The following is a 57,671-nucleotide window of genomic DNA, read 5'->3' as shown; positions in this document are numbered from 1 at the left end:
GATTGCGGCTTTGAAAACAGCATTATTAAGGCGGCACCCCGATTTGGTTTCAATCCCTAATAGGGTTTTAGTTTGATTGCGGCGCAGTCATAGTTTTATTAAGAAGTTTTATACCAATCCAGTTTCAATCCCTAATAGGGTTTTAGTTGGATTGCGGCTAGCATATCTAAAAGCCGTACTCTATTTAGTTTTCAAGGTACATTTGCGACAACGATATAAAAAGTACCATTTCAGCGATCGACCTGTCAAGAACCAAAATTTTCAACAGCCCTCAAAACCCATCACAGCAAGCATTACAGCGTTTCCGCGAACCTATTTTTTCCGCAAGTGGCTCAAATCCTTACATAGCCAGCGATACAACCGAAAAAACCCCCCCCAAAAAAAACACCTACCCCTTCCCGGAAATCTCAACCGTCAACCAGATTCAAATTCCAGTCGTAAGGCAAAAAAACGATCGCCCATCCATCGCCCACAGCCGCCTCCAGCCCCAAATAACCGCCCACATACTCAACCACCGAACCCGCCGCCTTCACAAAATCCTCGCCGTACCACTTAAAAATCTTGCTCAAATAAAGCGTCTTTTTCTCGGCATCATATCGCACCTTATCAGGATTGTGAATAAAACGGCTCGCATCCGCTTCTAGTTGAGTCCGTACCGACTCAGGGAAATAAGCCCCCCGGCGCAGCAGCGGGCAGCCGACTGAAGCACAAACTAATGCAAAATGGATGCGCGGTTCCGCAAATTCCGGCCGCAAAATTGCGTGTTCGATTTGATTGAGACTGTACTTTTTGCCGCCAATAATCGTGTTGGAACGAGTGAAAAAATCCAAAAAACTCAGCCAGTTGGGAATTCCCAAAACTTTGGGACGGATCGACGCGATCGGATATACTTCGAGAACTTGAGAAATTGCGATCGCATTGTACGCATTCAGCCACAACGCCAGCCGCGCATCCGCATCACTACAATCCGCCAAATTTAAATCGGCCAAACTTTCCAGCCACGCCCTCAAAACATCCGCCCCTTCAGCTTTCCAGCCCCGATAATTGACGCGGCCGAAATCGTCAACGTAGCGTTGCAGCAACTCGTCCCAAATCCTAAAGTCGATCGTAGCGATCATTTATTACTATCCCTATGATAAGGCGGGCATTGCTTTAACTTCTGCTTCTATTTAATACTACTGTCAACCGAAATAACACCTGCAACGGTAGTATTTTTTAGATTAGCCCCTTTAAACGGGCTCTGGATTAAATTAACTTAAGTCAAATTAGCGCCTTGTAAATTAGCTTGCCACAAAGAAGCCCCCCTCAAATTTGCCCCCGATAAATTAGCTTCCCTAAAATTTGCTTCTCTCAAATCTGCCCCTTGCAAATGGGCATTTGCTAAACTCGCGTGCGGCAGGGAATGCCGATAAAATCGCTGCCCGGACACTGGTTAGTTTACCGCAACTAATTGACTTGCTGGGGGTTAGGTGGAATCACCGGTGTAGCCAACCCGAAAATCATTCCCCATGAAACTGCTCGTAAAGTTACAGATTTCCTGCTCTTTACATTCTACAATCTTAGAAGATTCTTAATTTCAATTTCAACGGGGATCGGTTTCTTGCGGCACAACACCAATCCCACTTTGATCTGCAATTTTTTAATTTCCTCTTACCTTCCTAACACACTATGAGCGATCGCACCGACTTTTTCGATAAACTGTTAGCGGCTGTTGAAAAAAATCAAAGTTTGCTGTATTTAGCCCTCGATCCAGACCCGGAAACCTTGGCCCCGGTGGTTTCTATGACTGGGGAGGAAACTCAAAGTTTTGTAACTGATTTGTTGGCCAAGCTAAAAAGTGCGATCGACCAAACAGCCGATTTAATTTGTGCTTGCAAAATCACCCTCGGTTTTTACCAATCTCTCGGTATTCCCGGTTGGGCATTGCTGCAAGAAATTTTAACAATTATTCCCTCTCACCTGCCAGTAATTTTAGATGCCAAACACTGCGATTTAAATACCAGCACAGTGTTTGCCAAAATTGTATTTCAAGACTGGCGAGTTGACGCTATTACCTTAAGTCCCTATGCCGGATTCGACCAAGTAGCGCCTTTTTTGTTATACGCCGGAAAAACTGTTTTTGTACTCTGTGCCACCGCCAACCCCTCAGCCGAGGCTGTGCAAGAATACCCGACGCCAGAAAACCCTTTGTACTTGCAATTAGTCCGACTTTCTCAAACTTGGGGAACTCCCGAAAAAGTCGGTTTAGAAGTAGGAGTAATGCCGGATATGTTGGCGCGCATCCGCCAAGCTGCTCCTGAACGCCTAATTTTACTCGAAGGAGACATCGCCGAAGAAATTGACCTCACAGAGGAAAACGACCTCGCACAACTGCTGGCGACTGGTTTAAGCAAGAATGGTGAAGGTTTGCTGCTGCCCGTCCCCCCGAGTTTATTAGCGGGGAAAGAGCCGCGCCTAGAAATTGAGAAATTGCGGGATAATATTAATCAACAGAGGCTAAAGGCGATCGAAGGTAGTCCCACTTGCGAATTGTGGCTGCCGGATGTTTGCTTTTTGCAACAGGAACCTCACCGCGATTTAATCTTGCAACTTTATGACATCGGCTGCGTAGTTTTTGGCGACCACGTACAAGCATCGGGCGCCGTATTTCCATATTACATCGACTTGCGAAAAATTATCTCAATTCCCCAGATTTTCCACCAAATTGTCAGCGCTTATGCAGACATTCTTAAAAACTTAAAATTCGATCGCATTGCGGGAATTCCCTACGGTTCTTTACCCACAGCAACCGGTTTAGCATTGCGGATGGAACGCCCGATGATTTTCCCGCGCAAGGAGGTGAAAACTTACGGTGCGGGCAAATTAATTGAGGGGCATTTTCAGGCAGGAGAAACCATTGTCGTAGTCGATGACATTTTGATTAGTGGCAAAAGCGTAATGGAAGGGGCGGCTAAGTTAAAATCGGCTGGCTTGAATGTGGAAGATATCGTGGTATTAATCGACCACGAACAGGGAGTTAAAGATAAGATGAAAGCCAACGGTTATCGCGCACATTCTGTGTTAGCGCTTTCGGAAATAGCTCAAACTTTGTATCAAGCAAATCGCATCGATACCGAGCAATTCCATCTTTTGACAGCGGAACATTAAACTAAAAAAAATCTAGTTACCAGGCTCTGGCTGGTAATTAATATCCGGAGGCTCTGCCTCCAACTTGATGTCTCGTTTGCTTTGTTTTAATGGAGGCAGAGCCTCTTGAAATGCGTTCCCAGGCTCTGCCGGGGAACGAGTAACAAGCGAGATTAAGCTTGCAAAACTTCAATTAAAGCATTGCCCATTGCCCGACAGCCGACGAGTTTCATGCCTTCCGACATGATATCACCAGTGCGATAACCCCGATCCAAAACTTCGACAACTGCTTGCTCGATTTTATTAGCAGCTTCCGGCTGATTTAAGGCGTAGCGCAGCATCATTGCCGCGCTTAAAACTTGGGCGATGGGATTTGCTTTATCTTGTCCGGCGATGTCTGGTGCGGAACCGTGCACGGGTTCAAAAACTCCCGGCCCGCTTGCTCCCAAACTAGCAGAAGGCAGCATCCCAATACTACCAGTTAGCATCGCCGCCGCATCGGAAAGAATGTCGCCGAATAAATTGCCGGTGACAATTGTATCGAACTGTTTCGGCCAGCGAATTAACTGCATGGCTGCGTTGTCAACGTAGAGGTGAGAAAGTTCGACATCAGGGTATTCTGAAGAAAGGGCAATAATACGATCGCGCCACAGTTGCGAAACATCCAAAACATTCGCTTTATCAACGGAACACAGCCTTTTCCCCCGCTTCCTGGCCGTCTCAAAAGCCACTCGCCCGATTCTGTCAATTTCCGACTCGGTGTAAGCCATCGTATTGACACCACGTTTTTCGCCTGTTTCCGTCTCAAAAATACCTTTCGGTTTGCCAAAATAAATGCCGCCTGTGAGTTCGCGGATGACCATAATATCCACGCCTTCGACAACTTCCCGTTTCAAACTAGAAGCATCAACCAATTGCGGTAAAATAGTCGCCGGACGCAAATTTGCAAACAAGCCCAATCCGGCGCGCAGTCCTAATAATCCCGTTTCCGGCCGCTGTTCCCGGGGCAAATTATCCCACTTGTAACCGCCAATTGCTGCTAACAATACTGCATCGCAGTTGCGGCATTTTTCCAGTGTTTCTTCTGGCAGCGGATTGCCTGTTGCGTCAATAGCAGCGCCGCCCATTAAAGCTTCTTGAAATTCAAAGCCGATGTCCAATTGTTGGCCGACAAGTTTCAGGACATCTACCGCCACAGCGATAATTTCAGGGCCGATGCCGTCTCCTGGTAAAAGAGTGATGCGGTAGTTTTGAGTCATATCGATTTAGGAGTTTTGATTTGAGATTTGAGATTGAGAGTTAATGGGAATTCTTTGGAAATGCCAGACATTCTCACAAGGCTATAATCATATCAGGATAAGCAACCTCAGAATTCATTATGACATTCCCGACTTACCCGCCTGCTCAAGCTGAACCGCCTTTAGACCCCCGGCAGAGTTTGCCAACAATGTATGATTTACCTAGCGAAGACCCAAAGGAGCTCGGTTTGCCAGATACATTTCATTTAGATCAGCCGCAACTCTTGGAATTCACGTTTTTGCCGCCGGGATGGGATGCGGAACAAGTCTTTACAGCGAGTGACCTAAATTTGTATTACGATGCAACACAACCGCGCTGGCATAAACGCCCGGATTGGTTTGCTGCGGTTGGTGTGCCAAGGCTTTATCAAGGGCGCGATATGCGTTTGAGTTATGTAGTTTGGCAAGAACGGGTAAATCCGTTTGTGGTGGTGGAATTGCTATCGCCGGGAACTGAAGAAGATGAAGATTTAGGGCGGACTGTTCAGCAAGCTGGGGAACCGCCGACTAAGTGGCAAGTTTATGAACAAATTTTGCGGATTCCTTACTATTTTGTGTTCAGTCGCTACACGGATGAATTGCGAGCTTTTCATCTTGTAGGAGGCCACTATGAACCTGCAAAATTAATTGATGGGCGGTTATTTATTCCTGAATTGCAGTTGAGTTTAGGTTGGTGGCAAGGCAGTTATAAGAGTATGAATCGGTTGTGGTTGCGGTGGTTTACGGCCCAAGGAGGGTTGATTTTGAGTCCGGGTGAAAGAGCAACGGCGGCGGAACGGCAACTGATAGAATCTCAACAGCAACTCATAGCATCTCAACAGCAACTGACAGAATCTCAACAGCGAGAGGAAAGACTAGCGGCGCGGTTGCGGGAACTAGGCACTGATCCTGAACAGTTGGTTTAATAGTTCTCGCACCCAGGCCTGATGAAACCCGGTTTCTTCCTTCTATTTCTCGTGGCTGGTCCCGAAACTCGTAGAAACCGGGTTTCTAGCCCCCATGCGTAATTCTTGCTTGAGTATTCCAAAAGCCCGATAGCCCATAACCCCTTTTCAACTCCTCGAATCCGCGCAACACGAGTGAAATAAGATAAAAATAGTTCGATCGCACGCACGTACAAAAAAATCGGCAAGGAGTCGCGGAGTGGCAGAGGGCGAAGGCATACCAACATCAGCACAGATTGATTCTCGGGACTATTCTTGGGCCTTTTGGCCGGTCGTCCCCCTCTATCCCTACAGCAAGCGGCGCACCATCCGCAAGGAAATAGTCAAGGACACAATCTGGACTTTTGACCAACTACAAGGCATTTTTTACGTTGTCGTGCCGATTCGGATGACTGTAATTAAACTAGAACCCGAAGGCCTTCTCGTCTACGCCCCCGTTGCACCGACTCCTGAGTGCATCCGCTTGGTAAAAGAGTTAGTAGCAGAGCACGGCGAGGTGAAGTACATCCTGCTGACAACGGTTTCGGGCATCGAGCACAAAGTTTTTGTCGGCCCCTTCGCGAGGTGTTTTCCCGAAGCGCAGGTGTTGGTGGCGCCCCAGCAGTGGAGTTTCCCCGTGAATTTGCCGCTGAGTTGGCTGGGTTTGCCGGCGAAACGCACGTCTGTACTGCCCTTTGACAGCAGCAACACGCCGTTAGCCGATCAATTTGACTGGGCAATTCTCGGTCCCCTCGACCTCGGTTTGGGCAGATTTGCTGAAGTTGCGTTATTTCACAGGCGATCGCGCACGCTGATGTTAACAGATTCCGTGGTTTCCATTCCCGAAAATCCGCCGGCGATCGTGCAACTCGACTCGTACCCGCTGCTGTTTCACGCCAAAGACAGCGCCTCGGACACCGTGGCAGACACCCACGAAAATCGGCGCAAAGGGTGGCAGAGAATCGCCTTATTTGCCATGTATTTTAGCCCCAGCGTGCTGGAAGTGCCGCCGTGGTCGGAGGTATTTGCCAGCGCCCGCAAAGCGCCAGAACGCTCTAGGAAAGCTTATTTCGGATTGTATCCGTTCAAGTGGAAAACACATTGGGTGCGATCGTTTGAGGCTTTGCGGGGAGGAGGGCGGTTGTTTGTCGCGCCGATTTTGCAGACATTGATTCTCAACCGCGCGCCGAGGGAAACTCTCGATTGGGTGGATAAAGTGGCGACTTGGGACTTTCAAAGGATTGTACCTTGTCACTTCGATAGTGCGATCGACTCCCGGCCGCGTGAATTTCGCCAAGCATTCTCGTTTCTGGAAAAACACTCGCCTGTTAATTCTTTACCCGAAGACGATTTTAAATTGCTCAGGCAGATTGATGCGGGTTTGAATAAAACTGGTTTGGTTCCGCCTGCGAAAGAGAAAGTTTAATCTGAAATTTTGCACCATTGTTAAGAACAGGACAGTCTCCCCTAACTTGGGCCAGAAGTAAAACCCAATCCAATTCAACAATAGCTATGGCTTCACTAACCAAGAAAGTTCGCACATCACCCCTCCCTTGGGCAAAGATTCTCGTCGAAACTGTCCCCCCAATCGTTGAGCCAAAATTTGAGAGTGTTTTGTTCCCTGTTGTCCTTGTTCGGGTTTAAGTCCAGGGCCATTGTCTTGCACCTTGAGAACATATTGCCCCTGCTGATGTTCTCCCGTCAAGACAATTCGAGTTGTTCCAAGAGCGTGTTTCCCCACGTTATATAAAGCTTCCTCTAACCACAAACAGAAATCCCGCTTTCTCTCCAAGGTGAGGTTAGTTTGCTCGATGGGGGCGAAATTCCGCACTTTGACTTGAATGGTCTGGAAATAAGGCAAATTGCGCTTCAAAGTAATGGCATAAACTTCATACAACAAATTATGCAGGGGGCGGTTGAGATCGATACAAGTCCCTTCCCCCAGACGGAGAGTTTGTTCGGAATTAGGGGGTTCTAGGCTGGTTAAAACGGTTGCTGAGTGTTGCTCTGAATCCGCTTCATCGGTGAGACTGCGCCCCACTGCCCGGATCTCTGCATTCAGGCTATGCAAGCGTTGGAACAATTGTTGAGATGGCATCTGTTCTTGCTGCATATCCCGCAGGAGGAGAGCTAAGGTTTGCAAAGGGCCATTGTGGATTTGCGTGAAGGCTTGTTCCATTGCCTGCTGACGAATCGCCTGTCGCTCGACAATTTGAGCATAGTATTGGAGACGCTCGGTATATAAGCCCTGGACGATATCTTGGACGCGATTATAAAACAGAATCAGGAGAATTTGTATCCCCATTGTTGGGCCGAGGGAGATGAATAAATCTAAGCCTCGCGAAGTGTGAAGTTCTGACGGGTGCAGCAGCAAATAGGTGAGAATTGGGGCAGCGATCGCAATCCAAGCGATGAGAGTTGCAATAACCAATTGCTGGCGGCGACGCAGGGCGATCAGCATCACCAGTGTCAACACGAATAACGCTGGTGTTACGGGGGGCAGACTACCTACGAGGGTGGTGTCCGATGAGACGATCGCTTGTAGGGTATATAACCAACTGGGAACCACTACGAACAGTACCCCTGCAAGTAAAGCCAGATTTATCACTTGTTGCAAGCTCTCTGGTTTTTTGTAGAGACGAATCAGTAAAAGCAGGCAGGCGATCGCCAACAACGGAGGTGTAATTAGATAAATGGTACGAGGGTGTGGTTGCAGTCGGTGCAGAAATGTAGCAATAGTTGCGCCAACCGTCGCCAAACTCAACATTGCTAGCACGACTCGGCGCTTTAAAATTAAAATATTGTATGGCTCATTAACCGTAGACATTGCTTGTTTAATCAATTAATCCAATTTTACGGGCACGAATTTGGGTTTGTGCCCGCATATTTTTACCTTCTTCCGGGTAGATTGACAGTGCATCCTGAATCTTAGACCAATAGTGGCGAATCATCCGTTCGGACTTGTGCATAGTTTGGGCGATCGCTTTATCCTGAAGTCCCTCCTCAAAAGCGAGTCGCATTACCTCCAACCATTCGGGTTTCACTTCCAAGTCGGTTTGCAGGTCTTTGGTATGGGTTAACCCTTGCATAGCCCACTCCATCCGGGTCAGGAAGGTATCTATTGGCACGCTTTTGTCTGCGATCGTAAATCCGCCCTGATGATTGTCAATTTCAGGCATGATGCGAATCAATGCCTTGACGTTACTGCTTTGCACCATCAGGTTTAGCTGGGGATAATCCTGCATCAAGACCTTGAGCAACCCCAATCCCTGCTCAACATTGGCAGCCGTTCCTGATATCTCTGGAAGGGACAAATCCACAATCGCCAGGTCAGGCAAATGCTTTCTCACTTCGGTTAGAGCGTCCTGGACGGTTTGGCAAGAGCGGATTTGTGCCCTAGGAAAGCGATCGCCAACCAGACTAATCGTTCCATTGAGAAGCAGGCGATGGTCATCAACAATCAGAATCTCTACTTGCTGTTCTTGGGTGAAGTTATGGGACATTACCTATACCTGACGCAACAATTCGATCTTACGCCCGCGAGAGACGCTTACAGCGGCTAGCAATTAATCCTAGAAAGGTGAGGCCCTATCAGCTCATTACCGAAAACTGCAATGCTGATGACCGAAAATACCAACTCAACTTGTCTGAAACTACCAATGCTTTTGCCTGCCTAGTTTTTCGATACTGGAATCATCAAAGAAAACACACATCAATTTCAGGAAATAAAACGATGAAAGCTTACAACACCTTAAGCAAAGGTAGCAACAATAGTGACGTTAAATACCTGCAAGAACAACTCAATCTTTTCTACCACAGCTCTATTATTGTTGATGGCTACTTCGGCGATATTACTGAAGAATACGTCAAGAAATTTCAAGCCGATTGCTGTCTAAAAGTTGATGGCATCGTTGGGTCACCAACTTGGAGTTACCTCGACGCCATTGTCCCTTATTCCCAGAAGCAGCACTCCACCTTGAGCCAAAGCTCTAGCAACAATCCTTCGGAAGTGAAATATCTACAGGCGCGGCTCAATCAAGCCAAAAGACAAGGGAAATCAGGGACAACGACGATTGCTGTAGATGGCAACTTTGGCAATACAACCGCGACGCGAGTGAAACAATTTCAATCCGATTTCCATTTAAGTGCTGATGGCATTGTTGGCAATAATACCTGGACAATTCTAGAAGACGCGCTCTTAAAAAGCTAACACGGCTGACAAAGCAATTACTAATGCCTAGCCAGGGTAAAGTCTGATTAGACTTCACCGGACAAAATTCTTATGTTTTGTAAAATTAAATCAAGAAGATGAAAAGACGAACATTTCTATCAGCAACAGGTTTGACAGGAGCTGCGCTACTTGGATCTCAGCTTCTGAATAAATCCGACACTCCGGCAATTGCACAAACATCGGGATATAAAAAGCCCAATATCCTTGTGATTGTCGTAGACCAACTACGCACTCCCCAATGGTTTCCAGCACAAGCCACTCTCGACAAATATCTACCCGCGATCGCGAAATTGCGAAAGAGTTCAGTCAACTTCACGCGGTACTATACAGCAGCAACAGCCTGCACGGCGGCTCGCGGCACATTGGTGACAGGTTTATACTCCCAGCAAACATTTGTGATGGATACGCATTTGAATGAGGGTGGTGAGAGTAGTAGCATACTCTTTCCAGCGCCAGCGCCAAGTCTTAATCCTGGCTTTCCTACCTGGGGAAAACTGTTGCGAGACAACTTTGGTTACAGTACGTGGTGGTTCGGTAAATGGCATTTATCCACCGGAAATTCCCTGGAACCCTACGGATTTAGTGGAGGAACTTATCCTTCCCCCAATGGTAATCCCGGAGAAGGTTTAGAAGTAGACCCTTATATTGTCAAAGGCGGTACGCCTCCTCAAGGGATTCAAGCCACCGCACAGTTCGCCGAGTGGCTCAATTCCAACAAGGCCAAAAATACTCCTTGGTGTACGACCATCAGCTTAATCAACCCCCATGACATTTCTTGGTACCCCCAAGGGACGAAGGACATACCCGCAGAAAGCAACCCGCCAAGTGTCTTCAAAGATAGAATTCCCAACTTTGAAAACCCCATCGGCTTAGCGAAAAAGCCCCGCTTGCAAGAAGCATTCCGCCGAGCAGGAAACTTAGGGGCTGGCTACTTACCGCCAAAATTCGGAGAACCCTGGCTGAAACTGTTGGATTCATACCTACTATTCCAACAATTTGTGGACGCTGAAATCGGGAAAGCACTTGATATGTTAGAAAAATCCCCATTTGCCCAAAATACGATCGTCGTGTTTACCTCAGACCACGGCGAGTATGGCGGTTCTCACGGGTTGCGCGGTAAAAGTGCTGGTGTTTATGAAGAATCAATTAACGTTCCTCTTTACATCAAAGACCCAACTAAACAGTGGGTTTCCACCCCAGGAACAGAACGGACACAACTTTGCTCTAGCGTAGATGTTGTTCCCTTGTTACTTACCCTCGCTAGTGGAGATAATAGATGGCGTACCCAAGGGGCATTTTCACATTTAAAGACGCGCTTGGATATTGCCCAAATCCTGCGCCAACCAAATGCGTCAGGTCGCCCTTACATTCTTCATACGACAGATGAACTGATCTTAGATTTGTTGGGCGCTTTGCTACTCGCCGGCGATGCTCCAAATCATGTGATTGGATATCGCACAGACAAAGCGAAACTAGGAGCTTATAACTTCTGGCGTTCTGGCACCATCGATATTCAAACCAAAGGTATGGAAGCAGAACTTTACAACTACAGTACAGCTAGAGGAAAGCAGGAATTAGATAACGTCAGGAACTCTGAAGTTAGATTGTACTCTCAACTGGTGAGCCATCTCTTTAACGACGCTATTCCCAATGAATTGCGTAAACCTCTACCTACACCCGAACTGCAAGCCGTGCAACAACAAGCCTTAAAAGACTATTTGTCCTTCGCAGACCAGACAACTCGGACAAAAAGCAGGCTGGATAAAACAGATGAACAACTCCTGGCGTTAAATGCTGCAATTGCTAATTTGTAGCTTCGCGCCACCTAGAGCGAAAATTTTTGGGAAACCTGAAATCGGCGGTGCGGTATAAAAACCCCATGCCTGATTCCGAAGCCACTGTTAAAACCCATCAATTTTCGCTTTAAGCGCTGATGGAATTGTTAGGAATAATACCTAGTCAGTTCTAGAATAAGCACTCCGGAAAAGTTAATAAGGCTGACTTAGCAATTCCTAATTTAAGCCATGTGAAGTCTGGTTAGACTTCACCTTTTTTTTGATGAAGCAGGGAAGGAGGAAGACTAATGGATAAGATAACTCTTGTATCCAGCCTAATTATGTTTGGTACAGCGGGATTAATTGCGTGCGTTGTCTATTATGGACTTTGTTGGTGGCGACGAATGCGTTGTTTGGAACAACAACTGCTAACACAGCAACAGTTAATAGAGCTGCTTGAGGCAGAAATTCACAATGGTGCCTTACAAAGGCTGGCGTTCTTGATCAGAGAGCTTCAGATTCATGAGTTGTCCCAACAAGAGTTACTCCAGCATTTACGCTCTGTTTATCAAGATGTTCAGGCTGCTCTTTCTGCTGACAAATCCCACTAATTTAAGATGCCTTTAACAGCCATTCTCTGTTGAATTGCGTAGATTGGCTCATAGACATTCGGTGTAAGGATTCAGGTCAGAGGGTATTGACAAGTGTGACATTCTCGGCGGAATATTACAATTATGCAAAAAAACCTCCCTCTTGAACTAGACCGTGAAATCCTGATACAGTTGGCTCCGGAACAACTGGTGGAAATCATTGTCTTTCAGGCGAGCGTCACAATTAAACTAAACTCCATAATTTTAGAGCTAGAACAAGAAATAGGAAAACTCAAGGCGAGTAGAGGGAAAATGTTGAAATATCAACCTCAAATCCTGTAGGGTTTATTCGTTTAAACAAATCGCGCTTGACGAGTTAAGCTATTATCCAGGACATAAGCTAACCCACACTCGACAAAAAGGCTGCTATTCAAAACTGGATAATCATTTTTTGCTAGCCCTTTGAGGATATATTTGACAATCTTGGAAAAGTGATTGACAATCATTATTAATAGATAGTTTTTCATCTTTAGCCCAATTTTAACAGATTTTGGGCAATTTTTATTACTTATTTATTCACTTTCAACACTTCTGGGTGGCTCGATGATTTGTGGTAAAATCAACCAAGGGCTTATAGCCCCAATATCCCGTACAACTGCCTAATAAAGTTATTGTTAGTATCAGCCATAAAGGATGTCTGATTCCTCTCGGTTGTCGATGGTCGGGAACAGATTTAATTGCTTCAATTAAATTCATTGTTGATGCACTCCATGACTTGATAGTCTTACAAGTTCCAAATACCCGATCGCCTCTTCTATAATACATTGCTCCTGCGACAATTAATCCACCCTGCTTCTTAAGGGGGATTCAGGGGGAGCGAGACTTGGATATAAACGAGAGAAATAGAGGGTTTTAGTCTTAAGCTGAGACCTTTGAACACTGCCCTGTCCCTACTAAATTAATTTACGAATTTTTCAACTTAAACTCATCAAACTTCACCACTTCCGAATCGGGTTCCCGCGTATCAAAATAGTAGCTGCTAACCGTACCCTCCCCCGTATCAAAAATAGTAAAAGCCGTAATATCGTTGCTATCAATATACGGCAGCGGCCGCCCGTCTTCTCCCAACAAAGGCGCAACAGTCGGCACCACAGGTTCTAATCCGTTCGGGTCTCCAATAGCGCTGTAATCTTCCCGATATGCCGGCGGCACAAATCGGCGCTTTTCCCCCGCAAAAGCACCGTAACTGTTGCCAACATTAGAAGTCTCCAAAAAGTGCATTCCGCTGGAATTTACAAACCGATTCCACAAGTGCGAATGTCCGTAAAATACCAACTGCACCCCGGCTGTTTCTAGTAGCGGCACTACATCCCGAATCAGATAATCTTGCTGTTTCGGATACTCGTAACGCACCATTTTAATCTCGCCATTCTCAGCGCGATCGACTATTTGCACTGGCTCGGTATAAGCAGGTACAATATTGTCACCCAGAGAATGTGGCGGGTAGTGAAACATCACAATTTTATATTTTGCCTGCTGGAATTCCGCACTCTTTAACTCTTGTTGCAGCCAATTATATTGAGCGCTGCCCTTGACAATCGGCTCAAAAATATGCTGTCCGTAGCCCCATTTTTCGGGATTATTAAAATCTTCGTCCCGTTCGCGATACCTGCCTCTCGCACCCGGCTCTAAATTCGGAGTCCGCCAGATATTCGCAACGTATAAAGTCACTAATCGCACGTCCCCAAAAGTCACAGCATAGTAATTTTTGCCTCCCGGTAAATTGAAAATCTCGTCATAGGTATCGCTATTAAAACTATTGTTTTTCAGCCCTATTTCCCGCACAGAAGGGTCATTATTGGGATTCAAAGATGCAGCACGTTGAGCGTATATTTTCTCAGCAGCGGCGCGGGGAAAAGGATCGTGAAACTGCTCGTAGAGTGTGCTGCTATTTGAATACCTACCCATGATTTCGTGATTGCCAATGGCGGGAAATAAAGGCGCGTGTTGGATCAGTTCGCCGCCGCTGTAAACGGTTTTGATGCCGTTTTTGTCGAGTTCGGAAAATGCCCGACCTTGCAGCGCGGGAAAGAAGGCGCGGCCTTGGTAGTCGTCAAACCATTCAGAAGCGCGATCGGGTATATTAATTAAATCCCCTGCCATAAAAACCGCGTCAACTCTCCCAATTGTTTCGGTTACTTTCTGGAGATTTGCTGCTGTCATAGGCATCAATTGATGGTCGGAAGTGAGGAGAATTTTGAGCGCAATTCCTGCTGCTGGTGTCGGAGAAAGAGTGAATATTTTGCTGCTGACAGATGCGCCATCTTTCCTTTCGCTGGTGACTCGATAAGGAATGCGAACACCGGGCCTTAAGTTGGGGACTTCTGCTTCGTGGCGCCAGATGTCGCGGACAATTGGATTGCTGGCAATTATGCTTTGTTTGATTTCATCGGAAATGTGAGAGTCTTTGTCTTCGCGAGTGCGGCTTAGCTTGGTAGTATTTGCAGCCGCAATTAAACTCAAATTTTCGCCGTAAGCAACCGTGTTGCGAGTACCGGCAAACTCGGTAAACCAGACAACTCGCACCGAGTTTGCTGTTGGGAGTTGCAGAAACGGATCGGTTAAAAGCTGAGGTTGGTTGAGGTAAGATTGCATAATGAAACCTAGCAATAGGACAATCAGAAAGAGGACGGCAAAAAACCAGGGATTGCGGGGTAAATCTCTAGAATTTTCTAATTTATCTGGCAATGGCGTCAACATAATTAATTAGCCATAAGTCATTAGTAAGCAGAAAAAACAGCAATCGATTTTCGATTCTCGACTCGAAATTTTAAACTACCAAGGTTATCAAAAAGTTAAGAAATTAGTAGAATATCTCAGATATAATAAACCTCAACCCTTTTTTGATATCTTCTTATCTCTCCACTTTCTTTCTCTGCGCTCTCTGCGCCCTCTGCGGTTCATTAAAAAAAATCTTTATCAAAAATGCTTGAGACTTGCTATATAACATTCTTAACACCCTTCCTTCAATCTAAAATCTAAAATCTAAAATCCCATGACTCGCCACCTTCTCAAGGCTAACTGCAACACCGTACACTTGGGCGGTTTCTCTCCAAATATCGAACCTGCTTTAATCGTCGATTCGGGCGATCGCATCGACATCGAAACCTATTCAGGATATTATGTTGCTGACAAGGCCCCGCCCGAATTTCTGACGCCGGAATTTTTAGATATTTGTCAGAATTTGCCTCCCCACCGCAAAGTTGGCCCCGGGCCCCACTTGCTGACAGGCCCGATTTATGTTAACAATGCCGAACCGGGAGACGTTTTAGAAATTCACATTGAAGAGGTTTACCCAAGTTTGCCAGTCGGATTTAATGCAATTCGTGCCGGATGGGGAGCATTACCTGAATATTTTTCCGAACCTAAATTGCGGTTTATTCCGCTAGATTTACAGCAAAAAACTGCGGAATTTCCCCCAGGTAGCCGCCTTGGGATTCCCCTGCGTCCTTTTTTTGGAATTATCGGCGTCGCCAATGCCGAAATCAACCGTTCTTCTATTCCTCCAGAGCGCTACGGCGGCAATATGGACAATCAGGAACTGCAAGCAGGAACGCGGTTATTTTTACCTGTTTTTCTGCGCGGCTGTTTACTGTCCATCGGCGACGGACATTCGGCACAAGGAGACGGTGAAGTTGACGGTACTGCTATAGAAACTTCGATGAACGGGACTATTCAAATCATCTTACGCAAGGATTTTATTTTGATGTTTCCGTTTGCTGAAACGCCCACTCATATTGTAATTATGGGATTTGGTAGAACATTAGATGAAGCGTTTGAGATGGCGGTCAAACAGACGGTTTATTGGTTGCAAAAGTTTGCAGGTTTCAAAGAAGAAGAGGCTTATGTTTTGTGCTCAATCGCGGTAAATTTTCGGATTACGCAGGCTGTCAACAATCCTCAAAAAGGAGTTCACGGAATGATTCCCAAGTGTATTCTGCTCAATGTGAACATTATTGACCACCGAGTTTGAGGTAAAATGATAACACGCGATCGCCAAAAAAATTAGGATCGCGATCGCACAAACGACACAAATTTGTCACTGCTGTGGTCGATCGGGATCGCCATCCTGTTGACAATTAAGCTTAAAATAGGATAAGTTACCAGTTCTACCTAAATCGAACTCAACATGAAAAACCAGACTGACGATGTTGCCAAAAAAGATTTAGTCGATCGAGCTTTTGGGAGTGCAGAAATACCAGATCCGACAGCGTGGGTACACGAACATTATTTTCTGGCTAATTTCGCCCATACTCTGGCCCACATCCAAGAACATATGTCTGAAGACAGTTGCGAAATCGGCGAGAATGGTGATTCGGGCGAGGGGATATTATCGATCGATGCCAAAATTAGAGATATGTTGAGAGCTACTTTTAGCGACGACGGCTGGCAGTATGTCGAAAGTTTATTGTGAGTTTGGTACAGTGCCTAAGTATTTGTACCTTCATAAGTTGAGCTCGTAAATGATACCACTTTCACAAAAGAATGCAACTGTAGCCGGGTGATCTAAACCCTTAGATCGTTCGTTATCCCCAATTTTTTAATCTCAAATATCAAATCTCAAATAATATCACTTTCCTCCCCCAACACAGACTCGCAATTCAGACTGCCTGCGTGCATTTCCACCCCAATTTGAAGTAAATTTGACTATTGTGATGTAGGATACTTTAGATGGGGGGGAAATTACTGTCGCTAGGAATTTCGATCGATCGCAAAAACGCCGCACTTTCTTCGGGCAAAGCAGTATTGATAAACATCCCGCTGCCCAACTCAAACCCAGCTTGCTTGGTGACTCTGGGAATAATTGCGATATACCAGTGAAAGTATTTTGTTGCCCGTTGGGCGATCGGCACCGATCGAATATTATAGTTGTAATCGGGATTGTTCAATCCGTAATAAAACTTAGCCAGTACAGTTCTCAAAGTATAAGCAAGATCCGTAAGTTCCGCATCAGTAATTTCATCAAACGAAGAGGAATGGCGGCGCGGAAAAATCCAAGTGTGAAACGGTGAAAGTGCAGCGTAAGGGATAAAAGCTACAAAATGTTCACTCTCACAAATCACTCTTTCCTTCGCCGCTAATTCATCTTCCAAAGTCCGGCAAAACAGACATTCTCCCGTGTCATCAAAATATCTAATAGCTTCGTCGATGCGGCTGCGAAATTGGCTGGGTACAACCGGCGTCGCGGCTATCTGCGAGTGGGGGTGTTCGAGAGAAGTTCCAGCAGTTTCCCCGTGATTTTTGAAGATAATAATTGTTTCAATGTGGGGATTTTTTCTAATTTCTACATAGCGCTGGCGGTATACTAAAAGTATGTTTGCAACTTCTTCAACACTCAACAAAGCTGTCGTCAAATCGTGCCGCGGGTGTTCGACAATTACCTCGTGAACGCCAATTCCCGCCATCGTGCGGTGAATGCCCGATGATATCCTCATCCATTCTGCTGTCGGGGAGAGGGCGGGATATTTGTTATAAATTGCCCTGACTTTCCAGTCAGCGCGATCGCCCAAACGGCAAGTTTCTAAGGTTCCGTCTTCCTCATTTCCCACACAAAACGGGCAATCGGCGCGGTGCGGTGGCACTGCTGCTGTCCACTTTTTTTTGTTGGCGAATTGATCCGGTCTTGTCGCCCGTTCGGTGGCGATGATTACCCAATCTCTGGTAATTAGATTTTGTCTAAGTTCAGACATTTTCTTACCTTCAGTTTCCGGGTCAAATTGTCTCTTATTTTAGATACATGATTTGTGATTTGTCATCGCCTTTTTGTAAAATCTTAATAAATCTTGACTTTTAAATTTCCGGCTTGTAGTCTGCTAGATACCCGCATTATTCAATAATTCGGGTGTCTAAAGTGGGTAAAGCTAATAGCATTTTGAACAAGTGAAAAAGAATCGTAAAATCTTTGCTAAATTCAAATCATCCGCGCGGATCGGCGGTTAAATTTTCTCACCAAGCCATTTCCTCCCCCTCGCCAACAACTCGTCCAAACTTTCGATCGGCCAAAAGCGCACCTTTCCATCCTGCGAACCAGTTATTAAAAACTTCCCGTCCCGACTAAAACAAATACTATAAATCGGAATTTTAAACTCCACAAAATCAGCCTCACCTTTGAGCAAATTGCCCTTATAGCCACTAAAGTCAGCCAGTAAATTCCCCTGCAAGTCCCACAATTTGGCAGTGCCGTCTTGTGATGCAGTGGCGATCCCATCCCCTGTGGGGCTAAAACTGACACTTGTTACCGGGTTATTATGTCCGGTGAATGTTACCAAGCAGTTGCCCTGCAAGTCCCACAATTTCGCGGTGTTGTCAATTGAGGCAGTAGCGATCGCATATCCTGTGGGGCTAAAACTGACACTCCATACCGAGTCATTATGTCCGGTGAATGTTACCAAGCAGTTGCCCTGCAAGTCCCACAATTTGGCAGTTTTGTCAGATGAGGCAGTAGCGATCGCATATCCTGTGGGGCTAAAACTGACACTTCTTACCGGGTTATTATGTCCGGTGAATGTTACCAAGCAGTTGCCCTGCAAGTCCCACAATTTGGTAGTTTTGTCAGATGAGGCAGTAGCGATCCTATCTCCTGTGGGGCTAAAACAGACACTTCTTACCGAATAATTATGTCCGGTGAATGTTACCAAGCAGTTGCCCTGCAAGTCCCACAATTTCGCGGTGTTGTCATCTGAGGCAGTAGCGATCGCATCTCTTGTCGGGCTAAAACTGACACTTGTTACCGAATAATTATGTCCGGTGAATGTTACCAAGCAGTTACCTTGCAAGTCCCACAATTTCGCGGTGTTGTCATATGAGGCAGTAGCGATCGCATCTCTTATCGGGCTAAAACTGACACTTGTTACCGAATAATTATGTCCGGTGAATGTTACCACACAGTTACCCTGCAAGTCCCACAATTTGGCAGTTTTGTCATATGAGGCAGTAGCGATCGCATCTCTTGTCGGGCTAAAACCGACACTCCATACCAAGTTATTATGTCCGGTGAATGTTACCAAGCAATTGCCCTGCAAGTCCCACAATTTGGCGGTGCCGTCATCTGAGGCAGTAGCGATCGCATCCCCTGTGGGGCTAAAACTGACACTTCTTACGCAGTTATTATGTCCGGTGAATGTTACCAAGCAGTTACCCTGCAAGTCCCACAATTTTGCAGTTTTGTCATATGAGGCAGTAGCGATCCTATCTCCTGTGGGGCTAAAACTGACACTTGTTACCGGGTCATTATGTCCGGTGAATGTTACCAAGCAGTTACCCTGCAAGTCCCACAATTTCGCAGTTTTGTCATATGAGGCAGTAGTGATCGCATCTCTTGTCGGGCTAAAACTGGCACTTGTTACCAGGTTATTATGTCCGGTGAATGTTACCAAGCAGTTACCCTGCAAGTCCCACAATTTGGCTGTGCCGTCCATTGAGGCAGTAGCGATCGCATCCCCTGTGGGACTAAAACTGACACTCCATACCCAGTTATTATGTCCGGTGAATGTTACCAAGCAGTTGCCTTGCAAGTCCCACAATTTCGCGGTGTTGTCCATTGAGGCAGTAGCGATCGCATCCCCTGTGGGGCTAAAACTGACACTTCTTACCGAGTTATTATGTCGGGTGAATGTTACCAAGCAGTTACCCTGCAAGTCCCACAATTTCGCGGTGTTGTTATCTGAGCCAGTAGCGATCGCATCCCCTGTCGGGCTAAAACTGACACTTGTTACCAAAGAATTATGTCCGACAAACTGGTACTCTTCGCGGATTTTAGCAAGAATATTCTGCAAAACTAACAGAGGATTGGTAACGGGATATTCGGAAAGCGGCGGATTATCTGGTATCCACTTCTTTAAATCTTCTCCTGCTTTGATAGCTATCCGCAAGGCTTCTATTTGCTTTCCATCCGATTGAAAAAGCTTTAAGGCATTGCGTCCAGCTTCTTCAATTTTTAAAACTTCCCTGAATTGTTTACGGAATTCTCTTAATGATTTATTATTTTTTTTCAGTTCTTGACGTTCATCAGCTTGACTGGCATCTAAAAAATCATTATCCTCATCGCTCAAACGTTTCCCCACTTTCCACCGCAACGCATCATCCAACGCTTGGCCGCGCAACATTCGGGAAGTATCTTGACGATTTGAGGCAATCCAAGCGGCGAAGTTTTCCTGGTAGGGGCGGAGTTTCGCTAATTCTTGCTGTACCCACTCGAAGTTAAAAATTTCGGCATATATCTCGTTATAAACTTGTAGATATCCGTTGCGTTTGACGACCAATCCTGAGAGTTGTAACCTTCTTTGATCGAGACTATTATCAGCACAGATTTTCTTCTCCACATCCGTCAGTATTTGCTGATAAATACCGAGCAGTAGCGCCGTGCGGTCTTGATAGTCAAGCAGCAAGCGATCTCTAATTGTCTTTAAATGTTCTTGTTCGTCATTCGCTTCCCAATTCTTAATGACGTACTTTTTCACTAAACGTTTCACATCAGAAGCCCCACGGGCCGATTGATAGACCATCATTCGGCACAGTCTTTGCATCAAAAAAGGTTGCCCCTTTGTCCAATTAAAAACCTCAGCTAATATTTTCTCTGATATTTTCTCCGAGCGCTCTAGCATTAAGCCAGGGATTAAAGCAGGTCGAGCTTCATCAAAAGTAAACCCTGTTAAATCAATAGCTTTGCCAATATTAAAAGGTGTTCGGTCTTTATCGCGAATCAAATCTGCTGGCGTCGCAACTCCCAACAGACAAAAGGCAAGGCGCTTATATTCAGAATTAATTGCTCTTTTGTTATAAGAAGCCCGAATTAAAAGAAAAAAGTCATCTTTCCAGCTCAGCTTTAAAATCGAATCAATTTCATCAATAAAAATAACAATATTTTGCGAAATCTCTGTTAGTAAAATATCTTCAATGAACTGACTCAATCGTTGAGATGGCGACAGCAATTGTCGTTGCTGCCACCAACTGTCAGCATCCACCTTTCTGGAGAGTGCGCCACCCCGAACTAACTCAGAAATAATCCCAAAATACCAGCAGTCTGAAGTCTCCCTACCGATATCTGTTAAATCTATCGCAATACATTTAAAGCCTGCTTTTTCGCGCAAGCGTTTCATCGTTTTTACTAGCAAGCTAGATTTGCCCATTTGTCGGGAGTTCAAAACATAACAAAATTCTCCGGCTATCAAACTGTCATAAAGTTCGCTGTCGGCCTGACGCTTAACATAGGTAGGATGTTCGTACTCTAAAGAGCCACCAACTTGATATTGATAAACCGCCATAATATGGTTTTACTCCAGACTCTAATCTCGAAATTTTTCTGCAAAATAATCCCGATATAACCGACAGCTAGGAGTTATACCATGCTGATTTTGCTTGACTAAACCCGTACTCAATAACTTAAATTCTAGCATCCGTTCTAATTTGACCGCACTGTCTGCACAAACAACTTGTTTAAGAGCAGCTTTGAGTTCAGAATAATTTTGCACATTCGCCCAGTGACTCTGCAAATGCTTGCCGTAAATTCCCACATTTGTAGCTGCATTTTGCAAAACTTCTGCTAAAGATAGATTGGAATCCTTCAAATGATAAAGCGCCTTGCGTACCAGATAAGGATAACCGCCAATCATTGCCATCAATGTCGCCACTTCATCAGTTCCCCAAGATAATTGATGGCGGCGGGCTAAATCTAGAATATTTTGCTGGCTAAATTCTGTCAACTCTACTTCAAACCCGACATTAAATGGTGATTGATTATAAGGTAATTCCACGTACACATTTGTAGAATAAAGCAGCACCATTCGCAAGTTTTCCCATATTTCCGTTTTCCGAGTTTCTTCAAACCAGCTTCGTAACATACTAAAAAAATCTTCTGAAATTTCCTTATAAGCAAAAATACAGTCTATTTCTTCTAAAGCTAATACTAAAGGACTATCTATAGCTTCTAAAACTTCATATTGAAAGTATTTTTTGCAATTCACAAGAATGCCTCCACCCGCCTGCAAATATTTATCGATATTAGATTCTAGTTTTAGCTCTCGGCTGATATTCAAGCCAAACCATTTAATAAATTTATTTATATCACTAAAAATTTCTTTTTCAGCCTCTCTAAAATCTAAACGCACTAACTGATAATTATTGCTTTTTGCGCGTTCCATAATGCGAATCAACAAAGAACTTTTCCCCATCAAGTTGGGAGCTTTAATGCGAATCATTGACCCCCTCTCTAAAACCTGTTTATAACAGTCAGATTCCATTCTAGAACGCTCTATATAAAACTCAGAATTTAATCGCACTGGCCCTTCTGGCAATTCTAATGCTTTTGGAGCAGGGGTTCTTTCCCCGAATTCCTTTAATAACTCTGGGCAAACTAAGTCAGGTTTATATGTGACAAATAATAGAATCAACTCTTCACGTTGCGTATATCCTCCACCCGGCTCATTTGTGATATTAAATGACTGGCAAATATTTGAAATATGATCGCTGACACACGACCTCGTTACTTTTGGGGTGAGAGAGTTAGCGATTTGTTGGTCTGGCTTATCTTGCAAGAACTCCCTTAGCACTAGACGCTGTTTTTTTGTAAGCTTGTCTGTATAGATAGCCTCAAACTCCTGTTTTGTCATCTTCTCCCTTCCACCTCAGCCTCAAACCTGCCTAATTTCTCTTAAATTAGCATAACTTAGAGCTTTAGGATAGCTGTTCATTCAATCCCTAGTTAATTTTCACAAATTTCTAAGCCAAAAATGATTTGTGAGTTTTTTCTCACAAACTCTTTCACAAATCATTCAATCGCAACTCACAATCTCTTCAAATTTTTACTTAACAACTAATTTGGGAGGCTAAATTGACGATCGCCCGCGAACACAAAAAATCCAGATATCGTAGGAAATGTACATAGATAGATAGAGATTAAAAAAAATGAAACCAGAAAAACCTAATAATAGACGGAACTTTTTGAAGAAGCTGTCTAAGTCAGATATCAAATGGTTGTTAGAGAAATTTTTTCTACCCATCCTCCTAGTGACGATTCCTTTAACACCAACTGCGATCGAACTTTTGCGGACTGAACAACCGCCAACTCCTGTACAAAAGATTCCACCGATCGAGCACAGGACTCCACCCTCACCATAACATCGAATGCGATCGCCCTTTTTAAGCCAACTGCAACTGCAACTGCACCTTGCAAATCGCTTTCAACACTTGCCCCAACAAGAGCGATCGCTCTCGGTCAATCAAATTCAATTCCGGTAAAATCTGATAAGTACAAGGATTTCCCCGCGTCACCCGCAAAAACCGATAACTTTCGCCATTCGTCGTCAATCCCCAAACAGACGATTGCTGCTGCAAACTTTTATAAGTATAAGTCAGGAGTTGCGGCAAACCAGCCAAAGGTGCGATCGCACTATTTTTCGCCTCCACTACCAAAATCCAAAACTGTGCCGCCGCGAGCTCTGCATCCGGCTGATTTACGGCTAAAACATCCAACCGCCCTTTAATTAAAGTATCCCCCTCCTCAACCTCGATCGGGATGCTATCTTCCATTGTCAGCACGAGCGAAATATCAAAAAATCCTGCTAATCTCATTAACGGTGAAAGCACTAAAAACTTAACCAGTTTTGTAGAAACTTTCCCTGCTTCTAGATGACGCCAAAAGTGATTACCGATTAGCAATAATTCCTGCTGTTCAAAATCCGTCAGAGGTTCCAGAGAGAAAAAATCAGTAAAAAAGCCTCCTGTTTGTCTTTCCAATTTGAAAATGCGGCGAACGTCGTTTAGAGAAAGTTGGCTTGCTTCTAAATTTTGCGTCATAGCTTTCATTTAATTAAATTTTACTAACTACCTAATTATAGCTGATATAATTTCCAAAAAAGTACAAACTCAGAAAGTGTAGCACAATAATTACTAATAATAATTAAGCATTAAATAGGCTAAAAAATCCTCTCCATCTGCGTTAATCGGCATTCCTCGGCGAGCAAAAAAAGAACAACCTCTCAACCTATTACAAAATTTCCCAAAGTCTTAAGGAAAATAAACATACTTCGGTCCCAACTTATGCAAACAATAGTTACAAAGACTAACCGAAATTAAAGTTAAGAACGATGTCACAAGATACCATCGAATCAATTCTGCAAGAAAAACGGCTATTTCAGCCGCCCGCTGAATTCTCCGAAAAAGCTCACATCAAAAGCCTAGAAGAGTACCAAGCCCTCTACGACAAAGCGAAAGCTGACCCCCAAGCATTCTGGGCAGAACTCGCGGCCCAAGAATTGCACTGGTTCCAAAACTGGGATACCGTACTCGACTGGCAGCCGCCTTTTGCTAAATGGTTTGTCAACGGTAAAATTAATATTTCTTACAATTGTCTCGATCGCCACTTAACCACTTGGCGCAAAAATAAAGCCGCCCTGATTTGGGAAGGCGAACCCGGAGACTCGCGCACCCTCACCTACGCGCAACTCCACCGCGAAGTCTGCCAAATGGCGAACGTCATCAAAGAATTGGGAGTCCAAAAGGGCGATCGCGTCGGCATTTATATGCCCATGATTCCCGAAGCTGCGATCGCCATGCTAGCCTGCGCCAGAATCGGTGCCGTACACAGTGTTGTTTTTGGGGGATTTAGTGCAGAAGCTTTGCGCGATCGACTCAACGACGGCCAAGCAAAACTCGTCATCACCGCCGACGGTGGCTTCCGCAAAGATACCGCCGTCGGCCTCAAAACACAAGTAGACAAAGCACTAGCAAATAATGCCGTACCCAGCGTTACCAACGTTCTGGTAGTTCAGCGCACCAAGCAGCAAATTGACATGGAACCGGGGCGCGATCTTTGGTGGCACGACTTGCAAAAAGACGCATCCGCTGACTGCCCCGCCGAACCGATGGACAGCGAAGATATGCTCTTCGTACTCTACACCAGCGGCAGTACCGGCAAACCGAAAGGAGTTGTCCACACCACAGGTGGCTACAACCTTTACACCCACATGACAACCAAGTGGATCTTCGACCTCAAAGATACCGATGTCTACTGGTGCACCGCAGACGTAGGCTGGATTACAGGCCACAGTTACATAGTCTACGGCCCGCTTTCCAACGGCGCGACCACAATCATGTACGAAGGTGCGCCCCGCGCGTCCAACCCAGGCTGTTTTTGGGATGTGATCGAAAAATACGGCGTCACCGTTTTCTACACTGCACCCACTGCGATCAGAACATTCATGAAAATGGGCGAACACTTGCCCAACGCGCGCAATTTGTCCTCTTTACGATTGTTAGGAACCGTCGGCGAACCGATCAATCCGGAAGCTTGGATGTGGTATCAACGAGTAATTGGCAACTCGAATTGTCCGATCGTCGATACTTGGTGGCAAACAGAAACCGGGGGAATTATGATTACCGCTTTGCCCGGTGCAATTCCTACAAAACCCGGTTCTGCCACCCTACCGTTCCCCGGAATTGTGGTCGATGTTGTTGACCAAGCTGGCGAACCAGTAACTAACGAAAGCGGCGGTTATTTAGTGGTGAAACATCCTTGGCCGGGAATGATGCGTACACTTTACAACGATCCCGATCGCTTCCGCCGCACTTATTGGGAATATTTGCACCCGAAAGATGGCGAATTCGTGTACTTTGCAGGGGACGGCGCGCACAAGGACAAAGACGGTTATTTCTGGGTAATGGGCCGCGTTGACGATGTAATTAATGTGGCCGGACACCGACTCGGCACGATGGAAGTCGAGTCAGCTTTGGTATCGCATCCAGCGGTGGCAGAAGCTGCGGTTGTTGGTAAACCGGACGAGATTAAAGGTGAGGACATTGTGGCTTTTGTCACGCTGGACAACTCGCAGCAACCTAGCGATGAATTAGCTAAGGAATTGAAACAGCACGTTGTTAAGGAAATTGGGGCGATCGCCCGTCCCGGCGAAATTCGATTTACCGATGCTTTGCCGAAAACGCGAAGCGGCAAAATTATGCGGCGTTTGCTGCGTTCTTTAGCTGCGGGAGAAGAGGTTTCTGGAGATACTTCGACCTTGGAAGACCGGACGGTTTTGGATAAGTTGCGCGGCGGTTCGTAGAGGTATTTTGTAAACGCAGATGTAGGCAGATAAACGCAGATAAATTTAATAATTATCTGCATTTATCTGCAGTTTGAAATAATTGTTGAGTAGCTTATTTGCCGCGCCACAGATGAACGGCATCGGCGTTAATTTCAGACCTTACCTGTAGCCAATCCTCCCGCAAGTAGTCATCATCAACTGCTTGCTTGCGCTGTTCGTCTTTGAGAATTGCCAAGACGTGAACTCCAGACGGATAGTTGACATGACGAATTTCTGGGTCATATCCCAACTCTGGAATTTTTGCCAAAATGCGATCGACAGCAGCGAGAACAGTAAGAGCGGCTGCAAGAATAATTTGACCGAGTTTAGCACCCAGTTTTACACATTCCAGAACAGCCATTACTCTTTCTCCTTATGCTATCTTAGATATTTTTACTGTAGCAATGAATTATTTGGCTCATCTATTCTTATCAGAAGGCACGCCAGAATCCCTGATTGGCAACCTCTTAGGAGATTTTGTCAAAGGAACGGCACTCAACCTTTATTCCGAGGAAATTAGAAAGGGCATCGATTTGCACCGCAAAGTAGATAGCTACACGGACTCTCACCCGATAGTGCGATCGAGCAAAAGCCTTGTTTCTTCCCACAGACGAAGGTTTGCTGGAGTTTTGATAGACGTGTTTTACGACCACTTCTTAGCTAAAAATTGGCTGGAATATTCAGAAATTCCGCTCCGGGATTTTTCTCAGGATGTCTATAAAATCCTGCAAGACAACCGCGATATATTACCTGACTCTCTCCAGCGGGTGCTGCCCACAATAATTGCCCGCGACTTGCTTTCATCTTATCAGGAAATTGCCGAAATCGGCATTACTCTTACAAGAATGTCTGCGCGACTCAAACGGACAAATAACTTGGCAAGCGGCATAGAAGATTTGACAGCTAACTATCAGCGATTAGAATCAGATTTTCGAGATTTTTTCCCCGACTTGATAAAATACGCCACACTTGACAAATATTAATACAAACAACAAAAACTCCAGTTGCTAGTGATAACGAACTCGTGTATAATCCAAGCGATAACTGCATGAAATCTCAAATGCAACAGGGTTCAAAATATGGCAACCATAATTCCGAACCTGCAAATAACTAAAGTAGTTGATGGCGACAGCATCAAAATTTTTCTCAACGGAAAAACCGAGTCTCTGCGCCTGATTTGCGTCGATACAGAAGAAAGTCATTCGGGAGGCTCCAAACCTATAACTGCGGCGGGCAAAGCAGCTTCGGAAATGGCTAAAAAATACTTCGCCACAGCAGATGGCGGACTTGCTACAGTTGACATAGAATTTGATACAGATGACCCAATAGAAATTGCGGTGGAAAAACACCGCGATAACTACGGGCGTCTCCTCTGTTACGTGCATAAAGAGGGAGAAAATTATAATCTGAAACTGATTGCAGAAGGCTGGAGTCCCTACTTCGTCAAATACGGGCGATCGAGATTGTATCACCGCCAAATGACTGAGGCAGAATCGGCAGCAAAAGCTTACAATCTGATGATTTGGAATCCGATTATAAATGCCAAAATCCCCTCTCGCAACTATGCTAATTTACTGCCTTGGTGGTCGATGCGAGCCTCAATTGTTGAAGAGTTTCGGTTGTCGGAAGCAACAGGAGGAGCGCTTTCTTTGAGGTTGCACTACCCAAAAATATTAGCGGCTTCTGAGAGAGCTAAATCTATTACTATTTTCTGCGATTTGCAGGCGGGAATTACTAAATGGATCGGCGGGAGCGCTCTAATTTATGCTGGTTCAGTGTATCATAAATTAGATTTGTGGATACCAGATGCTGAAACTGATGAAAGAGCTCCCTTGAAGCGGCTAATCGAGAAGCGTTATGCGGGTCTGGGACGGGGATATGTGTATGTCAGCGGGAAGGTAGAACAGTACAAAGGGAAGCCTCAAATAGTTTTGAAGGATATCAAACAACTTTCAGACTTTCCCCGATAATATTTTAACTATAGTTAATTTTATCAATCCTTTTTGCTACATATATTTTTTTTAGGAAGTAAGAGCGCGCAAATAGAGGGCATTGCTAAAAAACGATCGCCCTCTATTCAGCCATGATATTCTATTTATCAAGAGATGCAGGAACATTTATTGCTGCATTGAAGGAGTAGTGAAAAATCTGCATCCTAAAGGATTTGTGCGTGCAGATTGATTTTGAGGAGTTGTTATAGGAGGACTAGAGTTAGGAGATGTGCTATTCAATTCTGAGACTGTAAAAGATTTAGAAATGTTAGAATTTTTCCCGAGAGGGCTGGCAGAAGTGTTATCAAGATTTGGTGACTCGGTAATTGTAATGTCCTGTGTTGCATTTACATTTGCCTGCGATTTGACAGTGGTTTGTGCCTGACACGGATAGGCAGTCATAGCAGAAATTACAGCAAAGCTCAGAAACCCAATGTAGCCCGTTGATTTAATCATATTTATCTAAACCTAAACTTAAAGAACTATTAGTAATGCTCCTAATAATAGATTAAGTTAGAAAAACTTATGTTTCAAGCGTATTTTTGCGTATTTTTTAAAACTTACTAATTAAGTATTTGTATGTAGGAAAAAAAGATAAAAAGGGGGAAATTACTACTAAATGTAAAGTTGCCGTAAAGATAGCGGGTTTTTACTGAGAAAAAATTTTAGGAAATCCCGCTGGAGTTTTAATCACTGTCTGCTGATGGAAGAACACCTTTCTCGCTTAACAGGAAGAATGCCTGTTCCACAAAATAAAATTTTCTTGTGAGCCGTTCCTCGGGGCCGAGTTCAGCAAAATTTTTTGCAGTTCGCGATCGCTCTACTAAACCCGGCCCCACGGGATTAAACCCTTAAAAGGAGAATGAAGTTCTCAACACACCAACTGAGATCGGGTCGCTATCGGGAGTGTGACCGGGTTGAAAAATCAAGATAACTCCAGGGGTGACGCTGATATTATCATTCACCTGCCAACGGTAGAATACCTCTACATGAGTAGTCGTTCCGGGTTGCCCGCCCGATCGCCCTAAACCCGTATCTAAAAAATCAGGAACGTTATTGCCTGTAGGTAAATTGCTGCTGACAATTTTAGGCGGTTGCCCGATATAAATTCCTCCTAAATTTCCGGTTTTAAACAAATCGGGGAAATTTACAAAAACCATATAATTTGTAGTGGCTACCGTACCAGATTTACCAAGAATGCGAGAATTAGTATAACCAGCCCAACCTCCCAGAGAAATTCGCGATGAAATGCGCCAATTTAAACTTGCTCCCACTGCATTTGTTTGAAGAGAAGCGGACTTATTTGTGTTAGAATTAATAGCTGTCAATTGGCTATCCCCCGCCAAACTAATCAGATTACCGTCCGGCGAATAATCGTTAACATAATAGACAGTAATATCAACTGGATCTGCTGGTGTAAGAGTTAGTTGTACACCCAATGTATTGTGTCCTTTAGACCCGTTAGAACTGACCAAAAATCCGGAAATGTTAGTAGAATAAACTGCTTGCAAACTGGCTCTATTCGCAAATTGCCAGTCAATGCCGATGCCGCCTAAACCCAAACCAGTGTTCAAAATTGGGTTTCTTTGGGCGAAGGCAGAAAGGGGACCAGAAGCTGCACTTTCTGCCCGATTCGGCCCTCGAAAAGCGGTAATCATGTTAACTCCTGCTGTTCCTGCAAACACTGCCAATTTGTCGCCGACAAGAAAGCGGTAGTTGAGGTCGCTAACAGTTAATCCAGAAGTTTCGGCTAAATTATAAGCAAGGTTTACATCTTCGGTTAATTGTGGTGAAGTGGTTCCGTTCTGGTTGTAAAAACCGATTAATAAGTTACTACGAGGACTAAATTGAGTGGTTAAGTAGAATTGATTTAGATTAATGATGTTGACATTTGTACCGGGGTCTTTGGTATCTCTTTTGCCGTCTCTGGGAACCCGATCTGCACGGTTGGGAGTGCGTCCTTGTATTCCCAAAACGGTGAAGCCTGATAGCTTAGTTGTTGTTGAAAATTGATTGGCTTCTAGTTCGGTAGCTCGCGCTTCTAGCACATCCACTCTGCCTCGCATTGTGGCAATTTCGGCGGCAAATTCTTCTTGCAATTTTTGTAGTTTTATTAAGTCGTCTCGCTTAGCTAGACTTTCAGTTGATTTGGCGATGGACTCGCGGATTGTATCTAAACAAGCATTGACTCCGGCTGCAAATTCATAGCGCGTTATAGCGCGGTTTCCGCGATAGGTTCCGTCGGGGTATCCAGCTATGCAGCCGTATCTTTCTACTAAGGATTGCAGTGCTTGAAATGCCCAGTCTGTAGGCTGTACGTCGCTGAGTTGGGAAACTGATGTAACTTGTTCTAGTGAGTTGTCACCAGGGTAAACTAATGGGGGATTTTCTAATTTATTTTCTTCAACTAATGCGGGTATTGGGGCGGGCTGCGTTTCGCTGGCTTCGGATACGTGAGTTTCTATGTCACTCGCGATAGGTACGGGTGGCTCCGATGTGGGGTTTATCGGTGAAGTTTCCTCTACATTGTCAGCTTTTTCGACTAATTTGCGATCGGGATTACGATCGAAATTATCCGCTAGATTATTGGTCGGTGCGGGTAATTGATACCATTCATTAACTGGATATTCCGAATTTGCACTATTTGCTGTTGTTTCAGGATCAGTCGTTTCTGCTAAGGCTGGAATGCTGAATAATGCCTGCAATCCGAATCCTAGTATTAAGCTGCTAAGGATTTTCCAAATTGGTCGATCGCACTTATGATTTTTCATGTTAGTTATACTTTGTGAGCAAAAAGCCAAAAAAGTGAGAAAAAGGGTGATTTCCTACGGAGTAGCTACGCTTGACGCACTATTCGAGATGAAGGGCGATCGTAAATTGCATTCCTTCTCCCAAAACCGACGAACAAGTCAAAGTGCCGTCCTCGGTTTCTTCCCCTATGTGACGCCTGATTGACTATCCGGTTCCCGTTTTTTTTAACAGATTTTGTAATGAATGAAGAGTCAAAAATATGTGATATTTTTACCTCATATCTTCCTCTGCTATTGTCTTTGAGTTTAATCAAAACCTATCGATCTCAACCCCAAAAAGTAGTAACACTAATAATTGAGACTGGCCTATAATCGATAAAAATTTATTTTTGTGGTTTTTGTGATCACTTAATTATTTTAACAACTATAAAACTATATATACAGATAACTTAGTGTTCTTTGAAAGCTTGAGTAAATTAATATTTTTTGATTTTTGGAATTTGCGGACGGTTATTATTTCCCTTCACACAAGGTCACAAAACAATAAAAATTATATCATTTTTTCCATGACGCTAATACTTTAGCCTCGCTGTATGCACGTAAAAAGTTCGGAGCGAGTGAGCGTGTAACATCGTTCCGACAGATACACAATCGATTGTTTTAGCTTGCCAACTTTTTAACTTCAGTATTATTAAGGTTGGTTAAGCCCAATATTAAGTGTATTTAACCCGTTAATACTATAATATTATCACCGCAAATCTGTAGCTGCCAATAGCTGCGCGATCGATCCACACTCCAGAGACTTAAAAGCTATGTGCCAATTACTGGGAATGAACTGCAATGTTCCGACAGATATTTGCTTTTCTTTTGAGGGTTTTTCTGCAAGGGGGGGCAAAACGGACGTTCATCAAGACGGTTGGGGAATTGCTTTCTTTGAAGGTTTGGGATGTCGCCTTTTTATAGACTCTAAACCTGCGATTGCTTCTCCGGTTGCAGAAGTAGTGCGTCGCTATCCCATTCATTCAACTAACGTCATTGCTCACATCCGCAAAGCTACGCAAGGCGCAATTGCTCTGGAAAACTGCCACCCTTTTATTCGGGAACTTTGGGGACGTTATTGGGTATTTGCTCACAACGGAAATCTCGAAAACTTTTATCCAGAATGTGTCGGAGTTTACAAACCTGTTGGCAAAACAGACAGCGAAAAAGCATTCTGTTTGATATTAGAAAAGTTGCGCTCTAGTTTTCCTCAAAGTAAGCCTGCTTTAGCGGAAATTTACCCGGTACTGGAGGAAATTACTAAAAGTTTGGCACAACACGGAATTTTTAATTATTTACTTTCCGATGGAGAACACTTATTCACCCACTGTTCTACTAATCTACATTATATTGTGCGACAAGCGCCTTTTGCTAGCGCTCACTCGATCGACGAAGATGTAACTGTCGATTTTCGGGAGTTGACCAACGAGGACGATCGCGTGGCTGTTATTGCAACTTTTCCGCTGACAGATAACGAAGTTTGGACGCAAATTCAGCCGGGAGAATTACTGGTATTTCAGGATGGTTGGCCGGTCAATTCTGGGCTGCTGGAGTTAAGTTAACGGGACTTAAACAAATTTAAAGCCTAAACAGAGCATCGAAACTGCTAAATGACTAGCTTTCCAGTTTGATTGATAAAGCCAGATTTGCCATCGCGCTTGACAGCGGCTAAGCCTTCTGAAAAACTGGCAGCAGCCGAAAATTGGGGGGCGCTTTTCCACTAGCCTGCTTGATTAATGTATCCCCACCCTTTTGGAGGGGTAACTGCTGCTAAACCTTGATTAAATGAGCGGGAATTACACAATTAGAGGATGATTCTTGTGGCGTGTCCCGCCTTCAGTGAAAAGACATCTTGCACCATTGTCAATAAGCTTTTTATGAACAGGCAAGATGCCTGTTCCACAATAAAATTTATCTCTTGTGGAACAGGCATCTTGCCTGTTCTTGACAATGGTGCAACATCTCAGGTGAAAAGACATTAGCCTGACTAGGATATCCCATCCCACAAAACAATCAAAATCATCCCGCAATTATGCAACAGCTTCTACTGTCCCCGAAGTGACAAAAGAGGGATTAATTCGGTTGAACAGCCGCTAAAATTTGTCCGGCTGTCACCGTTTGCCCCTTTTCACAAAACAACTCGGCAACAGTGCCCGCCACATCAGCAGTAATAGCAATTTCCATTTTCATCGCTTCCAAAATTAACAGGCGATCGCCCTCTGCAACCGCATCTCCAACATTAACCAGCACCTGCCAAACATTGGCCGAAACGTGAGCGACAACTGCCTCACAACCGATCGGCAAAGTAATCTCCGCCGCCGTTTCAGAACCCACATCCGCCGAGGATTCTGCTGCCACTTCAGCTTCAAATTCCCCGGATGCAGCCCAGCGATCTCGCTCTGCATTAAATGCGGCTTGCTGCTGCGCTTTAAACTCAGCCGCACTGTTAGCAATAGAATGCAAAAACTCATTGTATTCTCTCAAATTAAAAGTGATTTCCTCAACCTTTAATTTAAACTTCCCTTCGATAAATGCTTCCCGACAGCGGTGCAATTCCTCATGGGAAACCGGATAAAATCGGATTTGGTCAAAAAAGCGCAAAAGCCAAGGTTTACCAGACTGGAAATCCGCCGTTTGTTTGAACCGATTCCACATTTGCACCGTGCGGCCGACAAATTGATAACCTCCGGGCCCTTCCATCCCGTAAACGCACAAATACGCGCCGCCAATACCAACTGCATTTTCAGGAGTCCAAGTGCGGGCGGGATTGTATTTAGTAGTAACCAAACGGTGGCGCGGATCGAGGGGAGTTGCGACGGGCGCGCCTAAATAAACGTCTCCCAAACCCATCACTAAATAGCTAGCATTAAATACAATTTCTCTGACTTGTTCGATGCTGTCAAGCCCGTTTATGCGGCGAATAAACTCAATATTGCTGGGACACCAAGGTGCATCCGATCGCACAGACTGCATATATTTTTCAATGGCCAACAGCGTCGATTCATCTTCCCAAGATAAAGGCAAGTGCACAATTCGCGCCGGCACTTCCAAATCCTCGATCGCCGGAAGTTCCGCCTCAGCCGCAATCAGCGCCTGCATTAGCTGCTGTTGCGAAATCTGGCGGCTGTCAAAATGAATTTGGAGCGATCGCATTCCCGGCACTAATTCGATAACACCAGGCAACGGATTTGCTTTCAACTGTTCCATCAATGCGTGCGCCCGAAAACGCAAATTTAAATCCAGCACCAACGGGCCGTATTCAACTAGAATATATTTATCCCCAGCTTGACGGTAAGTAACAGCAACCTGTCCCGGAGATTCGAGAATTTCGTGCAAAATTGGAGAAGCGGAAACTGCGGGCAATTCCTCCGCATTTTCCCCAAAAACAGGCAAACAAAAAGTAGCAATTTGCTTATCTTGTGCTAATTCCCGCTGCAAAGCTTCAGCAAAACTCAAACAGTGAAAGCGAATGCTGTCCCCCGGTTTCAGTTGCCCGATTTTCCACAATTCCGACTGCACAATAGTAGCAGGACAGACAAAACCTCCCAAACTCGGGCCGTCAAGACCGAGAATGACAGGCATATCGCCCGTAAAATCGATCGTGCCGATCGCGTAAGCATTATCGTGAATGTTAGACGGGTGCAAACCCGCTTCCCCGCCGTCTTGACGCGCCCAGGTGGGCTTCGGGCCGATCAGCCGAATGCCCGTCCGGGTCGAGTTGTAATGCACCTGCCATTCTGTGGAGAAAAACATTTCGATGTCTGACTCAGTAAAGAAATCCGGCGCGCCGTGAGGCCCGTACAAAACGCCGATTTCCCAATTATTGCTGTAGGTGGGAATTAGTTCCGGAGGCAAAGATAATTCCGCTTCCATAGTTGCAGTTTGAAGCAGTTTAAGCACATCTCCCGGACGCAGCGTGCGGCCCGCGTGTCCGCCAAATTTGCCCAGTACAAAAGTTGATTTGCTGCCCAAATAATCGGGGACATTAAAGCCGTGCTTTACGGCTAAATAAGTGCGGTAGCCGCCGCCTTGAATGCCTTTTAACTTAAGAATGCTGCCAGCTTTGACGGGAACAGCCGTCCAAAACGGCACCGGTTCGCCGTTTAGCGTTCCCTTCATAATTGCCCCAGTCAAACTAATAACTGTATCGGCATTAAAGCGCAGAGTTGGGCCTGTCGCTGTGAATTCCAATCCTGCTGTCGATTCGGGATTTCCTACTAAACGATTTGCCGATCGAAATGCCAGATGATCCATCGGCCCAGAAGGCGGCACGCCAACATCCCAATAGCCAATCCGCCCCGGATAATCTTGAATGCTGCTGTAGGTTCCCCCATCCAATACATCGATCGTTAAAGGTGCGTATTCAAAAGAGTTTAAAAAGCGCGTGCTCAGTTCGCCCCGGCTGAATCGGGAATCGTCCAAAATCTGGCGGAGGTAATCTAAATTAGTTTCAATTCCCGCTATTTCACTGGCATCTAAAGCAGCTTTTAGTTTTACGATCGCCTGGGTTCGATTATCCCCGCAAACGATTACTTTGGCTAGCAGCGGATCGTAAAAAGGAGTAACCTCCGTTCCGGTTTCTATCCAACTGTCGCAGCGGACGTTTTCGGGAAACGCAACTTGATTCAGCAACCCGGAACTCGGCTGAAAATTCTTGCCGGCATCTTCCGCATAAATTCGCACCTCAATTGAGTGTCCTTGCGACCGATAGCGGTATTCTTCCAGGGAAAACAAATCTCCCGAAGCCTGTTTTACCATCCACTCAACGAGGTCGATGTTGTTGACAGCTTCAGTAACGCCGTGTTCAACTTGCAAACGCGTGTTGACTTCCAAAAAATAAAACTGTTTCGCATCGACATCAAATACAAATTCAACAGTACCGGCTGACTGGTAATTTACCGCTTTTCCCAACCGCACTGCTGCACCGTACAACTGATTTCGCTGTTCGTCGCTAATAGCAGGGGCGGGGGTTTCTTCAATTACTTTTTGATTGCGCCGCTGCACCGAACAATCTCGCTCGCCCAAGGCTATGACATTGCCTTTGCCATCTCCAAAAATTTGGACTTCAATGTGTCTGGCTGTTTGAATATATTTTTCTAAAAAAACGCCGCTTTGTTTAAAATTGCTTTGACTCAAACGCTGTACTTTTTCAAATGCTTCTGCCAAATCTCGATCGCCAAAACAAGCCTGCAAACCGATGCCGCCGCCGCCTGCGGTACTTTTGAGCATCACCGGATAGCCGATCGCCCCAGCCGCTTTTTGGGCATCCTCCAAACTTGCTAAAAGTTCGCTTCCGGGAGTTAGCGGCACTTGATTTGCAGCGGCTATTTCCCGCGCGGTGTGCTTCAATCCAAAGCAGCGCAACTGACTCGGAGTCGGGCCGATAAATGCAATATTTTCGCTTGCACAAGCTTCGGCAAATTCAGCATTTTCGCTCAAAAAGCCGTAACCCGGATGAATAGCTTGAGCTTTTGTTTGGCGCGCCACTTCGAGAATGCGATCGAACCGCAAATAACTCTCGGCTGCGGCGGCTGCACCGATACAAACGGCTTCGCTGGCGGCGAAAACGTGCTTGGCGCGGGCGTCGGCTTCAGAATATACTGCTACTGAAGCAATTCCGAGGCGATCGAGCGTGCGGATAATTCGGCAGGCAATTTCACCGCGATTTGCAATCAAAACTTTGTTAAACATTTAGGTAATTGCTAATTGATAATTGATAATTGATAATTGCTAATGGGCAATCGATTCTTCAGTCCTCTTTAGAGGACTTTCGCTATTAGCCAGGGGTTTAAACCCCTGGCGGTTTCTGGTGGATATGCAGCTACAACCTATACCGCATCCCAAACAATCAACTGAATCGGCGTAGGATTGTAAGCATTGCAAGGATTGTTCATTTGCGGGCAGTTAGAAATAGCAACCAGCGCGTTCATTTCGGCTCGCAAATCAACTGTACTTCCCGGATCGGAGATGCCGTCAACAATTTCAAGCGTGCCATCTTCGCTAACGGGAACATTCATAAAGAAGTTGATATTGCTGACTAAATCTCGCTTGCCCAAACCGTAGGGAAGAATTGCGGCGAGGAAATTTTCAACACAGGCGTGCTGGTATTTTTTATCTAGTCCAAACCGCACCGAATTGCTTTCGCAGCTACAGGCACCGCCGGAGGTATCGTGCCGCCCGCAGGAGTCAGCAATTATGGTCATCATGGCTCGCCCTTCGTTGGAAATGAGTTGGCTGTTTGTAGTGACAAAGATGTTGCCTTGATTGACGATCGTATCGGGGGCGCTGTAGCGTTCGGAAGGGTCATCGGCATTGTAAACTAAAAAATCTACTGCTTGATTTCCGCCTAAATCTACAATGCGGAGAATCTGTCCTTTTTTGATGACGCGAGCCCAGGGATGTCTGGCGGGTAAAACTTCGTTATAAATTGCAGTTTTTGGATCGAGAAGTTGTTGGGTAGTTGCAGTCATGGTTCACTTTTTGTGATGGAAGTACAGAAGTTTTCACCGCAGATTGGTGCGGACAAGATTGAATTGTGTAATCGGGGGTTTATTGCACGAACAAAGCATCGGTGTTGATGAAGCCGCGCACGGCTTCCGGGTTGGCGGTGCGGCACAAGTCGTCTGGTGCGGGTGCGGGGGTTTTCACAATCTGAATTTGGATGGGTTTTGGATCGTAAATTGAAGCCGGATGCAGGATGTGGGGGCAGTTAGATATAACGGTCAATACGTTCATTTCGGCTCGCAAATCCATAAAACTACCCGGTTTTTCGCAGCCTTCGCGAAACTCCATCGTGCCGTCTGGTTTGACGGCAATGCGAGTAAATAAGTTAAGGTTGGGCATGATATCTTTTTTGCCCAATCCCCACCGAGTTAAGGCTTTGAGGAAGTTGTCGCGGGAGTTTTTCCAGTCTCCTTCGCCGTATTTTTTGGCATTGCTAACGGCGTTGCTGCATCCTCCTAGCAAATCGTGACAGCCGGAGGTGTCTTGGGTGATAGAAAATAGGATGCGTCCCATGTCTGTGTAGATCACCATGCCTTGTTTGAGAAAGGCGTTGAATTGAATTTTGGCGGTGTCTGCTGCGTTGAAACGTTCGATCGCATTGTCGGCGTTGTAGCACAGCATGGAAACGCCGCGAGAGCCTTCTAAATCGGTGATTCGCAGGGTGTTTCCCCGCTTGATGACCCCCGACCAGTACGCGCCGCCCGGTACGGTTTCTTGCATTAATACGAGGTCAGAATCAATTTCTGAGTTTGTGTCGATCGATGATAGTTGCACCATAAGTTCCTCTTGATGTATTTGGGGGGGTCAGCGAAACAAAACAATAGTATTTTGTAGTGGCAAAACTCACCCTCTCCCAAAGTAATATTTATCTCCACTGATATCTTGCACCATTCTCAAGAACGGGCAAGATGCCCGTTCCACAATAAAATTGAGTTTTGTGGAACGGGCATCTTGCCCGTTCCTAAATAGGTAATTGACAAGGGTGCAAGATGTTAAGTTTCCACTTACTTAGGTTGGCCGTTGTACTGTTGGCGCAGGTGCAAAAAGTGCAACTCCAAACCTATTTCTATTTAAGCAGCCATTGCAACTGCTTCCTGTCCGTTTACATCTTGCACCATTCTCAAGAACGGGCAAGATGCCCGTCCCACAAAGAGTGAGTTTTCTTGTGGGGTGGGCATCCTGCCCGCCCAAAAAGTGCAACTACAAACCTATTTCTATTTAAGCAGCCATTGCAACTGCTTCCTGTCCGTGTTTCCGCATCAAATCCATGAGTTCGTCGCGGTAATCGTGGAATTTGGCGTGGCGTTTAACGCTGGGAGTGCGATCGGGCAAATTAATCGACATTTCCTTTCTCACTGTACCGGGACGAGCGCCCAAAGCATAAATCCGATTGGAAAGAAACACCGCTTCTTCGACATCGTGGGTAATCATAAAGATTGTAATCTGAGTGCGGCGCCACAAATCGAGCATAAATTCGTGCATCGATTCTTTAGTGTGGATATCCAAGGCGCCGAAAGGTTCATCCATTAATAACACTTTAGGTTCAGAAGCGAGGGCGCGGGCGATCGCCACCCGCTGTTTCATCCCGCCCGACAATTCCTTCGGCAGCGACGAAGCAAACTGCGTCAATCCTACCACATTCAAATAATAGCTCGCTTGTTCGCGCCGCTTTTTCTTGGACACGCCTTGAAGTTTGAGGCCAAACTCGGCATTTTCCTGCACGTTCATCCAAGGATAAAGAGTGTAATGCTGAAATACCATACCTCGATCCGGCCCAGGCGCAACAACTTCCTTGCCGTCAATTTTCACTTCCCCTTTTGTCGGCTTGTCCAATCCCGCAATCTGCCTCAACAGAGTAGATTTGCCCGAACCGGATGCGCCTACCGCGCAGATAAATTCGCCTTGCTTGATGCTCATATTGATGTCCTTGAGGACAACTAATTTACCGTTTTTAGTTTCAAAATTTTTGTGCAGGTTGTTGATTTGTAGAAACATGACTTTATCCTCTGTATTGTAAGTAAAAAAAATGACACCATTCTGCCTTTTAACATCTGCTTACTGTTTCTGACTTGACCATTTACAAGAAACCCGCAGCAGATATTGAAAAAGCAAGTCAAAAGCCAGTCCGATCGCCCCAATGACAATCAGCCCCACAAATATTTCATCGGTTCGGAGAAATCGACCTGCGACGCTGATCCGGCGGCCTAATCCTTCGGTTGCAGCAATCAATTCCGAGACGATTACCAATTGCCAAGCCGCAGCTAGGTTGATGCGGCTAGCATCAAGAATTCCCGGCAAAACGTGGGGAAAAATAACTTGAGTGAGGATTTCCCAGCGATTGCCGCCCAACATATAAGTAGATTCGATCAAGTCTTTTGGCACAAACTTGACTGTATCCATCACCATCAGCGAATTGAAGAAAAAGACGCCGATGAAAATCAGGGTAATTTTGGGTTCTTCGCCGATTCCCAAGTAGAGAATTAGCAAGGGAATGAATGCTGGTGCGGGCATATATCGCATCAAGCCGAACATGGGTTCCAGCAAGGCGCGAATACTGGGAAAACTGCCCATCAGCACGCCAATTGGTATGGAAAAAACCAAGGCGAACAGAAAGCCCACTCCCACCCGCCACAAACTCGCTACCGTGTCTTTCAAAAGTTCGCGAGTGTTCCACAGCCGACCAAATGCCTCTAAAACTTTGCCGGGGGAAGGCAAAAATTTCGGGTCTACATCGGCGAAGGTTGTTACTAGCCACCACAGCAGCAGCGGCAGTGCGATCGATGTTACCGTTAACCCAATATTGAGGGGTTGTGGTATCTCTTCCGCAATCCGCCAGAAAACGGTGGGATTTAGGCTTTTTTGCTTGAGGTGGGATTGGATCGATCGGCGCTCGGGATTTGGTGGCATGATTTAATTGCAGAACAGTTGAGCGAGTAATGGAAGTAGATTTTGGGGATTATAAAAAGTATTTTTTTTTAGGTTTTTTGTGTCTGCACAATCGTAAATTATGCCTTTTAGCTTTTACCTTCGGAATAAGCTTTTATAAAGCGATCGTCAAATAATGTGCTGATATCGGGTTGGGTTTTTGCTAAATTTACATCTACGAGAAATTTAGTCATTTCGGCCGCAGCAAACTGTAATGATGTCATGTCGTTTCCCGGTTGAAAGGCTTTCAAGTTTTCCTCTATCGTAAATATCTTAGTGCCATTTTCATATTCTTTGTATTCCTCAACGCTGACTCCGGCGCGGTTTGCTAGAATTTCGTAAGATTTCTCTTTATTTGCTTTCATGTATTCCAATGTTGCGAACCATGAATTGACCAGGGCTTGCACTCGATCTGGGTGTTCGTTGATAAACTTGCGGGTGAATACCAAATGGTCGGAAATTGCCCCGGGAAAATCTTTTGAACTAAACAGTTCCTTGCTGTTCGAGCGTTTTAATGCCTGGGTGGTAAACGGCGCAAATACTGCCACTGCATCGACTTGCCCTCCGACGAAAGCCGCCGCAGCTTTGCCTGTTTCCAGGGGTACAAATTGAATGTCCTGCACTGATAAACCTGCTTTTCTCAGCCCTAACAGTAATAGAAAGTGATCGACTGTACCTTCCTCTGCTGCAACTTTCTTTCCTTTCAAGTCGGCAACGGAATTGATGCCTTCGGCGACAATTACTTTGTCATTTCCCGTCGAGTTGTCGTTGACTAAAACAATTACTTGATCGGCGCCGCCCGATATTGAGTTTACTGTATCGCCGAGGGTTTGGCTGTTAGCATCTATCTGTCCTGCTGTGAGGGTGCTGATCGATTCTAGGTAGCCGTCAAACCATTTTAAGTCTACAGGAACATTGTTGGCTTCAAATATTTTTTGTTCTTTGGCAATTTGCCAAGGAAACCAGCCGGGCCAGGCGCTGAATCCGAGGCGAACTGCGTTAGCACTTACTGAAGAAGCTGCTTCGGTTTCTGTCGTGGTTTTGATATAAATTGCCGGGTTGACGCAGCCGACAGCGAAAAACAAAGTGATGAAAAATAGGGCGCAGTAGGATAAGGGCGATCGCGTTATTTTTGGGGAGCAATATCGGATATTCATAGCATATTCTGGTTGCTGGTTAGAGGTGAATATGTCGATCGAGCTTTTGCACCTTCTTTGGCTTCCTTAGCTTCCGCAAACCCCCCTGATATACAAGGATAAAGCCCGAGAGCTAACGAACCGAGTCTTGATGACCGATCGCGTTTCTCCCGGGCTTTTATCCCGCCGTGTAACTGGCTAGTGTTTCCCTCAAATTAAGAAAATATTGGGGCAACCAGTCTGCTTCTCTCGGACCAGCACTTGAATTTTCTAAGCTGAGTTAGAAACTAATTCAAATCGGAACCCTAGAAGCGGTTAAATTTTTCGGTTTTTGTCTGTATAAGTCCTGTTTGCAACCCAAGGAGTTATTCAAGACTGTCCGTAACAGCAATGCACTTAGCTTTTTGAAAGGTAAGCATACTGTAGTTTGCAATCTTACTAGATTGCTACGTTTCAAACGGTAACAGCAAACTTGATGCGAAAATGTGTAAGATGTTACAAAAAACTGTTTTTCTGGAATTTATAAAATTAAAATTTTTGGAAGATTAAACCGGGCGGTGAGATGGGGCGATTGGAAATCGCGAAGTTTACCTGCACAAAAAGACGAAACCCGCAAGGTCAGGGTTGAATATTTATTGAGGAATACTTCGACCCCTAGACTAGATACAAGTACGATCGACAATGCGGTAAACTAACCTTCTATTTTTAATAACTGAGATGTTCCACCATTCTCAACAAGCCTTTTATGGGCGGGCAGGATGCCCACCCCACAAGAAGAAAGAAATAAACTCTTTGTGGAACAGGCCGGAAAGCCTGTTCTTGAGAATGGTACTCTTCGGTGAGTAATAACGATCGCCCAGCAAAGCCTGTAAACTCAATTGTTCAATCTAAAATCTAAAATCTAAAATCTAAAATCGACTGACGGTGCATTATGGAAAAATTTAACTACAGCAACAGTCTCGACATTCATTCGCTGCTCGATTGCTACCGCACCGGCTCGATCGCGCCTGCAGATGTAATCGCGAGCGTGTACGATCGGATCGAACGCTATGCAGATCCGGCGGTATGGATTTATTTAGCACCGCAGGCGGAAACCCTCGAACGCGCCAAAGCTCTGGAAAACCTAGACCCCCAACAATTGCCGCTCTACGGAATACCTTTTGCGATCAAAGATAATCTCGATTGGGCGGGCGTTCCGACTACGGCGGGATGTCCGCAGTTTGCTCGCACTCCAGTGCGATCGTCCGCAGTCGTAGAGCGCCTGTGCGCGGCAGGTGCGATCGCGATCGGCAAAACTAACATGGATCAGTTTGCCACAGGATTAGTCGGAACCCGCACGCCTTATGGAGTTTGTCGCAATCCCTTCGATTCTCGCTACATCCCGGGCGGATCGAGTTCCGGTTCCGCAGCAGCAGTCTCGGCCGGATTGGTGAGTTTTGCTCTGGGTACCGATACCGCAGGTTCGGGGCGGGTTCCCGCTGCTTTTACCAACATTGTCGGGCTGAAGCCAAGTTGCGGCTCGATCGGCACTCGCGGCCTGCTACCGGCGGTGCGATCGCTCGATTGCGTTTCTGTGTTCGCTCTCACCTGTGCAGATGCGGCCTCCGTACTGCAAGTAGCCAGCGGTTTTGACGCTGAGGATGCGTTTTCTCGTCGCCCTGAAACCAAAGTTTTGCCAGATTTATCCAGCTTGCGGGTGGGAGTTCCCGGCGACGGCGAACTCGAATTTTTCGGGAATGCAGAAGCCGAACAGCGCTACCGAGAGGCGATCGCGCGCTTGCAATCATTGGGCTGCACGATCGCACCTATTGACTTCAAACCCTTTGCGGATGCTGCCGAACTGCTCTACGGCGGGCCTTGGGTAGCAGAAAGGTTGGCCGCGATCGGCGATTTCCTCGACGCGCACCCAGAGGATATCGATCCGATTGTCTACGAAATTATCAGCGGCGGCAAACGCTACGATGCCGTCTCTGCCTACCGCGCGTCGTACCGGTTGGCCGAACTCCGCCAGATGGCAGAAATTCAGTGGCAGTCAATGGATGTGTTGGCGGTGCCGACGACAGGCACGATTTATACAGTCGCAGAAGTTGCAGCCGAGCCGATCGCGCTCAACACCAATCTCGGGCGCTACACGAACTTTACGAATTTGCTCGATTTGTGCGCGATCGCAGTTCCCAGCGGGTTTCAAAGCAGCGGATTGCCCGCAGGATTGACACTGATGGCTCCTGCGTGGCACGATTTATCGCTCTGCAGCCTGGGCTCTGCTTTCCACGATCGCTTGGGGGGAACTTTGGGCGCAACCGGCCTGCCGCTGCCAACCCTCCCGGAACCCGCCATCGCAGCCAAACCTGCCTCTGAAGAACGAGTCAAAATAGCCGTGGTTGGCGCTCATTTGAGCGGTGAGCCGCTGAATTATCAACTAATCGAGGGGGGAGGAATTTTGGTTCGCGCCTGCCGTACCAGCCCGATTTACAAGCTGTACGCTTTGACGGGTACAGCTCTGGGCAAGCCGGGATTGGTGCGTCAGATAGAGGGCGGTAGCGCGATCGAGGTGGAAGTTTGGGAGTTGTCGATCGCGGCTTTCGGCGGATTTGTCGCTAAAATTCCCCCGCCTTTGGGAATTGGTACGCTGGTGTTGGAGGATGGATCGACGGTGCAGGGCTTTTTGTGCGAACCTTATGCTGTGGCGGGTGCGATCGATATTTCTGAGCTGGGCGGTTGGCGAGCTTATAACTTCCGGTTTTAGGCTAAGTTAGAATGGCAAATTTATACCCATCTTCAGAATCATGCCATCATCAGTGCCAATTCGACCAATTCCCGTCACCACCCCAACCCCCACCGGCGGCGGTACCAGTCCCGGAGGGGCACCTGGCGGCACTCGCGGCACCAGCGGCCCCGACTCCCTCAGAGGTACTGCGGGCGGTAACTTGATATTTGGTTTGGGTGGCCCTGACAGCATTTTGGGCTTAGGCGCAGACGATTCCCTCTACGGCGGCGACGGCGATGACTCACTGCTGGGCGACGTTGGCAATGATTTGCTCTTCGGCGGTGCCGGCCGCGACAGCGTTTTGGGCGGCGCCGGCGGCGATACTTTCTACGGCGGCAAAGGTTCTGACTCAATGCTGGGCGACGAGGGTAATGATTTGCTGTTTGGCAACCAAGACACCGATACTTTGTTGGGAGGCGCGGGCGATGACTCGCTTTTTGGGGGTGCCGGCGATGACTCGCTGTTTGGTGGCATCGGCAATGACTGTTTATCGGGCGATCGCGGCCTAGATACTTTAACTGGCGGCGCCGGAAACGATACTTTTGCGATCGGGCGTTTGGCAGACGGGGATGTGATTACAGATTTTACTGATGGTACGGATCAAATTCGCTTGACTGCCGGCCTCACCTTTGGCGAACTCACCATTTCCGCTGGGGCCGGAACTTCCCCGAGTACAATTATTCAGCTTACAAACACCAAGGAAACTCTCGCTACTTTATTCGGAGTTGCCCGCGCTTCTATCAGTCAGGCAGACTTTATTCTTTAATGGGTAATAGGGAATTGGGAATTGGGTTGGCGGATACTTTGTAGTTTTAAGTTTTGAATGTTGAACTTTTTAACTCAAAACCGCTTTCCCGTTGCGAATAACGTTAGCTTTCGCGATGCGAAGGAAAGCAATCTCAGAACTTTTCATTTTCTTTTTTCCGGCTTCCTTCTTCCCTCTTCCTGACATCCGTTATATCCGTTACATCCCGTACATTGCTCGTTGCCGAACTTCCTAATGACTACTGACGGTTTTCTCAATCTCAACAAACCTACGGGCATGACATCTCACGACTGCGTGGGGCGAGTGCGCCGGCTATTGAAACTCAAGCGAGTCGGACACGGAGGAACCCTCGATCCTGCTGTGACTGGTGTTTTACCGATCGCCCTGGGCAAAGCAACCAGACTGCTACAATATCTCCAACACAATAAAGCTTACCGAGGCACGATTCGGTTTGGCTTAACTACTGCTACTGACGATTTAGAAGGAGAAATTATCCATTCTCGACCGGTGCCAGAGTTGAGTTTGGAAAAAGTGCAAGCTGCACTGCCAAAATTCCTAGGAAAAATCGAGCAATTTCCGCCGAGTTTTAGTGCGGTGCAGGTGGGAGGAAAACGCCTTTATGAGTTAGCTAGAAAAGGCGAAACTGTGGAAGTTGCTGCTAGAAATGTTGAGGTTTTTCGGCTGGAAATCTTAGATTGGCGGCCGGGGGATTTTCCTGAATTGGATTTGTCGATCGCCTGCGGGGCGGGTACTTACATTCGGGCGATCGCGCGGGATTTGGGTGCGGTGTTGAATACAGGCGGTACTTTGGCTTGTTTGACTCGCACCCAAAGTAGCGGTTTTTCGATCGACCAAAGTCTCAGTTTTGAACAATTGGAATTGCAATTGCAGGAGAATAAATTCTGCCCGATTTTGCCATCGGCGGTTTTGGGACATTTAGGCGCGATCGTCCTTTCCCCTGAATATACCAAACGCTGGTTTCAAGGACAGCGCCTCCCGATTCCCGAAACACCCATAGGGGGAGAGGAGGACAGTAGGAACAATCCCCGCGACAACCCAATACCCCAACCTCCCTATCCGTTGCAGGTTTACGATCGAGACGGTAATTTTTTAGGTATCGGTCAAGTAGCGAACTCAGAGACAAGTACCATATTATCTCCTCAAATTGTGCTTTAACTATCTAAAATAAAAATGAAAATAGGTATAATTGGTACGGGAAAAGTTGGCGGAACTCTAACCGCTGGGAATGCTCTCGATTCACCTAGCTTACAGCGGTATGGGACGAGATTGGCTTATTAATCTAATCAATCGCTGAGGTAAAAATTGTGAAAATATTGCTTATTGGATTAATCCGAGGCTACAAAATGGGGATTTCTCCTTACCTGCCTAACGCCTGTAGATTTCAGCCAACTTGTTCGCAATACGCGATCGAAGCAATAGAAAGATTTGGGCCGGCCCGTGGCAGCTCGATGGCGGTTAAGCGAATTTTGCGCTGTCATCCTTTTCATCCAGGGGGTTTCGATCCAGTACCTCCTAAAGATAGCGAGGGGAATTAGTTATTAGTTAGAAGCCGGATTTTAGTTATTACTTAATAGTGCAAATAGGCGTTGCATCCTCCTGGCTAAAACTACCGAGGGGAATCACTCCCTAAGAGGGTTAAATTCGCACAAGTAGTGGTGTTTCTTAACCCAACTTCAGTAATATTACTGTTATCTTTCAAAACTCAGCAGCTATATAATGGTACAAACAGAGTACAGGGGATGCGAGTTGATATGTCTGCTACCGCAATCGGATACAAAATGTTGTCCCATACTCTGGCTGTACTCAGCCAGAAACAAGCAACAGGGAAACTGGTGTTAGAGCAAGGGGAACAACAGTGGCAACTTTACTTTTTTCAGGGTAGTTTGGTGTATGCCACGGGAGGAGCGCACAGAGCGAGACGCTGGTACAGGGCGATTGGGCAACACTGTCGAAACTTTCAAGTGGATCTCAGAGACCTCGATGCTGGAGAACTGTGGGAATATCAACTGCTTCAGCGAGGGATAGCAGCCAGCGAAATGAGCCTGGAACAAGCTAGGGCGATAGTCCACACCAGCCTTTCCGAAGTGTTATTTGCTGTGATCGGTCAATCGGGTTTGCGCCGGGAGTGGCGTCCGTCCCAGAAATATTTTTCTACAATTACCTCTTCTTTGCTGCTGTCTTTAACAGAAGTAGAGAAAATTCTGTGTTGTACAGAAGAAATTTGGCAGAAGTGGAAAGCAATGGGTTTGTGGCTGGTAGATCCAGAACAAGCACCACTTTTAAAAGCATCAGCCCAGTTGCAGCAAAATCGATTTAGCTCTAATTCTTTGATCGCTTTGGGTAACGTATTCAACGGCGAGAATACTCTTTGGGATATTGCATTTAAGAAAAAGCAGTGCGTGACAGTGGCAACTCGCGCTTTAGTTAATTACATCAAACAGGGTTTAGTAAATTTCCGAACAGTACCAGACTTACCGTCGCCTATAGAACAGTGGCGCCTTGCCGCAGCGATGGCCGGGGCGGGTCGCCCTTTGATTGCCTGTATCGATGACAGTCCGACAGTTTGCGAATTTTTAGAACAAATTTTATTGCCGGAGGGGTATCGAGTCCTAAAAATTCAAGACCCCATGCAGGGAGTGGGCCTCCTCGCCAAACAAAAGCCTGCTTTAATTTTTATGGACGTGGTGATGCCGAAGACAAGTGGCTTTGCTTTGTGCAATTTTTTGCGAAAAACACCTGCTTTTCGCGAAACTCCGATTGTGTTTTTGACCAGTCAAGACAGTATAATTGACCGCACGCGAGCGAAATTGACAGGTGCTTCCGATTTTTTGAGGAAGCCAGCCAATCCCGAACAGGTTTTGCAAATAGTTGACAAGTATTTGAAGGTAAAAGGCGATGGCCACCCTTCAGCAATTCGCCCCCAAGATATACTCCATTCACGACAACTTACCCTGGCAAATTCTTGAACCCAAATTATGCGGATCAAGCGTCACTTATCGGGCGCGTGAGCCTCCGGGGCACCCGATAAGTATTGTAAAATAAAGACGCCACCGAATTTTACCAATAAATCTTGTAGGGGCGGTTGCATGGTTTTGCTTGATTTTAAAGCCAAGATTTCCCTAAACCTGCTCAGCGGGTATTGATTCTAATATCTGTTCCAACCTGTTAACAAAAATAATGCAACTGTAGGCAAGTTTCCAGCCAGAGGCTCATCAGTTATTTCCAGTTTTTTAATCTAAAATCTAAAATCTAAAATCTAAAATCTAAAATCTAAAATCTAAAATCTAAAATGGTATAATCCATAAAACTTGATATTAATTATGAGCGATCGCACCCCGCAGGTGAGCGTAGTAATTCCGGCTTACAACTGTGCTGCTTACGTCGGCCAAGCCGTAGATAGCGTTCTGCACCAAACCTATACTAACTGGGATATTATTGTCGTAGACGACGGCTCCCGAGACGATACCAAGTTAGTTTTAGAGAAATATGGCGATCGAATTCGCTACATTTACCAACAAAATCAAGGAGTTTCGATTGCCCGAAATCACGGCATCGAGCTATCGCGAGGAGAATTTATCGCTTTTCTCGATGCTGACGACTACTTTTTACTCGACAAATTAGCAGCACAAATGGCTGTATTTGCAGCGAAACCACATCTAGGAATAGTCCACAGCGGCTGGCGTCTAGTTAATAGTATAGGCGAACCGTTAAAAGATGTCAAACTCTGGCAAAATGTCCCTAAATTAGACTTAGAAATGTGGCTGCGGTGGAAACCAGTATTACCCAGCGCGATGGTATTTCGCCGTCAGTGGTTAGAGCGCGCCGGCGGATTTGATCCTCGATTTCCACCGGCGGAAGATACAGATTTAGTGCTGCGTTTAGCCTTAATGGGATGCGAAGCAGAGTGGTTGCAGCAAGTAACTGTTTGCTACCGCCAGCACGAGCAAAGCGCCATGTACAAAGGCTTACCGCAGGCTAAATCCCTCGCCGCAGTCATGGACAATTTTTTTGCCCGCCCCGAATTGCCCGATAAAATACGTTTGTTGGAAAAGCAAATCAAGTACAGTACCTTAGTTTGGATTGCTTGGTATTTGTACCGCACCGGTCATTCTGTTGAGATGGTAGAGTTTTTGCAGCGTTCTTGGAATTATACGCCTTATTTGCCTGTGGAAACAGTAATTAATTGGGCGGAAGCTTTCGCCGAGTTTTCGCAGGATGCGGGAAATGAATTCGATGCAGATTTATTAGCTCAATCTGCAGAGTGGCAGCAGTTAATGCAGTGGACTATTCTCGGTACGCCAGCTTGATTGTGTTGATAGTCGATCGAGCTTGTATGTCATTTCTGGTTGATTCGTGATAGTATAATTGCGATCGTAAAAGCAGATTTTACTAACCATCTATAGCGCTTCTCACGGAGGTGAGATACACCTAATTGTCCTCATCAAGGATATATTATGTGGTGCTGATTTGTAGGTGCGGAACTGTTAGATGTTCGATGACACTTGCAGAGTGTTTCGGGCGACGCACGCACCTTACCATAATGGTTTTCTAGGAACTGAGGTATATAGGACTTACGCAACTGGCACATTAAACAAAGGTATGTAGTTGCGCTTTAGCGCTCTTCTCTAAGTTAAGAGCGCTGAAGCGCAACTACATACCTAAATTTCAAACTCTATTTGTGACAGTTGGCTTTAGTCCTAATGGGGTAAGTATTTGGAGTTATGAGTTCGATATTACCGTCAATTCCTAATCCTGAACAGGCGTCGAGATTGGTAGTCTCGATCGGCTTATTTGAAGGTTTTTTGGACTTTTTATAAGTCTTTGAGTGTCATCCTATAGATTATTCCTTAGCCGAAAAGGAGTTGCCGCAGCTACAGCTTTGGGCGGCATTGGGATTGTGAAATCGGAAACCTCCGCCCATCAAGTCTTCTGAATAATCCAAGGTGAGCTCATTGAGATATTTTAAGTGCTGGGGGTCGATCGCAACTTCAATTCCCTCCGACTCGCATACAGCGTCTTCTGGGGCGGGCGCATCGTCAAATGCCATTGTATAAGACAAACCGGAGCAGCCGCTCGATTCCACGCCCAGACGAAATAAAGCATTGGGGTTCGGATGCTTCGACTTGAGGCGCGTTACTTCTGTTGCTGCTGTTTTGCTCAGATGAATCATTATGAGTAATTGGTAATTGGTAATTGGGAAGTAATGTTGAGTTTTGAAAATGTAGAATGTGCCTAGGCGTGTAACTTACCCGGAGAATGTAAAGTGCGCCGAACCGCGCACCTTACCCCTATATTTTTAGCAACTTGAGTTACTTAGCCTTTTCATTACGAGCATAATCGTCTTGAAAGCGGATAATATCATCTTCTCCGAGATATTCGCCATTCTGCACCTCAATTAAAACCAGGGGGATAACTCCCGGATTTTCCAGGCGGTGAGAAGTGCACTGAGGAACGTAGGTAGACTGATTTGTAAACAGAACTTGTTCAGTTTCGCCACAAGTAACTTTTGCAGTACCAGAAACCACAATCCAGTGTTCGCTGCGGTGGTGGTGCATTTGCAGGCTGAGGCGGTGTCCCGACTTAACTTCGATCCGCTTAATTTTATATCCTGGGCCTTCTTCTAGAGTCGTAAAGGAGCCCCAAGGCCGCAATTCTGTAGCGGCTATTCCGTTGGGTGCTGCAGGTGCGTGCAGGGTAGATACTTGAGAAATTTCTTGAATCTGAACCATGATTTTCACTCCTTGAGGATTGCTTGCGGAATCCTTTGGTAAACGACGTTGTTTTTTGAGATTAACTAATCTATAGTTAAAACCGAAGCCCACCTGCGGGGACTGGTTAGCCGACTGTAGAGTTTTGCAAGAGTTGTGCTCAGCCCGATCGACTTGCCTTAACAACCATAGCAAAACCAACATAGCTGTTGTCACCTGATATTTGCTTGATCGCCCCAATCTACATCAAATCTTCATAGAAAGGGCGCTGGTTCTTGAATATTGATTAAAGGTGAATCCTAATCCAGCTCTTGAGACTGCTGTTGCAAAACTTCTAGCATCTGGTTAGAGACCCTCTGGGATGAAACCTGGTTGAATAGTTAGACTTGAATAAGTTTGGCTAAGTTCTGTGAAGCAGTGATAAGTGAAGCAAATGTCGTAGAGTTTTTTCAATTCTGCAACCAGGGTGGGAGAAAGCGGCCGAAAGCTATCTAACCATGCTTTGAGTTGATCGACTTTTTGCAATTTTTCAGAAATACTCATTACTGTAGAGAAGGCCAAATGCTGCTGGAGAATGTCACCCAGACGCTGAGGATACAGTCGCATTAACAATGCTATAAACTCATTTCTCAAGAACAGGCTTTCCGGCCTGTTCCACAGAGAGTAAATTTTGTGGGCTGGGCCGGAAACCCCGCCCTTGAAAAGCTTATTAACAAGGTGCAAGATGTGAGTTGGTATCGGAATTACTCATCTCTCTTCTCTTCTTCTGCGCTCTCTGCGGCCTCTGCGGTTTAATAATTCACATAATCGAAGAGTCTTTAAGCATAAATCTTTAACCTCCGGGTTCCCTAGTTAAGTTATCGGCTTTAACTATTTTTTTACGCTTGATCGAATAAGCTTTGATTTTTGGGTACATCTACCCAATTGAGTAGATCCACATATAATACATGATACTAGAGCGATCGGCATCCCATCCTCTACTCTAGATCAACATCTTTTCGCCACTTTGACAGGAGCATCAAAATGAACAGCAACGGACTGCCACAAAAGCAAGGTCTGTACGATCCGCAGTTCGAGCACGACGCTTGCGGAGTCGGATTCATCGTACACATGAAGGGTAACAAATCCCACGAAATTGTCGAGCAGGCACTGACAATCCTCTTGAACCTCGACCACCGGGGCGCGTGCGGCTGCGAACCCAACACCGGAGACGGGGCGGGGATTTTGATGCAAGTACCCCACAAGTTTCTGAAGAAAGTAACTGCGGCCCTAAACATCGAACTTCCCGAAGCCGGCGAGTACGGCGTTGGCGCGATTTACTCGTCGCCCAATCAAACTGAACGCGAAAACGCCAAACGCATTTTTGAGGAAATCGCGGCAGAAGAAGGCCAGGAAGTGCTGGGCTGGCGCGATGTGCCCACCGACAACTCGTCCCTCGGCGACACCGCCAAATCTAGCGAACCCTTCATGCAGCAAGTGTTCCTCCGGCGCGCCGCAGGTATCGATGAGGCGGCTTTCGAGCGGAAACTGTACGTCATCCGCAAACGGGCTCACAATGCCATCCGCAGGACTAACACAGACCCATACTGGTATAATTCCACACTCTCCTGCCGGACGATCGTCTACAAGGGTATGTTAATGCCGGTGCAAGTGGGAGATTACTATCCCGAACTGCACGACCCCGACATGGAAAGCGCTCTAGCCCTGGTTCACTCGCGCTTCAGCACGAATACTTTTCCGAGTTGGGAACGATCGCACCCTTACCGCTACATCGCTCACAACGGCGAAATTAACACGATGCGCGGCAACATTAACTGGATGCACGCGCGGCAATCGCTGTTCGAGTCGGAACTATTCGGCGATGACTTAAAGAAAATCCCCAATTTAATCAATATCGAAGGCAGCGACTCGACGATTTTTGACAATGCTTTGGAATTGCTGACTTTGGCTGGGCGTTCTTTGCCGCACGCTGTAATGATGATGATTCCGGAACCTTGGACAGCCCACGAGTCGATGAGTGACGAGAAAAAAGCTTTCTACGAATACCATTCTTGCTTGATGGAACCTTGGGACGGCCCAGCTTCGATCGCCTTTACCGATGGTACTTCGATCGGGGCCGTGCTCGATCGCAACGGTTTGCGCCCTTCCCGCTACTGCGTCACCAAAGATGACTTGGTAATTATGGCATCGGAAGCGGGAGTTTTGCCGATCGCCCCAGAACGAATTGCATCCAACGGCCGCTTGCAACCGGGGCGGATGTTTCTGGTAAATACCGAGGAAGGCCGCATCGTCTCTGATGAGGAAATTAAAACCAAAATCGCCACAGAACACCCGTACCGCGAGTGGATCGACCAGCACATGGTCGAAATCGCCAAACTCAAAGATGCGCCGGCAGTAGCAGAATCTCATCCCGAAACATTATTGCAGCGGCAAATGGCCTTTGGCTACACCTTTGAAGAACTGCGGTTGCTGTTAGCGCCGATGGCGAAAGATGGCGTGGAAGCTGTCGGCGCGATGGGTGCGGATACGCCGCTGGCGGTGCTTTCCAACCGCCCAAAACTGCTTTACGAATACTTCCAGCAGTTGTTTGCTCAAGTTACCAATCCGCCGATCGATTCTATCCGCGAAGAAATTGTAACTTCTGCCGAAACTACGATCGGCGCTGAACGCAATTTGCTCAAACCGGAACCGGAAAGCTGTCATTTGATTGAACTTAAAACGCCAATTCTCAGCAATGAAGAATTAGCTAAGCTCCAACACGTAAATGAGGGCAATTTCAAGTCACTCACCGTGCCGATTTTGTTTGACCCCAAAAGCGGTGTAAAAGGTCTAGAACAGGCGTTAGAAGAGGTTTTTGCAGCAGCAGACAGCGCGATCGCTTCAGGGGTGAATATCATCCTTTTGAGCGATCGGGGTATCAGTCCAGACAAAGCCCCAATTCCGGCGCTGCTGGCAGTTGCGGGCCTGCACCACCACTTGATCCGTAAAGGTACGCGCACGCGGGCAGGACTCGTGCTCGAATCCGGCGAACCGAGGGAAGTGCATCACTTTGCGACACTTATTGGATATGGTTGCGGCGCGATTAATCCGTATTTGGCCTTTGAGACGATCGCCGATTCGATCCGCGAAGGATTGCTGCTAAATGTCGAGTACAAAACAGCTTGCAAAAACTACATCAAAGCCGCAACTAAAGGCGTGACGAAAGTTGCCTCGAAAATTGGGATTTCCACAATTCAAAGCTATCGCGGCGCGCAGATTTTTGAGGCGATCGGCTTAAACAAATCTGTAGTCGATAAATACTTTGCTTGGACGGCCTCGCGGATTGAAGGTGTAGACCTCGAAGTCATCGCCCAAGAAGCCATTTTGCGCCACAATCACGCATTCCCCGATCGCCCTTCCAGCGGACATACTCTCGATGTTGGCGGCGAATATCAGTGGCGGAAAGAAGGCGAAGCGCATTTGTTTAGTCCGCAGACAATTCACGCGCTGCAAAAGTCGGTGCGCGAGGGCAGTTATACGCTTTTCAAACAGTATTCTGGGCTGGTAAACGAACAAAACCAGCAGCATTTTACCCTGCGCGGTTTGCTGCAATTCAAGCAGCGGGAATCGATACCCATTGAGGAAGTTGAGCCGATCGAATCTATTCTCAAACGCTTTAAAACTGGGGCGATGAGTTACGGTTCGATTTCTAAGGAAGCCCACGAATCGCTAGCAGTAGCGATGAACCGCATTGGTGGCAAATCGAACACCGGTGAAGGCGGCGAAGATCCGGAACGCTACACTTGGACGAACGATCGCGGCGACTCGAAAAACAGCGCGATCAAACAAGTTGCTTCCGGGCGTTTCGGCGTTACCAGCTTGTACCTTTCCCAAGCGCGGGAACTGCAAATCAAGATGGCGCAAGGCGCGAAACCCGGTGAAGGCGGACAGTTGCCCGGTAAAAAAGTATACCCGTGGATTGCGAAGGTGCGGAACTCGACTCCGGGTGTGGGTTTGATTTCGCCTCCTCCTCACCACGACATTTATTCGATCGAAGATTTGGCCGAATTGATTCACGACTTGAAAAATGCCAACCGGGAAGCGCGGATCAGCGTCAAACTCGTGTCGGAAGTTGGAGTCGGGACGATCGCGGCGGGTGTTGCTAAGGCCCACGCCGATGTCGTGTTGATTTCCGGCTACGACGGCGGTACGGGCGCGTCGCCGCAGACTTCGATCAAACACGCGGGTTTACCTTGGGAATTGGGACTGGCGGAAACTCACCAAACTTTGGTACTCAACAATCTCCGCAGCCGGATTGTCGTGGAAACTGACGGTCAAATGAAAACTGGCCGCGATGTAGTAATTGCTGCACTGCTTGGCGCTGAGGAATTCGGTTTTGCTACCGCGCCGCTGGTGACATTGGGCTGCATTATGATGCGCGTTTGCCACCTGAACACTTGCCCGGTGGGTGTGGCAACGCAAGACCCGCTGCTGCGGAAAAACTTTACCGGCGACCCAGAGCACACGGTAAACTTTATGACTTTCATCGCGCAGGAAGTCCGGGAAATTATGGCGCAGTTGGGCTTCCGCACGCTGAATGAAATGGTTGGCCGCACAGATGTTCTGGAACCTCAGCAAGCTGTGGAACACTGGAAGGCTAAGGGTTTGGATTTCTCGAAAATCCTTTATCAGCCCGAGGTTGGGGCGGATGTCGGGCGCTATTGTCAGATGGCGCAGGATCACGGTTTAGAAAAGTCCCTGGATATGACTGTGTTGTTGGATTTGTGCAAAGGTGCGATCGAAAACGGTGAAAAGGTACACGCCAAACTGCCAATTACCAACATCAACCGGGTTGTCGGCACAATTCTGGGCAACGAAATCACCAAACGCAACTGGGAAGGTTTGCCGGATGACACGGTGCACCTGCACTTCCAAGGCAGCGCTGGGCAAAGCTTTGGGGCTTTTGTGCCCAAGGGTGTCACCCTGGAGCTCGAAGGCGAAGCTAACGACTATTTGGGCAAAGGGCTCAGCGGCGGCAAGATTATCTTGTATCCGTCGCCAGCTTCCACCTTTGTCGCAGAAGAAAACGTGATTGTCGGTAACGTAGTGCTTTACGGCGCGACATCCGGCGAGGTTTTCATCCGAGGGATGGCGGGCGAACGTTTTGGGGTGCGTAACTCCGGCGTGAATGCAGTAGTTGAAGGTGTGGGCGATCACGGTTGCGAGTACATGACTGGCGGCAAAGTTGTAGTTTTGGGTGAAACCGGGCGCAATTTTGCAGCGGGTATGAGTGGCGGTGTTGCTTACATTTTGGATGAAGCGGGCGATTTTGCTACTCGCTGCAATATGTCGATGGTGGACTTGGAAAAATTGGAGGATGCTGAGGAAATTAGCGATTTGCGGCAGTTAATTCAGACTCACGTTGATTTGACTGGAAGTGCGAAAGCATCGAAGGTTCTGGCTGCGTGGGATGAGATGGTGCCGGTGTTTGTGAAGGTGATGCCGAGGGATTACAAGCGGGTGTTGCAGGCTATTGAAAGGGCGATCGCATCTGGTTTAAGCGGTGATGATGCGCTGACGGCTGCGTTTGAAGAAAATGCTCGCGATGTGGCCCGAATTGGCGGCAGCTAGTCTAAGAAACCGGGTTTCTGCGATAATCTTGGCATCACCACCGAGATTTAGGAAGAAACCCGGTTTCTGAACCCCCGCGCCTAGTCCAAGAAACCGGGTTTCTGCGACAATCTTGGAATCCCCACCAAGATTTAGGAAGAAACCCGGTTTCTGACTGCGGCGCGATCACCCCCAATCCAAGAAACCAGGTTTCTGCGATAATTTAAGCATTCTCACCGAGATTTTGGTGAGAAACCCGGTTTCTGACTTCCCCGGTTTCTGAAGTTGATAGATTAACTAAATTTTGAATAAATATAGCCACAATATTATTGAACCAACCACTAACCTCCTTACAAATTTCTATCTCATCATCTGAGATGTCAATGTCAGATACCTTCTTAGGATGAGTAATTCTGTTCCGAATTGCAATAGCTGTTTGAAATTTTTTCCATGTAGTTGTTCCAATTCCAAGTTCAAGCTGCATTTTCAACAGACGGTTAACAACCTTCACTGTAAAAATAAGATTATCGGAAAGCCTCAGAAATTTTGTTTGAATAGATAGATGTTTCGCCATTACCTTTTAGACCATAACTTTCATCGGCAAGCATGGCATATTCTGCAATAGTCATTTGCAGAACTCCATTACGTGATTTTGCTTTAAGGCAAGTTTGCTTAATCAGCCAAATTATTCCTTCTATAGAAGCAAAAATGCTGCGGATGTATGCACGCCGAAAAAATTGCGTATTCGGCTCCTTATTAAGCAAAGCCTCTGCTTCTCCAGCATCTTCAAGAAGCTTTAACATTGGCTCTGTTATGTCTCCTAATTTCATTCTGACTTCACCTAGCACCCATCTTTTTGTAGTGTATGACCGAGTGGACTGGCTTACCAGTTCAGCAACTACACGCATAGCAATAAATACTGAGCTTCACCATAACCATACTGTTATAGATAACTTTTAGCAATTCTCTAGCGGAAAACAACAGCCATGAACTTCTGTCTCGCAAATTTTTTTTCAGCCAGGCCCTCACTAACAAATCAGCAAGCTAACTACATATTGATTTACATTTGCGTGACAAACACCTATTTTACCGTAAATTACCGCATATTTTATTTTCTGTCAATACCTACTCAAAAAATATTGATGATTTTCTAGTATAGACTACGCTACCTGAAAGTTCTTTTCGAGCGCCAACTCGGTTAGACAGACCTACAGTTAGATTTGTTAATAGTTTTGCTGCATAACTATAGGGAATTGTACAATAGATAAACTAATCGAGTCTCCAAACTAATCAAGCGGATTTTAACCGAGTATCTATAATTCAATACGGTTCAGTTAAGGCTCAAACCCTGGTAAATTAGGTATTGTTTCCAAAAATGGAGAGTAAGTTAGCGTGCA

At 46.2% G+C, this 57,671-nt stretch carries 45 protein-coding genes, 2 pseudogenes and 1 riboswitch; of the genes and pseudogenes, 21 read left to right on the top strand and 26 right to left on the bottom strand.

What is annotated here, in order from left to right:
• Nucleotides 1-407: 407 nt before the first annotated feature.
• Entirely contained in the window at nucleotides 408-1,118 is a 711-nt protein-coding gene (locus QUA57_RS12360) for a DUF547 domain-containing protein (protein ID WP_333061059.1), read from the bottom strand.
• Between the two features lie 137 nt (nucleotides 1,119-1,255).
• A complete protein-coding gene (locus tag QUA57_RS12355; protein ID WP_333061057.1) occupies nucleotides 1,256-1,429 on the bottom strand; it encodes a pentapeptide repeat-containing protein in 174 nt (57 codons plus the stop codon).
• 239 nt (nucleotides 1,430-1,668) lie between these two features.
• On the opposite strand from QUA57_RS12355, the gene QUA57_RS12350 reads away from it, so the two are divergent.
• Entirely contained in the window at nucleotides 1,669-3,147 is a 1,479-nt protein-coding gene (locus tag QUA57_RS12350) for a bifunctional orotidine-5'-phosphate decarboxylase/orotate phosphoribosyltransferase (RefSeq protein WP_333061056.1), read from the top strand.
• A gap of 152 nt (nucleotides 3,148-3,299) precedes the next feature.
• Here the strand turns inward: QUA57_RS12350 and leuB are convergent, their stop codons facing one another.
• Nucleotides 3,300-4,385: a 3-isopropylmalate dehydrogenase gene (leuB, locus tag QUA57_RS12345; RefSeq protein ID WP_333061055.1), complete on the bottom strand. Its 1,086-nt coding sequence runs from the start codon at nucleotides 4,383-4,385 to the stop codon at nucleotides 3,300-3,302.
• A gap of 119 nt (nucleotides 4,386-4,504) precedes the next feature.
• On the opposite strand from leuB, the gene QUA57_RS12340 reads away from it, so the two are divergent.
• Together QUA57_RS12340 and QUA57_RS12335 are read left to right on the top strand one after the other, a co-directional pair.
• Complete coding sequence (locus tag QUA57_RS12340; protein ID WP_333061054.1) at nucleotides 4,505-5,329, top strand: Uma2 family endonuclease; 825 nt, start codon at nucleotides 4,505-4,507, stop codon at nucleotides 5,327-5,329.
• 238 nt (nucleotides 5,330-5,567) lie between these two features.
• Nucleotides 5,568-6,773 (top strand): DUF4336 domain-containing protein, encoded by a 1,206-nt coding sequence (locus QUA57_RS12335; protein WP_333061052.1) that lies wholly within the window; start codon nucleotides 5,568-5,570, stop codon nucleotides 6,771-6,773.
• A gap of 84 nt (nucleotides 6,774-6,857) precedes the next feature.
• Here the strand turns inward: QUA57_RS12335 and QUA57_RS12330 are convergent, their stop codons facing one another.
• On the bottom strand, nucleotides 6,858-8,174 hold the full coding sequence (locus tag QUA57_RS12330; protein WP_333061050.1) for a hypothetical protein: 1,317 nt from the start codon (nucleotides 8,172-8,174) through the stop codon (nucleotides 6,858-6,860).
• A 7-nt stretch (nucleotides 8,175-8,181) separates the two neighbouring features.
• Nucleotides 8,182-8,850 (bottom strand): response regulator transcription factor, encoded by a 669-nt coding sequence (locus QUA57_RS12325; RefSeq protein ID WP_333061048.1) that lies wholly within the window; start codon nucleotides 8,848-8,850, stop codon nucleotides 8,182-8,184.
• A gap of 230 nt (nucleotides 8,851-9,080) precedes the next feature.
• Here QUA57_RS12325 and QUA57_RS12320 point away from each other — a divergent pair, with 230 nt between their 5' ends.
• The 4 genes from QUA57_RS12320 (at nucleotide 9,081) to QUA57_RS12305 (ending at nucleotide 12,285) form a co-directional block, all read left to right on the top strand.
• Entirely contained in the window at nucleotides 9,081-9,557 is a 477-nt protein-coding gene (locus tag QUA57_RS12320) for a peptidoglycan-binding protein (RefSeq protein ID WP_333061047.1), read from the top strand.
• A 98-nt stretch (nucleotides 9,558-9,655) separates the two neighbouring features.
• Nucleotides 9,656-11,392: a sulfatase-like hydrolase/transferase gene (locus tag QUA57_RS12315; RefSeq protein WP_333061045.1), complete on the top strand. Its 1,737-nt coding sequence runs from the start codon at nucleotides 9,656-9,658 to the stop codon at nucleotides 11,390-11,392.
• A gap of 269 nt (nucleotides 11,393-11,661) precedes the next feature.
• A complete protein-coding gene (locus tag QUA57_RS12310) occupies nucleotides 11,662-11,964 on the top strand; it encodes a hypothetical protein (protein ID WP_333061044.1) in 303 nt (100 codons plus the stop codon).
• Between the two features lie 123 nt (nucleotides 11,965-12,087).
• Nucleotides 12,088-12,285, top strand: a complete 198-nt coding sequence (locus tag QUA57_RS12305; protein ID WP_333061093.1) for a hypothetical protein — start codon at nucleotides 12,088-12,090, stop codon at nucleotides 12,283-12,285.
• Here the strand turns inward: QUA57_RS12305 and QUA57_RS12300 are convergent.
• The 3 genes and pseudogenes from QUA57_RS12300 to QUA57_RS12295 all read right to left on the bottom strand — a co-directional run.
• A pseudogene (locus QUA57_RS12300) lies at nucleotides 12,251-12,449 on the bottom strand (hypothetical protein); the annotation flags it as partial. The gene QUA57_RS12305 and the pseudogene QUA57_RS12300 sit on opposite strands and share 35 nt — an antisense overlap.
• Before the next feature lie 76 nt (nucleotides 12,450-12,525).
• A complete protein-coding gene (locus QUA57_RS28690; RefSeq protein WP_445304472.1) occupies nucleotides 12,526-12,699 on the bottom strand; it encodes a transposase family protein in 174 nt (57 codons plus the stop codon).
• 207 nt (nucleotides 12,700-12,906) lie between these two features.
• The gene (locus QUA57_RS12295; RefSeq protein ID WP_333061043.1) at nucleotides 12,907-14,703 is read right to left on the bottom strand and encodes a metallophosphoesterase family protein; all 1,797 of its coding nucleotides are present in this window, start codon (nucleotides 14,701-14,703) and stop codon (nucleotides 12,907-12,909) included.
• 295 nt (nucleotides 14,704-14,998) lie between these two features.
• Here QUA57_RS12295 and QUA57_RS12290 point away from each other — a divergent pair, with 295 nt between their 5' ends.
• Nucleotides 14,999-15,976: an acetamidase/formamidase family protein gene (locus QUA57_RS12290; protein WP_333061041.1), complete on the top strand. Its 978-nt coding sequence runs from the start codon at nucleotides 14,999-15,001 to the stop codon at nucleotides 15,974-15,976.
• A gap of 156 nt (nucleotides 15,977-16,132) precedes the next feature.
• Nucleotides 16,133-16,417, top strand: a complete 285-nt coding sequence (locus QUA57_RS12285; RefSeq protein WP_333061039.1) for a hypothetical protein — start codon at nucleotides 16,133-16,135, stop codon at nucleotides 16,415-16,417.
• A gap of 253 nt (nucleotides 16,418-16,670) precedes the next feature.
• Here QUA57_RS12285 and galT read toward each other — a convergent pair whose 3' ends face one another.
• From galT to QUA57_RS12270, 3 genes are all read right to left on the bottom strand, one after another.
• Complete coding sequence (gene galT / locus QUA57_RS12280; protein ID WP_333061038.1) at nucleotides 16,671-17,693, bottom strand: galactose-1-phosphate uridylyltransferase; 1,023 nt, start codon at nucleotides 17,691-17,693, stop codon at nucleotides 16,671-16,673.
• Nucleotides 17,694-17,939: 246 nt separating this feature from the next.
• Nucleotides 17,940-21,266 carry a WD40 domain-containing protein gene (locus QUA57_RS12275; protein WP_333061036.1) on the bottom strand — a complete coding sequence of 1,109 codons (3,327 nt, stop codon included), beginning with the start codon at nucleotides 21,264-21,266 and terminating at the stop codon, nucleotides 17,940-17,942.
• Nucleotides 21,267-21,287: 21 nt separating this feature from the next.
• Nucleotides 21,288-22,610 carry an AAA-like domain-containing protein gene (locus QUA57_RS12270; protein WP_333061034.1) on the bottom strand — a complete coding sequence of 441 codons (1,323 nt, stop codon included), beginning with the start codon at nucleotides 22,608-22,610 and terminating at the stop codon, nucleotides 21,288-21,290.
• A 295-nt stretch (nucleotides 22,611-22,905) separates the two neighbouring features.
• Between QUA57_RS12270 and QUA57_RS12265 the strand changes: the two genes are divergently transcribed.
• Nucleotides 22,906-23,118 (top strand): hypothetical protein, encoded by a 213-nt coding sequence (locus QUA57_RS12265; protein WP_333061032.1) that lies wholly within the window; start codon nucleotides 22,906-22,908, stop codon nucleotides 23,116-23,118.
• Nucleotides 23,119-23,139: 21 nt separating this feature from the next.
• Here QUA57_RS12265 and QUA57_RS12260 read toward each other — a convergent pair whose 3' ends face one another.
• Entirely contained in the window at nucleotides 23,140-23,805 is a 666-nt protein-coding gene (locus tag QUA57_RS12260) for a restriction endonuclease subunit R (RefSeq protein ID WP_333061031.1), read from the bottom strand.
• Between the two features lie 281 nt (nucleotides 23,806-24,086).
• Here QUA57_RS12260 and acs point away from each other — a divergent pair, with 281 nt between their 5' ends.
• A complete protein-coding gene (gene acs, locus QUA57_RS12255; protein ID WP_333061029.1) occupies nucleotides 24,087-26,057 on the top strand; it encodes an acetate--CoA ligase in 1,971 nt (656 codons plus the stop codon).
• Between the two features lie 94 nt (nucleotides 26,058-26,151).
• Here acs and QUA57_RS12250 read toward each other — a convergent pair whose 3' ends face one another.
• Complete coding sequence (locus QUA57_RS12250) at nucleotides 26,152-26,439, bottom strand: hypothetical protein (protein ID WP_333061027.1); 288 nt, start codon at nucleotides 26,437-26,439, stop codon at nucleotides 26,152-26,154.
• 43 nt (nucleotides 26,440-26,482) lie between these two features.
• Between QUA57_RS12250 and QUA57_RS12245 the strand changes: the two genes are divergently transcribed.
• A complete protein-coding gene (locus QUA57_RS12245) occupies nucleotides 26,483-27,061 on the top strand; it encodes an ACP phosphodiesterase (protein WP_333061026.1) in 579 nt (192 codons plus the stop codon).
• A gap of 96 nt (nucleotides 27,062-27,157) precedes the next feature.
• Entirely contained in the window at nucleotides 27,158-28,048 is an 891-nt protein-coding gene (locus QUA57_RS12240; RefSeq protein ID WP_333061025.1) for a thermonuclease family protein, read from the top strand.
• Between the two features lie 872 nt (nucleotides 28,049-28,920).
• Here the strand turns inward: QUA57_RS12240 and QUA57_RS12235 are convergent.
• Nucleotides 28,921-30,840: an iron uptake porin gene (locus QUA57_RS12235; protein WP_333061024.1), complete on the bottom strand. Its 1,920-nt coding sequence runs from the start codon at nucleotides 30,838-30,840 to the stop codon at nucleotides 28,921-28,923.
• Nucleotides 30,841-31,631: 791 nt separating this feature from the next.
• Between QUA57_RS12235 and QUA57_RS12230 the strand changes: the two genes are divergently transcribed.
• Entirely contained in the window at nucleotides 31,632-32,420 is a 789-nt protein-coding gene (locus QUA57_RS12230) for a class II glutamine amidotransferase (RefSeq protein ID WP_333061022.1), read from the top strand.
• A gap of 44 nt (nucleotides 32,421-32,464) precedes the next feature.
• Here the strand turns inward: QUA57_RS12230 and QUA57_RS28685 are convergent.
• The 7 genes and pseudogenes from QUA57_RS28685 to QUA57_RS12200 form a co-directional block, all read right to left on the bottom strand.
• A pseudogene (locus tag QUA57_RS28685) lies at nucleotides 32,465-32,566 on the bottom strand (WG repeat-containing protein); the annotation flags it as partial.
• A gap of 365 nt (nucleotides 32,567-32,931) precedes the next feature.
• On the bottom strand, nucleotides 32,932-36,549 hold the full coding sequence (gene uca / locus QUA57_RS12225; protein ID WP_333061021.1) for an urea carboxylase: 3,618 nt from the start codon (nucleotides 36,547-36,549) through the stop codon (nucleotides 32,932-32,934).
• Between the two features lie 137 nt (nucleotides 36,550-36,686).
• A complete protein-coding gene (locus QUA57_RS12220) occupies nucleotides 36,687-37,328 on the bottom strand; it encodes an urea amidolyase associated protein UAAP2 (RefSeq protein WP_333061019.1) in 642 nt (213 codons plus the stop codon).
• Between the two features lie 79 nt (nucleotides 37,329-37,407).
• The gene (locus tag QUA57_RS12215) at nucleotides 37,408-38,139 is read right to left on the bottom strand and encodes an urea amidolyase associated protein UAAP1 (RefSeq protein WP_333061016.1); all 732 of its coding nucleotides are present in this window, start codon (nucleotides 38,137-38,139) and stop codon (nucleotides 37,408-37,410) included.
• A 441-nt stretch (nucleotides 38,140-38,580) separates the two neighbouring features.
• Nucleotides 38,581-39,357, bottom strand: a complete 777-nt coding sequence (locus tag QUA57_RS12210) for an ABC transporter ATP-binding protein (protein ID WP_333061014.1) — start codon at nucleotides 39,355-39,357, stop codon at nucleotides 38,581-38,583.
• Nucleotides 39,358-39,417: 60 nt separating this feature from the next.
• On the bottom strand, nucleotides 39,418-40,269 hold the full coding sequence (locus QUA57_RS12205; protein WP_333061011.1) for an ABC transporter permease: 852 nt from the start codon (nucleotides 40,267-40,269) through the stop codon (nucleotides 39,418-39,420).
• Between the two features lie 107 nt (nucleotides 40,270-40,376).
• Nucleotides 40,377-41,444, bottom strand: coding sequence for an ABC transporter substrate-binding protein (locus tag QUA57_RS12200; protein WP_333061009.1), 1,068 nt, complete (start codon nucleotides 41,442-41,444; stop codon nucleotides 40,377-40,379).
• Between the two features lie 144 nt (nucleotides 41,445-41,588).
• Nucleotides 41,589-41,743: riboswitch (guanidine-I (ykkC/yxkD leader) on the bottom strand.
• 611 nt (nucleotides 41,744-42,354) lie between these two features.
• On the opposite strand from QUA57_RS12200, the gene atzF reads away from it, so the two are divergent.
• The 6 genes from atzF to QUA57_RS12170 all read left to right on the top strand — a co-directional run bounded on the left by atzF (nucleotide 42,355) and on the right by QUA57_RS12170 (nucleotide 49,284).
• Nucleotides 42,355-44,169, top strand: coding sequence for an allophanate hydrolase (gene atzF, locus QUA57_RS12195; protein WP_333061007.1), 1,815 nt, complete (start codon nucleotides 42,355-42,357; stop codon nucleotides 44,167-44,169).
• Nucleotides 44,170-44,209: 40 nt separating this feature from the next.
• Nucleotides 44,210-44,956: a calcium-binding protein gene (locus QUA57_RS12190; RefSeq protein WP_333061005.1), complete on the top strand. Its 747-nt coding sequence runs from the start codon at nucleotides 44,210-44,212 to the stop codon at nucleotides 44,954-44,956.
• A 234-nt stretch (nucleotides 44,957-45,190) separates the two neighbouring features.
• Complete coding sequence (truB, locus tag QUA57_RS12185; RefSeq protein ID WP_333061004.1) at nucleotides 45,191-46,132, top strand: tRNA pseudouridine(55) synthase TruB; 942 nt, start codon at nucleotides 45,191-45,193, stop codon at nucleotides 46,130-46,132.
• Between the two features lie 149 nt (nucleotides 46,133-46,281).
• Nucleotides 46,282-46,512 carry a membrane protein insertion efficiency factor YidD gene (gene yidD, locus QUA57_RS12180; protein ID WP_333041356.1) on the top strand — a complete coding sequence of 77 codons (231 nt, stop codon included), beginning with the start codon at nucleotides 46,282-46,284 and terminating at the stop codon, nucleotides 46,510-46,512.
• 216 nt (nucleotides 46,513-46,728) lie between these two features.
• The gene (locus QUA57_RS12175) at nucleotides 46,729-47,943 is read left to right on the top strand and encodes a response regulator (RefSeq protein WP_333041355.1); all 1,215 of its coding nucleotides are present in this window, start codon (nucleotides 46,729-46,731) and stop codon (nucleotides 47,941-47,943) included.
• 354 nt (nucleotides 47,944-48,297) lie between these two features.
• Nucleotides 48,298-49,284 (top strand): glycosyltransferase, encoded by a 987-nt coding sequence (locus QUA57_RS12170; RefSeq protein WP_333061003.1) that lies wholly within the window; start codon nucleotides 48,298-48,300, stop codon nucleotides 49,282-49,284.
• A gap of 533 nt (nucleotides 49,285-49,817) precedes the next feature.
• On the opposite strand, the gene QUA57_RS12165 is transcribed toward QUA57_RS12170, so the two are convergent.
• From QUA57_RS12165 to QUA57_RS12155, 3 genes are all read right to left on the bottom strand, one after another.
• Nucleotides 49,818-50,147: a HesB/IscA family protein gene (locus QUA57_RS12165; protein WP_006630924.1), complete on the bottom strand. Its 330-nt coding sequence runs from the start codon at nucleotides 50,145-50,147 to the stop codon at nucleotides 49,818-49,820.
• A gap of 139 nt (nucleotides 50,148-50,286) precedes the next feature.
• Entirely contained in the window at nucleotides 50,287-50,706 is a 420-nt protein-coding gene (locus QUA57_RS12160; RefSeq protein WP_190693399.1) for a phosphomannose isomerase type II C-terminal cupin domain, read from the bottom strand.
• Between the two features lie 324 nt (nucleotides 50,707-51,030).
• On the bottom strand, nucleotides 51,031-51,291 hold the full coding sequence (locus QUA57_RS12155; protein WP_333061002.1) for a hypothetical protein: 261 nt from the start codon (nucleotides 51,289-51,291) through the stop codon (nucleotides 51,031-51,033).
• A gap of 417 nt (nucleotides 51,292-51,708) precedes the next feature.
• Between QUA57_RS12155 and gltB the strand changes: the two genes are divergently transcribed.
• A complete protein-coding gene (gene gltB / locus QUA57_RS12150; RefSeq protein ID WP_333060999.1) occupies nucleotides 51,709-56,295 on the top strand; it encodes a glutamate synthase large subunit in 4,587 nt (1,528 codons plus the stop codon).
• Nucleotides 56,296-56,497: 202 nt separating this feature from the next.
• On the opposite strand, the gene QUA57_RS12145 is transcribed toward gltB, so the two are convergent.
• Nucleotides 56,498-56,785, bottom strand: a complete 288-nt coding sequence (locus tag QUA57_RS12145) for a hypothetical protein (protein WP_333060998.1) — start codon at nucleotides 56,783-56,785, stop codon at nucleotides 56,498-56,500.
• Between the two features lie 13 nt (nucleotides 56,786-56,798).
• On the bottom strand, nucleotides 56,799-57,104 hold the full coding sequence (locus tag QUA57_RS12140) for a hypothetical protein (RefSeq protein ID WP_333060997.1): 306 nt from the start codon (nucleotides 57,102-57,104) through the stop codon (nucleotides 56,799-56,801).
• Between the last annotated feature and the right edge of the window lie 567 nt (nucleotides 57,105-57,671).

The sequence above is a fragment of the Microcoleus sp. Pol7_B2 genome (genome assembly GCF_036701035.1).
Taxonomy (GTDB): Bacteria; Cyanobacteriota; Cyanobacteriia; order Cyanobacteriales; family Microcoleaceae; genus Microcoleus.
The sequence above is the reverse complement of the archived record's forward strand: the minus strand, read 5'-3'. Positions and strand labels throughout refer to the sequence as shown.

Coding starts and splice junctions, on each gene's coding strand:
- QUA57_RS12305 (WP_333061093.1), top strand. CDS start 12,088: ATGCAAAAAAACCTCCCTCTTGAACTAGACCGTGAAATCCTGATACAG.
- QUA57_RS12310 (WP_333061044.1), top strand. CDS start 11,662: ATGGATAAGATAACTCTTGTATCCAGCCTAATTATGTTTGGTACAGCG.
- QUA57_RS12290 (WP_333061041.1), top strand. CDS start 14,999: ATGACTCGCCACCTTCTCAAGGCTAACTGCAACACCGTACACTTGGGC.
- QUA57_RS12205 (WP_333061011.1), bottom strand. CDS start 40,269: ATGCCACCAAATCCCGAGCGCCGATCGATCCAATCCCACCTCAAGCAA.
- QUA57_RS12295 (WP_333061043.1), bottom strand. CDS start 14,703: ATGTTGACGCCATTGCCAGATAAATTAGAAAATTCTAGAGATTTACCC.
- QUA57_RS12320 (WP_333061047.1), top strand. CDS start 9,081: ATGAAAGCTTACAACACCTTAAGCAAAGGTAGCAACAATAGTGACGTT.
- QUA57_RS12270 (WP_333061034.1), bottom strand. CDS start 22,610: ATGACAAAACAGGAGTTTGAGGCTATCTATACAGACAAGCTTACAAAA.
- QUA57_RS12175 (WP_333041355.1), top strand. CDS start 46,729: ATGTCTGCTACCGCAATCGGATACAAAATGTTGTCCCATACTCTGGCT.
- QUA57_RS12155 (WP_333061002.1), bottom strand. CDS start 51,291: ATGCGACTGTATCCTCAGCGTCTGGGTGACATTCTCCAGCAGCATTTG.
- QUA57_RS12230 (WP_333061022.1), top strand. CDS start 31,632: ATGTGCCAATTACTGGGAATGAACTGCAATGTTCCGACAGATATTTGC.
- QUA57_RS12360 (WP_333061059.1), bottom strand. CDS start 1,118: ATGATCGCTACGATCGACTTTAGGATTTGGGACGAGTTGCTGCAACGC.
- QUA57_RS12350 (WP_333061056.1), top strand. CDS start 1,669: ATGAGCGATCGCACCGACTTTTTCGATAAACTGTTAGCGGCTGTTGAA.
- QUA57_RS12275 (WP_333061036.1), bottom strand. CDS start 21,266: ATGGCGGTTTATCAATATCAAGTTGGTGGCTCTTTAGAGTACGAACAT.
- QUA57_RS12215 (WP_333061016.1), bottom strand. CDS start 38,139: ATGGTGCAACTATCATCGATCGACACAAACTCAGAAATTGATTCTGAC.
- QUA57_RS12160 (WP_190693399.1), bottom strand. CDS start 50,706: ATGGTTCAGATTCAAGAAATTTCTCAAGTATCTACCCTGCACGCACCT.
- gltB (WP_333060999.1), top strand. CDS start 51,709: ATGAACAGCAACGGACTGCCACAAAAGCAAGGTCTGTACGATCCGCAG.
- QUA57_RS12330 (WP_333061050.1), bottom strand. CDS start 8,174: ATGTCTACGGTTAATGAGCCATACAATATTTTAATTTTAAAGCGCCGA.
- truB (WP_333061004.1), top strand. CDS start 45,191: ATGACTACTGACGGTTTTCTCAATCTCAACAAACCTACGGGCATGACA.
- QUA57_RS12165 (WP_006630924.1), bottom strand. CDS start 50,147: ATGATTCATCTGAGCAAAACAGCAGCAACAGAAGTAACGCGCCTCAAG.
- galT (WP_333061038.1), bottom strand. CDS start 17,693: ATGTCTGAACTTAGACAAAATCTAATTACCAGAGATTGGGTAATCATC.
- QUA57_RS12265 (WP_333061032.1), top strand. CDS start 22,906: ATGAAACCAGAAAAACCTAATAATAGACGGAACTTTTTGAAGAAGCTG.
- QUA57_RS12200 (WP_333061009.1), bottom strand. CDS start 41,444: ATGAATATCCGATATTGCTCCCCAAAAATAACGCGATCGCCCTTATCC.
- QUA57_RS12250 (WP_333061027.1), bottom strand. CDS start 26,439: ATGGCTGTTCTGGAATGTGTAAAACTGGGTGCTAAACTCGGTCAAATT.
- QUA57_RS12240 (WP_333061025.1), top strand. CDS start 27,158: ATGGCAACCATAATTCCGAACCTGCAAATAACTAAAGTAGTTGATGGC.
- QUA57_RS12220 (WP_333061019.1), bottom strand. CDS start 37,328: ATGACTGCAACTACCCAACAACTTCTCGATCCAAAAACTGCAATTTAT.
- leuB (WP_333061055.1), bottom strand. CDS start 4,385: ATGACTCAAAACTACCGCATCACTCTTTTACCAGGAGACGGCATCGGC.
- atzF (WP_333061007.1), top strand. CDS start 42,355: ATGGAAAAATTTAACTACAGCAACAGTCTCGACATTCATTCGCTGCTC.
- QUA57_RS12170 (WP_333061003.1), top strand. CDS start 48,298: ATGAGCGATCGCACCCCGCAGGTGAGCGTAGTAATTCCGGCTTACAAC.
- acs (WP_333061029.1), top strand. CDS start 24,087: ATGTCACAAGATACCATCGAATCAATTCTGCAAGAAAAACGGCTATTT.
- QUA57_RS12140 (WP_333060997.1), bottom strand. CDS start 57,104: ATGAAATTAGGAGACATAACAGAGCCAATGTTAAAGCTTCTTGAAGAT.
- QUA57_RS12340 (WP_333061054.1), top strand. CDS start 4,505: ATGACATTCCCGACTTACCCGCCTGCTCAAGCTGAACCGCCTTTAGAC.
- QUA57_RS12325 (WP_333061048.1), bottom strand. CDS start 8,850: ATGTCCCATAACTTCACCCAAGAACAGCAAGTAGAGATTCTGATTGTT.
- QUA57_RS12190 (WP_333061005.1), top strand. CDS start 44,210: ATGCCATCATCAGTGCCAATTCGACCAATTCCCGTCACCACCCCAACC.
- QUA57_RS28690 (WP_445304472.1), bottom strand. CDS start 12,699: ATGAATTTAATTGAAGCAATTAAATCTGTTCCCGACCATCGACAACCG.
- QUA57_RS12315 (WP_333061045.1), top strand. CDS start 9,656: ATGAAAAGACGAACATTTCTATCAGCAACAGGTTTGACAGGAGCTGCG.
- QUA57_RS12210 (WP_333061014.1), bottom strand. CDS start 39,357: ATGTTTCTACAAATCAACAACCTGCACAAAAATTTTGAAACTAAAAAC.
- QUA57_RS12235 (WP_333061024.1), bottom strand. CDS start 30,840: ATGAAAAATCATAAGTGCGATCGACCAATTTGGAAAATCCTTAGCAGC.
- QUA57_RS12260 (WP_333061031.1), bottom strand. CDS start 23,805: ATGAAAGCTATGACGCAAAATTTAGAAGCAAGCCAACTTTCTCTAAAC.
- QUA57_RS12285 (WP_333061039.1), top strand. CDS start 16,133: ATGAAAAACCAGACTGACGATGTTGCCAAAAAAGATTTAGTCGATCGA.
- QUA57_RS12245 (WP_333061026.1), top strand. CDS start 26,483: ATGAATTATTTGGCTCATCTATTCTTATCAGAAGGCACGCCAGAATCC.
- uca (WP_333061021.1), bottom strand. CDS start 36,549: ATGTTTAACAAAGTTTTGATTGCAAATCGCGGTGAAATTGCCTGCCGA.